At 73.6% G+C, this 55,479-nt stretch carries 55 protein-coding genes, 1 tRNA gene and 1 riboswitch (1 of these 57 only partly in view); of the genes, 16 read left to right on the top strand and 40 right to left on the bottom strand.

The annotated features are described in order from the left end of the window. Both ACFYML_RS31815 and ACFYML_RS31810 read right to left on the bottom strand, forming a co-directional pair. On the bottom strand, window positions 1-505 hold the 5' end (the start) of the coding sequence (locus ACFYML_RS31815; RefSeq protein WP_387424141.1) for an OFA family MFS transporter. It extends 908 nt beyond the left edge of the window; the window shows 505 of its 1,413 coding nt (coding positions 1-505); the start codon lies at window positions 503-505; its stop codon lies beyond the left edge, outside the window. A 127-nt stretch (window positions 506-632) separates the two neighbouring features. Next, a complete protein-coding gene (locus tag ACFYML_RS31810; protein ID WP_387424140.1) occupies window positions 633-1,877 on the bottom strand; it encodes an MFS transporter in 1,245 nt (414 codons plus the stop codon). Window positions 1,878-2,289: 412 nt separating this feature from the next. Here ACFYML_RS31810 and ACFYML_RS31805 point away from each other — a divergent pair, with 412 nt between their 5' ends. The 3 genes from ACFYML_RS31805 (at window position 2,290) to ACFYML_RS31795 (ending at window position 6,005) form a co-directional block, all read left to right on the top strand. Next, window positions 2,290-4,140 carry a CocE/NonD family hydrolase gene (locus ACFYML_RS31805; protein WP_387424138.1) on the top strand — a complete coding sequence of 617 codons (1,851 nt, stop codon included), beginning with the start codon at window positions 2,290-2,292 and terminating at the stop codon, window positions 4,138-4,140. Between the two features lie 594 nt (window positions 4,141-4,734). Continuing rightward, complete coding sequence (locus ACFYML_RS31800; protein WP_387424137.1) at window positions 4,735-5,754, top strand: tyrosine-type recombinase/integrase; 1,020 nt, start codon at window positions 4,735-4,737, stop codon at window positions 5,752-5,754. A gap of 50 nt (window positions 5,755-5,804) precedes the next feature. Beyond that, a complete protein-coding gene (locus ACFYML_RS31795) occupies window positions 5,805-6,005 on the top strand; it encodes a hypothetical protein (RefSeq protein ID WP_143193875.1) in 201 nt (66 codons plus the stop codon). A 6-nt stretch (window positions 6,006-6,011) separates the two neighbouring features. Here the strand turns inward: ACFYML_RS31795 and ACFYML_RS31790 are convergent, their stop codons facing one another. The 3 genes from ACFYML_RS31790 to ACFYML_RS31780 are packed head-to-tail and all read right to left on the bottom strand — an operon-like array spanning window position 6,012 to window position 9,801. After that, window positions 6,012-6,503, bottom strand: coding sequence for a DUF6194 family protein (locus ACFYML_RS31790; RefSeq protein ID WP_387424136.1), 492 nt, complete (start codon window positions 6,501-6,503; stop codon window positions 6,012-6,014). After that, window positions 6,500-8,326 carry an ABC transporter permease subunit gene (locus ACFYML_RS31785; RefSeq protein ID WP_387424135.1) on the bottom strand — a complete coding sequence of 609 codons (1,827 nt, stop codon included), beginning with the start codon at window positions 8,324-8,326 and terminating at the stop codon, window positions 6,500-6,502. The genes ACFYML_RS31790 and ACFYML_RS31785 overlap by 4 nt, the downstream gene beginning before the upstream one ends. Next, window positions 8,323-9,801 carry an ABC transporter substrate-binding protein gene (locus ACFYML_RS31780; RefSeq protein WP_387424134.1) on the bottom strand — a complete coding sequence of 493 codons (1,479 nt, stop codon included), beginning with the start codon at window positions 9,799-9,801 and terminating at the stop codon, window positions 8,323-8,325. Before ACFYML_RS31780 ends, ACFYML_RS31785 begins: the two co-directional genes overlap by 4 nt. A gap of 195 nt (window positions 9,802-9,996) precedes the next feature. Between ACFYML_RS31780 and ACFYML_RS31775 the strand changes: the two genes are divergently transcribed. From ACFYML_RS31775 to ACFYML_RS31765, 3 genes are all read left to right on the top strand, one after another. Continuing rightward, the gene (locus tag ACFYML_RS31775) at window positions 9,997-11,580 is read left to right on the top strand and encodes a metallophosphoesterase family protein (protein WP_387424133.1); all 1,584 of its coding nucleotides are present in this window, start codon (window positions 9,997-9,999) and stop codon (window positions 11,578-11,580) included. Between the two features lie 31 nt (window positions 11,581-11,611). Then, entirely contained in the window at window positions 11,612-12,637 is a 1,026-nt protein-coding gene (locus ACFYML_RS31770) for a hypothetical protein (protein WP_387424132.1), read from the top strand. 94 nt (window positions 12,638-12,731) lie between these two features. After that, window positions 12,732-13,610, top strand: coding sequence for a bifunctional 5,10-methylenetetrahydrofolate dehydrogenase/5,10-methenyltetrahydrofolate cyclohydrolase (locus ACFYML_RS31765; RefSeq protein ID WP_387424131.1), 879 nt, complete (start codon window positions 12,732-12,734; stop codon window positions 13,608-13,610). An 11-nt stretch (window positions 13,611-13,621) separates the two neighbouring features. On the opposite strand, the gene ACFYML_RS31760 is transcribed toward ACFYML_RS31765, so the two are convergent. The 3 genes from ACFYML_RS31760 to ACFYML_RS31750 all read right to left on the bottom strand — a co-directional run bounded on the left by ACFYML_RS31760 (window position 13,622) and on the right by ACFYML_RS31750 (window position 16,443). Next, window positions 13,622-14,659, bottom strand: coding sequence for an alpha/beta hydrolase (locus ACFYML_RS31760; RefSeq protein WP_387424130.1), 1,038 nt, complete (start codon window positions 14,657-14,659; stop codon window positions 13,622-13,624). Continuing rightward, on the bottom strand, window positions 14,656-15,549 hold the full coding sequence (locus tag ACFYML_RS31755) for a hypothetical protein (protein WP_387424129.1): 894 nt from the start codon (window positions 15,547-15,549) through the stop codon (window positions 14,656-14,658). The genes ACFYML_RS31760 and ACFYML_RS31755 overlap by 4 nt, the downstream gene beginning before the upstream one ends. A 114-nt stretch (window positions 15,550-15,663) precedes the next feature. After that, complete coding sequence (locus ACFYML_RS31750; RefSeq protein WP_387424128.1) at window positions 15,664-16,443, bottom strand: endonuclease/exonuclease/phosphatase family protein; 780 nt, start codon at window positions 16,441-16,443, stop codon at window positions 15,664-15,666. A gap of 202 nt (window positions 16,444-16,645) precedes the next feature. On the opposite strand from ACFYML_RS31750, the gene ACFYML_RS31745 reads away from it, so the two are divergent. Further along, window positions 16,646-17,404, top strand: a complete 759-nt coding sequence (locus tag ACFYML_RS31745; RefSeq protein ID WP_387424127.1) for a sulfite exporter TauE/SafE family protein — start codon at window positions 16,646-16,648, stop codon at window positions 17,402-17,404. Between the two features lie 22 nt (window positions 17,405-17,426). On the opposite strand, the gene ACFYML_RS31740 is transcribed toward ACFYML_RS31745, so the two are convergent. After that, window positions 17,427-18,026 (bottom strand): malonic semialdehyde reductase, encoded by a 600-nt coding sequence (locus ACFYML_RS31740; protein WP_387424126.1) that lies wholly within the window; start codon window positions 18,024-18,026, stop codon window positions 17,427-17,429. A 93-nt stretch (window positions 18,027-18,119) separates the two neighbouring features. On the opposite strand from ACFYML_RS31740, the gene ACFYML_RS31735 reads away from it, so the two are divergent. The 3 genes from ACFYML_RS31735 (at window position 18,120) to ACFYML_RS31725 (ending at window position 21,013) form a co-directional block, all read left to right on the top strand. Then, on the top strand, window positions 18,120-18,482 hold the full coding sequence (locus ACFYML_RS31735; RefSeq protein WP_357438611.1) for a helix-turn-helix domain-containing protein: 363 nt from the start codon (window positions 18,120-18,122) through the stop codon (window positions 18,480-18,482). Window positions 18,483-18,506: 24 nt separating this feature from the next. After that, a complete protein-coding gene (locus tag ACFYML_RS31730) occupies window positions 18,507-19,280 on the top strand; it encodes a GNAT family N-acetyltransferase (protein WP_387424125.1) in 774 nt (257 codons plus the stop codon). 158 nt (window positions 19,281-19,438) lie between these two features. After that, a complete protein-coding gene (locus ACFYML_RS31725) occupies window positions 19,439-21,013 on the top strand; it encodes a VWA domain-containing protein (RefSeq protein ID WP_387424124.1) in 1,575 nt (524 codons plus the stop codon). Window positions 21,014-21,059: 46 nt separating this feature from the next. On the opposite strand, the gene def is transcribed toward ACFYML_RS31725, so the two are convergent. Together def and ACFYML_RS31715 are read right to left on the bottom strand one after the other, a co-directional pair. Beyond that, a complete protein-coding gene (gene def, locus ACFYML_RS31720; RefSeq protein WP_387424123.1) occupies window positions 21,060-21,569 on the bottom strand; it encodes a peptide deformylase in 510 nt (169 codons plus the stop codon). 10 nt (window positions 21,570-21,579) lie between these two features. Next, entirely contained in the window at window positions 21,580-22,092 is a 513-nt protein-coding gene (locus ACFYML_RS31715) for a MarR family winged helix-turn-helix transcriptional regulator (RefSeq protein WP_387424122.1), read from the bottom strand. A 51-nt stretch (window positions 22,093-22,143) separates the two neighbouring features. On the opposite strand from ACFYML_RS31715, the gene pip reads away from it, so the two are divergent. Then, window positions 22,144-23,091: a prolyl aminopeptidase gene (pip, locus tag ACFYML_RS31710; protein WP_387424121.1), complete on the top strand. Its 948-nt coding sequence runs from the start codon at window positions 22,144-22,146 to the stop codon at window positions 23,089-23,091. A 52-nt stretch (window positions 23,092-23,143) separates the two neighbouring features. Here pip and ACFYML_RS31705 read toward each other — a convergent pair whose 3' ends face one another. Continuing rightward, window positions 23,144-24,325 carry a chorismate-binding protein gene (locus tag ACFYML_RS31705; RefSeq protein WP_387424120.1) on the bottom strand — a complete coding sequence of 394 codons (1,182 nt, stop codon included), beginning with the start codon at window positions 24,323-24,325 and terminating at the stop codon, window positions 23,144-23,146. Between the two features lie 123 nt (window positions 24,326-24,448). Here ACFYML_RS31705 and ACFYML_RS31700 point away from each other — a divergent pair, with 123 nt between their 5' ends. Further along, on the top strand, window positions 24,449-24,649 hold the full coding sequence (locus ACFYML_RS31700; RefSeq protein WP_073833165.1) for a DUF5999 family protein: 201 nt from the start codon (window positions 24,449-24,451) through the stop codon (window positions 24,647-24,649). Window positions 24,650-24,734: 85 nt separating this feature from the next. Here the strand turns inward: ACFYML_RS31700 and gcvP are convergent, their stop codons facing one another. From gcvP to ACFYML_RS31615, 17 genes are all read right to left on the bottom strand, one after another. Continuing rightward, a complete protein-coding gene (gcvP, locus tag ACFYML_RS31695) occupies window positions 24,735-27,554 on the bottom strand; it encodes an aminomethyl-transferring glycine dehydrogenase (protein ID WP_387424119.1) in 2,820 nt (939 codons plus the stop codon). Window positions 27,555-27,627: 73 nt separating this feature from the next. Next, window positions 27,628-27,727: riboswitch (glycine riboswitch) on the bottom strand. A 63-nt stretch (window positions 27,728-27,790) separates the two neighbouring features. Continuing rightward, complete coding sequence (locus ACFYML_RS31690) at window positions 27,791-28,654, bottom strand: NAD-dependent protein deacetylase (RefSeq protein WP_387424118.1); 864 nt, start codon at window positions 28,652-28,654, stop codon at window positions 27,791-27,793. A gap of 198 nt (window positions 28,655-28,852) precedes the next feature. Next, complete coding sequence (locus tag ACFYML_RS31685) at window positions 28,853-29,596, bottom strand: cell division protein DivIVA (RefSeq protein WP_387424117.1); 744 nt, start codon at window positions 29,594-29,596, stop codon at window positions 28,853-28,855. A 108-nt stretch (window positions 29,597-29,704) separates the two neighbouring features. Continuing rightward, window positions 29,705-30,871, bottom strand: a complete 1,167-nt coding sequence (locus ACFYML_RS31680) for a globin domain-containing protein (RefSeq protein ID WP_387424116.1) — start codon at window positions 30,869-30,871, stop codon at window positions 29,705-29,707. A gap of 2 nt (window positions 30,872-30,873) precedes the next feature. Beyond that, on the bottom strand, window positions 30,874-31,269 hold the full coding sequence (locus ACFYML_RS31675; protein ID WP_387279128.1) for a group 1 truncated hemoglobin: 396 nt from the start codon (window positions 31,267-31,269) through the stop codon (window positions 30,874-30,876). A 505-nt stretch (window positions 31,270-31,774) separates the two neighbouring features. After that, entirely contained in the window at window positions 31,775-32,368 is a 594-nt protein-coding gene (locus ACFYML_RS31670) for a MerR family transcriptional regulator (protein ID WP_387424114.1), read from the bottom strand. 214 nt (window positions 32,369-32,582) lie between these two features. Next, window positions 32,583-33,047: a bifunctional nuclease family protein gene (locus ACFYML_RS31665; RefSeq protein ID WP_073833177.1), complete on the bottom strand. Its 465-nt coding sequence runs from the start codon at window positions 33,045-33,047 to the stop codon at window positions 32,583-32,585. Between the two features lie 211 nt (window positions 33,048-33,258). Then, on the bottom strand, window positions 33,259-33,960 hold the full coding sequence (locus ACFYML_RS31660; protein ID WP_387424113.1) for a MerR family transcriptional regulator: 702 nt from the start codon (window positions 33,958-33,960) through the stop codon (window positions 33,259-33,261). A 50-nt stretch (window positions 33,961-34,010) separates the two neighbouring features. Next, window positions 34,011-34,463, bottom strand: coding sequence for an FHA domain-containing protein (locus ACFYML_RS31655; RefSeq protein ID WP_007071101.1), 453 nt, complete (start codon window positions 34,461-34,463; stop codon window positions 34,011-34,013). A gap of 217 nt (window positions 34,464-34,680) precedes the next feature. Continuing rightward, complete coding sequence (gene gcvH, locus ACFYML_RS31650) at window positions 34,681-35,061, bottom strand: glycine cleavage system protein GcvH (RefSeq protein WP_357438583.1); 381 nt, start codon at window positions 35,059-35,061, stop codon at window positions 34,681-34,683. 57 nt (window positions 35,062-35,118) lie between these two features. Beyond that, on the bottom strand, window positions 35,119-36,036 hold the full coding sequence (locus ACFYML_RS31645) for a DUF881 domain-containing protein (RefSeq protein ID WP_387424176.1): 918 nt from the start codon (window positions 36,034-36,036) through the stop codon (window positions 35,119-35,121). A 6-nt stretch (window positions 36,037-36,042) separates the two neighbouring features. Next, entirely contained in the window at window positions 36,043-36,375 is a 333-nt protein-coding gene (locus ACFYML_RS31640) for a small basic family protein (RefSeq protein WP_073833183.1), read from the bottom strand. Next, the gene (locus ACFYML_RS31635; RefSeq protein ID WP_387424112.1) at window positions 36,372-37,319 is read right to left on the bottom strand and encodes a DUF881 domain-containing protein; all 948 of its coding nucleotides are present in this window, start codon (window positions 37,317-37,319) and stop codon (window positions 36,372-36,374) included. Before ACFYML_RS31635 ends, ACFYML_RS31640 begins: the two co-directional genes overlap by 4 nt. Continuing rightward, a complete protein-coding gene (locus ACFYML_RS31630; protein ID WP_073833187.1) occupies window positions 37,316-37,957 on the bottom strand; it encodes a CDP-alcohol phosphatidyltransferase family protein in 642 nt (213 codons plus the stop codon). Before ACFYML_RS31630 ends, ACFYML_RS31635 begins: the two co-directional genes overlap by 4 nt. Before the next feature lie 324 nt (window positions 37,958-38,281). Next, window positions 38,282-38,752: a MarR family winged helix-turn-helix transcriptional regulator gene (locus tag ACFYML_RS31625; RefSeq protein ID WP_387424111.1), complete on the bottom strand. Its 471-nt coding sequence runs from the start codon at window positions 38,750-38,752 to the stop codon at window positions 38,282-38,284. Between the two features lie 36 nt (window positions 38,753-38,788). Then, window positions 38,789-39,976 (bottom strand): PP2C family protein-serine/threonine phosphatase, encoded by a 1,188-nt coding sequence (locus ACFYML_RS31620; protein ID WP_387424175.1) that lies wholly within the window; start codon window positions 39,974-39,976, stop codon window positions 38,789-38,791. A 145-nt stretch (window positions 39,977-40,121) separates the two neighbouring features. Continuing rightward, on the bottom strand, window positions 40,122-40,868 hold the full coding sequence (locus ACFYML_RS31615) for an SAM-dependent methyltransferase (RefSeq protein ID WP_387424110.1): 747 nt from the start codon (window positions 40,866-40,868) through the stop codon (window positions 40,122-40,124). Window positions 40,869-40,997: 129 nt separating this feature from the next. Between ACFYML_RS31615 and ACFYML_RS31610 the strand changes: the two genes are divergently transcribed. The 3 genes from ACFYML_RS31610 to ACFYML_RS31600 are packed head-to-tail and all read left to right on the top strand — an operon-like array spanning window position 40,998 to window position 42,622. Continuing rightward, the gene (locus ACFYML_RS31610) at window positions 40,998-41,879 is read left to right on the top strand and encodes a universal stress protein (RefSeq protein ID WP_387424109.1); all 882 of its coding nucleotides are present in this window, start codon (window positions 40,998-41,000) and stop codon (window positions 41,877-41,879) included. Between the two features lie 60 nt (window positions 41,880-41,939). After that, entirely contained in the window at window positions 41,940-42,149 is a 210-nt protein-coding gene (locus ACFYML_RS31605; RefSeq protein ID WP_073833194.1) for a phosphatidylethanolamine-binding protein, read from the top strand. Next, window positions 42,146-42,622 carry a hypothetical protein gene (locus tag ACFYML_RS31600; RefSeq protein ID WP_387424108.1) on the top strand — a complete coding sequence of 159 codons (477 nt, stop codon included), beginning with the start codon at window positions 42,146-42,148 and terminating at the stop codon, window positions 42,620-42,622. Before ACFYML_RS31605 ends, ACFYML_RS31600 begins: the two co-directional genes overlap by 4 nt. Here the strand turns inward: ACFYML_RS31600 and ACFYML_RS31595 are convergent. Then, window positions 42,619-42,828: a hypothetical protein gene (locus ACFYML_RS31595; protein ID WP_387424107.1), complete on the bottom strand. Its 210-nt coding sequence runs from the start codon at window positions 42,826-42,828 to the stop codon at window positions 42,619-42,621. The two genes, ACFYML_RS31600 and ACFYML_RS31595, sit on opposite strands and share 4 nt — an antisense overlap. Window positions 42,829-42,995: 167 nt before the next feature. Between ACFYML_RS31595 and ACFYML_RS31590 the strand changes: the two genes are divergently transcribed. Further along, window positions 42,996-43,649, top strand: a complete 654-nt coding sequence (locus ACFYML_RS31590; RefSeq protein ID WP_357438563.1) for a hypothetical protein — start codon at window positions 42,996-42,998, stop codon at window positions 43,647-43,649. Between the two features lie 3 nt (window positions 43,650-43,652). Here ACFYML_RS31590 and ACFYML_RS31585 read toward each other — a convergent pair whose 3' ends face one another. The 10 genes from ACFYML_RS31585 to fdh form a co-directional block, all read right to left on the bottom strand. Beyond that, window positions 43,653-43,835, bottom strand: a complete 183-nt coding sequence (locus ACFYML_RS31585) for a hypothetical protein (protein WP_073833285.1) — start codon at window positions 43,833-43,835, stop codon at window positions 43,653-43,655. A gap of 69 nt (window positions 43,836-43,904) precedes the next feature. Further along, on the bottom strand, window positions 43,905-45,182 hold the full coding sequence (locus ACFYML_RS31580; protein ID WP_387424174.1) for a hemolysin family protein: 1,278 nt from the start codon (window positions 45,180-45,182) through the stop codon (window positions 43,905-43,907). A gap of 39 nt (window positions 45,183-45,221) precedes the next feature. Next, window positions 45,222-45,419 carry a hypothetical protein gene (locus tag ACFYML_RS31575; RefSeq protein ID WP_387424106.1) on the bottom strand — a complete coding sequence of 66 codons (198 nt, stop codon included), beginning with the start codon at window positions 45,417-45,419 and terminating at the stop codon, window positions 45,222-45,224. A gap of 45 nt (window positions 45,420-45,464) precedes the next feature. Beyond that, window positions 45,465-46,190, bottom strand: a complete 726-nt coding sequence (locus ACFYML_RS31570; RefSeq protein WP_387424105.1) for a hypothetical protein — start codon at window positions 46,188-46,190, stop codon at window positions 45,465-45,467. Between the two features lie 29 nt (window positions 46,191-46,219). Beyond that, a complete protein-coding gene (gene selB / locus ACFYML_RS31565) occupies window positions 46,220-47,983 on the bottom strand; it encodes a selenocysteine-specific translation elongation factor (RefSeq protein ID WP_387424103.1) in 1,764 nt (587 codons plus the stop codon). A gap of 1 nt (window position 47,984) precedes the next feature. Then, a complete protein-coding gene (gene selA / locus ACFYML_RS31560; protein WP_387424102.1) occupies window positions 47,985-49,277 on the bottom strand; it encodes an L-seryl-tRNA(Sec) selenium transferase in 1,293 nt (430 codons plus the stop codon). A gap of 51 nt (window positions 49,278-49,328) precedes the next feature. Next, window positions 49,329-49,424: transfer RNA gene (locus tag ACFYML_RS31555), tRNA-Sec, on the bottom strand. Window positions 49,425-49,562: 138 nt separating this feature from the next. Further along, the gene (gene nrfD / locus ACFYML_RS31550) at window positions 49,563-50,717 is read right to left on the bottom strand and encodes an NrfD/PsrC family molybdoenzyme membrane anchor subunit (protein WP_387424101.1); all 1,155 of its coding nucleotides are present in this window, start codon (window positions 50,715-50,717) and stop codon (window positions 49,563-49,565) included. After that, on the bottom strand, window positions 50,714-51,757 hold the full coding sequence (locus tag ACFYML_RS31545; protein ID WP_387424100.1) for a 4Fe-4S dicluster domain-containing protein: 1,044 nt from the start codon (window positions 51,755-51,757) through the stop codon (window positions 50,714-50,716). The genes nrfD and ACFYML_RS31545 overlap by 4 nt, the downstream gene beginning before the upstream one ends. Continuing rightward, the gene (gene fdh, locus ACFYML_RS31540) at window positions 51,754-55,017 is read right to left on the bottom strand and encodes a formate dehydrogenase (RefSeq protein WP_387424099.1); all 3,264 of its coding nucleotides are present in this window, start codon (window positions 55,015-55,017) and stop codon (window positions 51,754-51,756) included. Before fdh ends, ACFYML_RS31545 begins: the two co-directional genes overlap by 4 nt. Window positions 55,018-55,479: the final 462 nt, after the last annotated feature.

Below are 55,479 nucleotides of genomic sequence, written 5' to 3'. Positions count from 1 at the left end.
ACTGCCGGGACAGGGGAGAGGCCACCATCGCCCCACCACCGAACCCCATGATCGCCAACCCCGTCGCCAGGCCCGGCCGGTCCGGAAACCACTTGATCAACGTGGAGACGGGGGAGATGTAACCGATCCCCAGACCGATCCCACCCAGCACCCCGTACCCGAGATACAGCAGCCACAACTGCCGCGTCGCGATGCCCAACGCACCGACCAGGAACCCGGCCGCCCAGAAACACGCCGACACGAACATCGCCTTCCGCGGCCCGCTCGCCTCCACCCACGTGCCCGCCACCGCCGCCGACAACCCCAGCATCACGATCGCGATGCTGAAGATGACCCCGACCGCCGTCTGGCTCGCCCCGAAATGAGCGATCAGCGAGTTCTTGTACACGCTCGTCGCGTAGACCTGCCCGATGCAGAGATGGATCGCCAACGCCGCCGGCGGAATCAGCCAACGGCTGTACCCCGGCGGCGCGACGGTGTGCCGACGATCGAGTGCGGAAAGCATGCTGCTTCCTCCCCGGAAGAGGCCGAGAAACGTCGCCCCTACATGCCCCCACCGCACTCCGCACCCAAACCCACCACGCGCCGGACGGTCGAAACCGTGAGCCGAACGGTCTGCGCGCCTCCTCCCCTCAGGGCGACAGCGTGGCGGATCGCCGGCGCCCCTGACCCACCACCGCGATCCAGGAAGCCACGGCAGCGGCCAGCGGGGCGATCAGAAAGCCGAACACCGGCCGCCCCACCGCATCCACCAGCGCCCCGCCCGCCGCCGCACCACCCGCACTGCCGACCGAGAACGCGGTCGCCGCCCAGGCGAACGCCTCGGCCACCGTGCCCGCCGGTGCCGCCTCGTCGATCACCACGAAGGCGATGGTCAACAGCGGCGGCAACGCCACACCGCTGACCGCCATCAGCGCCAGCATCACCGCCGGCGCCGGAGTCAGCAGCAGCGGCAGGTAACCGACCGCGAACACGCCGATGGCGCGGGGGAGCGTGGCGTGCCGGCGCAGCCCGGCGAAACGCACGTACAGCAGGCCCCCGACCAACGCCCCGGTCGCCTGCGCGGCCAGCAGCCAGCCCGCCCAGGACCTGGCTCCGGCCGACTCGGCGTACCCGGCCACGGCGACGGTCACGCTGCCCACCGCCGCGCCGACCAGCAACAGCGCACCGAGGGTCAACCGCAGCCGGCCGGCCCGCAGCGGCCCCGCCCAGTGTCGCGGCGCCGGCTCGCCCCGCCAGCGCCGCACCGCGTCGATGGTGGCGAACCAGACGGTGCCGACACCCTGCACGAGCGCGGCCGCGGCCAGACCACCGGCCGGACCGACCAACCCGACGGCGCCGAGCGTGACCACCGGACCAAGAATGAAGATCACTTCCTGCACGGCGATGTCCAGGGTGTACGCGGTCTGCACCTGGTGTGCGGGAAGCAGGTCGCGCCAGAGCACCCGCAGGCACGACTCGAACGGCGGCGCGCCCGCCCCGGCCAGCCCGGCCGCGAACACCGTCACCGCAAGATTGACGTGCGCGGCGGTGAGCGCGAAACCGACCGTCGACGCGGTCATGGCCAACCACAGCACCGGCGGCTGGCGCCAACGGTCCGCCATGCGGGCGAGCATCGGCTGCCCGACCGCGGTACCGGCGGTGAACGCGGCGACCAGCAGGCCCGCGACGGTCAGCGTCATCGTCTCCCGGGCGAACACCAGCAGGGCGAGCGGCGCCGCGCCGAGCGGAATCCGGCCGAGCATGCTGGCCGCCAGGACCCGGGCGGTCCGTGGCGCGCGGAGCACCGCCGCGGCCGAGGTGTCGGCCGGGCGCGGAGGGATTGCGGAGGAACCGCCCGCGGGCGGGATCAGATGGGTGTTGTCGGACACGGGCATGACGAGACGCTCCCGGGAGGTGGGGAAGTGACCGGACGGTGGGCGCAGGAGCAGGCCCGGTCAGGGAGCGAAGTCGGAGCGATCGTGGTCGCTGCCGTACAGCGGCAGGTCCGGCGTGGTCCAGCGACCGTACGCGGCGGCGACGGCTTCGAGGGGGACCACGCGAGCAGTCTACGTCCCGACGCGCGCGTGAGGAACCGGTGGCCGAAGCACGACGAACTCCCGGAACAGTCGGTACAGCACGACATCTGTCGTAACGGACAAGAGGCCCTCCGCTACGGATGGTCATTGACCCGCTCGCTCAATATCGATCACGCTGTATCAACCATGTGTCTCTGGAGCTGACGGAGGTAGGGACATGGGAGTTGTGCGGCGATTGCTAGCCGTCGGAACAGTTGTCGGGGTGGTGATCATGGGTGCGCCCGCTTCGGCGAGCGCCACCGCGGACACACCCGGGATCGTGATCGAAAACGGTGTGACCCAACCGGTCTTCTCCTACGCCGAGGCGGTCCAGGAGGTCGTCTACGTCGAGGCGCCGATGGACAGCGACGCCGACGGCCGCCGGGATCTGATCGAGGTCGACGTGATCCGGCCGGCGGAGACCAAGGCGGGCCTGCGGGTGCCCACCATCATGGAGGCCAGCCCCTACTACGGCCGGGACCCCGGCGACCCACTGCCGGACAAGACCCGCGGATTCCCCGGCTGGTGGGACGAGTACTTCGTCCCCCGGGGCTACGCCGTCGTCCAAGTGGAGATGCAGGGCACCTCGCGGTCCTTCGGCTGCCCGACCACCGGCGGACCCGAGGACACGATCAGCATCAAGGCGGTCGTCGACTGGCTCAACGGCCGCGCGCCGGGCTTCCACCACGACGGCAGCGCGGCGGTCGCCGACTGGAGCACCGGGAACGTGGGAATGCAGGGCGTGTCCTACGTCGGCACCCTGCCCAACGCGGTCGCCACCCAGGGCGTACCCGGCCTGCGGACCGTGGTGCCCATCTCCGCGATCTCCAGCTGGTACCGGTACGTGAACGACCAGGGGATCGCCTGGTCGACCTGGAGCGAGAACGTCAACTTCCGGTACACCGAGTACCTCGCCGACTACGTCTCCGTCGGCCGGACGCTGCCGGGTTCCGCGTCGGCGCCGGCCTGCGAGTCGGTCATCACCGGGCTCGGCGACGCCGAGCAGGCCAGCGCCTCCGACTTCACCCCGTTCTGGCAGCAGCGGAACTACCTGCCCGACGCCAACAAGATCAAGACAGCGGAGACGTCCGTGTTCATGGTGCACGGTCTCACCGATTTCAACGTCAAGACCATGCACTTCGCCGATCTGTGGCGTGAGGTCGAGAAGCGCCAGATGCCGCGCAAGATCTGGCTCCACCGCGGCGCGCACGTGAACCCGACCAGCTTCCGGCTCACCGAGTGGCAGGCGGTCATGCACAGGTGGATGGACCACTGGCTGTACGACATCCCCAACGGGATCATGGACGAGCCGATGGCGGACATCCAGCGTCCCGACGGCACCTGGGAAACCCACTCGACCTGGCCGGACGCCGCCGCCGAGAAGGTGGACCTGCGCTTCGGTCCGACGACGGCCGACGCGGCGGGCACCCTATCGCTCAACGCGCCGAAGGGCAACCCCGCACAGAGCTTCGTCGACCAGATCGAGTCGCAGGCAGTCAAGATCGGCGACGCGGAGCAGACCAAGCCCGGCCGGCTCGCCTACGTGACCCCACCGCTCGCTACGGACGTACGCCTCTCCGGCACGCCGGAACTCGCGGTCCGGATGTCGACGACGGCCGAGACGGCGCTGCTGTCGGCCCTCCTCGTCGACTACGGCGCGGGACCGACCGTCACCGTGGCGGGCAAGGACCCGCTGGAGGTGGTGCAGGAGTCCTGCGAGCCCGCGGACCTGGCCGATCGGACCGGGTGCGCCGAGCCGATGGAGGCGAGCGTCGCGATCACGCCGGAGCGCGTCCTGGCCTGGGGCCACATCGACGTGAAGAACTCGCCCGACATTCGGCGGAGCCACCCGCTGACGCCGGGCGAGGAGTACAACGTGCGGTGGAAGACGCTCCCGTCCGAGCACGTCATCCCGGCCGGACACCGGATCGGCGTCGTCATCACCGGCAACTACAACGCGAGCCCGACGTCCAACCGCCCGGCGCGCGACGCGGCCGCGGTGGGCAGCCAGGTCACCGTGTACCTGAACGGCAGTGCGCTGACGCTTCCCGTCGTGGGGGGCACGGGCCGCCTGGGCTTCTGAGCAGGCGTTGTTGACTGCCTGAACGAGCGGGCGGTCGCTCACCAGGGCTTGCAATCGAGGTGAGGGACCGCCCGCCAGGTGGCGCTCAGGCCGCCTACAGCAGGCGTTTACCGCCCGCCTGAAGACGCTTCCGCTGACGTTCGATAATGCACATTATGTCAAGTTAGAGGGGTGAGCCCTCTCCCTGCCGGAGGGTTCGGCACCCCCGACGCCCTGACCACCCCGTGGGAGGCGCTCGCGCCGGAGCCGCCGGGCCGCGGATTCTGGTCGCAGGTACGCCCGGCCGAAACTGGTCACCGCAACCGGATGGATGCTGGCGCGCGACGAGGTTGTCTTCGAGGGCGCGCACCCGGACTTCGCGGCCAAGGCACGGCGAGCGATCGTCTGTTCGTCGTCCCACTGAGCTAGTTCGGCGGGCACCAGTTCTATCTGGCGCTGACCGGCTGGCCGGCTGGCGGGCGGGCCCGGCGCGACGCAGCCGGGTCGCCATGCGAAGCGACTCCAAGGCCCGTCGGCGGCACCTGGCGTTATCTGCGCCCCTTCCCCATCGTTTCCACCTGCCCGCGGACGTGAAAATCATGCATAATATGGCTTATGCATGACAAACCGGGCGAATCGGTAGGGCAACTGATCGAGGAGTTCCTGACCGCCCGGGCCACCCGCAAGCCCTCCCCCCACACCTTGGCGGCATACCGGCGGGACCTCGCCACCGTCGCGGCCCTGGTCGGCGAGGACGAGGCCACTCCCCTCCCCCTCGATCAACTGCCGATCACCGCCCTCTCCCCCCGGGTCATGCGGGCGGCATTCGCCCGGTTCGCCGCCCCGCGCGCCGCCGCCTCCGTACACCGGGCCTGGTCCACCTGGAACAGCTTCTTCACCTTCCTGGTGGCGGAGGGGGTCGTACCGGGAAATCCGATGCCGGCGGTGGGGCGGCCCCGCACCCCGCTCCCCCAGCCCAAGCCGCTGCGCGGCGAGGACACCCCGGAGGAACTCCTGGCCGCGGTGGCCCGGGACGACGGCCGGCAGCGCGACCCGTGGCCCGAGCGCGACCTCGCGGTGCTGTCCCTGGCGCTGTGCGCGGGCCTGCGTCTGTCGGAGCTGTTGGCGTTGCGGGTGGCGTCGTTGGCCGGACGGCCCGGCGAGCGGCGGGTGGACGTGGCGGGCAAGGGCGGCCGCCCCCGGACGGTGCCGATCGAGTCGGTTGTGGATCGGGTGCTGGCGGACTACCTGGACAGTCGCCGGCGCCGGTTCGGTGCGCGCAGCGTACGGCCGGACTCCCCGTTGCTGGTGGACCGGCGGGGTGAGCCGCTGCGCCGGGGTGGCCTGCAGTATCTCGTGGAGTCCTGCTACCGGCGGGCGGGGATCGGTGACCGGGTGCCGCGGGGGGCGCGGCTGCACGCGTTGCGGCACACGTTCGCGACGCGGTTGGCGGAGGACGGGGCGAGCGCGGCGGAGATCATGCGGTTGCTGGGGCACGCGTCGTTGGCGTCGTCGCAGACGTACATCGAGGTGACGGCGGGTCAGCAGCGGGCGGCGGTGCGGTCGAACCGCACGAATCGCGCGTTGGCGGTGCTGGTGGGTGGGCGCGGCGACGATTCCCGATCGGGCGGGTGAGCTTCGCCGGTTCGGGGTGCCGTCGGGGGCTGGGGCGTGATGCTGCACGTATGCGAGAGGTAGCTGATGTCCCGATCGTGGGTGGGCCGGCCGACGGGCGTACCGCGACGGTTGAGCTGGACGATCGCGGGGACCCGCCGGCCGAGTTGCATCCGGGAGAGGTCGACGTGGTGGGCGACGGCCTGTACGTGCGGGAGCCGGTGGTCGGCGCGGGACCGCCGTGGACGTACCACTGGCAGGCGGCCTCGTGACCCCGGTCAGTGGCGGCGGTCGAGGGTGCGGCGGTGTCGTTGCCGCGCCCGCTCGTGGGCGTGGGCGAGCAGCCGATCGGTCTCGGTCAGGCTGGCGGCGCCGGGGTTGAGCACGCACGCCCATCCGTGGGTGCCGTAGACCGGGTGGGGCAGGATCTCGTCGAGGACGGTGGCGTCGAGTGACGGCCGGTGGTCGGGGAACCGGGCGGGTGGGTAGCCGAAGCGGCGTTCGAACTCGGTGCGGCCGAGGTCGATGTTGAGCCGGTAGACGCCGGGCCGGTCGAGCTGGGAGTCGTCGTCGAAGCCGGGCATGTCGTGTTCGCCGAGGGTGGCGAACGGTCGGCGGCGGTCGTCGCCGACGTGGAAGAAGCGCCATCCCCAGCTCGCCGGCGGGGCGCCGGAGGCTTCGTCGGCGACGACGACGGTGACCTCGGGTAGGGCGAGGATGCGGTCGGCGATCTGGTCGGCGGTCGGGGTGGGTGCGGCGGTGGATGTCATGGCTTTAACCGTATCGTTGAACCTCCCTGTGAGGCTTTTCCGCTGTTCGGCCGGTGAATTCCGGCTAAACCTTCAACTGCGGGACATGGCCAGGCGGGGCGGGGCCGGCTCCCGTGCGTGCCGATGGTGGTGGCGGTGGTGACGGCGAACGCGCCGAGCAGCGCCAGCGCGGTGGCGGGGGCGAGTGCGGCCCAGGGGGCACGTTCGACGTATGGCATGGCTTCGGCGAGCAGGAGTCCCCATTCCGGGGTGGGTGGCTGGGCGCCGAGTCCGACGAAGCTGAGGGAGGCGATCGCCAGCGCGGTCCCGGGTAGTCGCAGGACGGCGTGTCGGGTGACGGCGGGCAGCACTCCGGGCAGCACGTGGGTGCGGAGGATGCGGGTGGGGCTGGCGCCGAGCATCCGGCTGGCCTGTACGTGGCCGCTGGCGCGTTCCTCCTGGACGAGGGCTGCGGTGTGGGCGGCCAGTGGTGCCCAGGCGGTGGTGGCGACCGCGATGGCGGCGCCGGCGGTGCTCGGCCCGAGGGCGGCCGCGACCAGCAGCCCGGCGATCACGGGCGGCAGGGTGTTGGCGACCTCGACGGCGCCGGTGGACAGTCGTGGCAGCAGTCCGGCGGCCAGGCCGGTGAGGAGGGCGACGGCGCTGACGGCGGTGGCGGTGCCGAGGGTGTGCAGTGCGCCGTGGCCGAGGCGGGCGAGGATGTCGCGGCCGAGCGCGTCGTGGCCGAACGGGGCGTCGAGGGTGGGCCGGGCGAGGCGGAGGTTCAGGTCGACGGTGGTCGGGTCGCCGGTGAGCCCGGCGAGGGTGGTTGCCACGAGCAGGCCACCGAGTATGGCCGGCAGTAGCCAGGCGCGGTGGTGGGTGGGCGGGTCCGGTGGCGGTGGTGCGGCGATCGCCGCGGCGGTGCGGGCCGGTCCGAGGGCCAGCCGGTGGGCCGTGGCGGCGAGCGCACCGGCCGTGGTGGCGACGGCGAGCAGCATCAGTACGGCGCCTTGGAGCAGGGGCAGGTCCTGGGCGGTGGCGGCGCCGAGCGCGACGCGGCCCAGTCCGGGGATCGCGAAGAGGAGTTCCACGGCGACGGCGCCGCCGATCAGCCCGACGACGACGAGGGCGAGTTGCGGGAACAGTGGGGGCAGGCAGCGGCGTAGGGCGCCGTGGGCGAGGGCCCGCCAGGGCAGGCCGGCGGCACGCCAGGTGCGTGCCCACGGTTCCCGGTAGGCCCCGGGCAGGGCGTCGTCGGCGAGCCGGCCGAGCAGCCCGCCGGCGGGGATGCCGAGGGCGAGGGCGGGCAGTACGAGGTGTGCGGGGGTCGACCAGCCGAACGGCGGCAGCCACCGCAGCCAGACCGCCCCGGTGAGCAGCAGGAGCGTGCCGAGTAGGAATTCGGGTACGGCGGCGAGGGCGGCGCCGGTGCCGCCGGGGCGGGGTCGGGTGTGTGCGTGCCTGAGGCGGCGGCCGGTGAGCAGGGCGGCGACGGTGAGCGCGACGGCGAGGGCGGCGCCCATGAGGGTCAGCGACACCGCGAGGGCCTGCCACACGGTGGGGGCGACGGGGTGGCCGGACACCCACGAGGTGCCCAGGTCGCCGTGGGTGAGTCCGGTGAGCCAGCGGCGGGACAGCGTCAGCGGGCCGTCGTCGAGGTGCAGCCGGTCGCGGATCGCGGTGAGCGCGGCGGGGTCGGGTTCGCGTTCGCCGTACTGGGCGCGGAGGATGCTGCGGGCGGGGTCCCGGCCGGACAGCCAGGGCAGCACGCTGAGCAGCGCCAGGAGTGTGGCGGCCGCGGCGAGTCGGGAGGCGGCGGTCAGCGCCGGGCGGGTGGTCATCGGGTGACGCGGGTGGTGCGGCCGACGAGCAGTCGCTCCCGGGGGTCGAACACCGCGTCGACGACGCCGGGCCGGTTGCCCTGGATGACGCGTTCGTGCAGCAGCGGCACGGCGGCGTCGGTCTCCAGGATGGTCTTCTCGGCGGCGAGGATCCGGGCGCGGCGGGTGGTGAGGTCGGCCTCCGCGCCGGCCCGGGCGACGGCCCGGTCGACGGCGGGGTCGCACAGTTGGGCGATGTTGAAGCCGCCGTGGCAGGTGAAGTCGCTGGTCAGGTAGGCGACGGGGTCGCCGGAGTCGAGCATGGTGGCGCGGGAGAGGACGAACGCGTCGAAGCGGCCGGCGAGCGCGTCGGCCTCGATGTGGGCGTATTCGCGGACCACCTGCTGGACGGTGAAGCCGGCGGCCTGCAGGTGCTGGGCGAGGGTGGTGGCGACTTCGGGCAGTTCGGGGCGGTCGCTGAAGGTGGCGAGCACGATCTTCCGGCCGGCTGCGGGGGTGGCGGGGTGCTGGGCGCGGGCGGGCCGGTCGGCCGTCCAGGGCAGTGCCGGTCCGAGCAGCCCGACGGCGGGGTCGGCGCGGTTTTCGTACACCCCGTGGACGAGGTCGTCGCGGTGGATCGCGGCGCGGGCGGCGGCGCGGACGGCGGGGTCGGTGAAGGGTCCGTGTCGGGTGTTGAGGTAGAGGGTGTTGGTGCGGGGCATCGCCACCTCGCGGTAGGTGTCGCCGGGGAGCAGCGTGGCCTGGGCGGCGGGTACCGCCTCGACGATGTCGGCGGTGCCGGTGCGCAGCGCGGCGGTGCGGGCGGTGCCGTCCGGGACGAAGGACACGTCGATGCCGGGCGCGGTGGCCGGCCCGGCCCAGTGTCCGGTGAAGCGGTCCAGGGTCGCGCCCTGCGTGCCGTTGAGGTGGGTGAGTACGAACGGGCCGGTGCCGGCTTGCCGCGGGTCGCCGGTGTACGCCTTGGCGGCCAGGATGGACAGTTGTGGGCTGGACAGGCGCTGCGGCAGCAGCGGATCCGGTGTGTCGGTGCGCACCACGAGCGTGGCTGGTCCGTCGGGGGTGACGGTGAGGTCGATGCCGTCGAGGATGCGTGGTTTCGGTCGGGCGGTCGCTGCCCGGGTGATGGAGTGGGCGGCGCGTTCGGCGTTCAGGGTAGTGCCGTCGTGGAACCGCACGCCGTCGCGCAGGGTGAACCGCCAGGTCCGGTCGTCGGTGCGGGACCAGGTCAGGGCCAGGGCGGGCTGGGGTGTGCCGTCGGTGTCGAGGGTGGTGAGTGCTTCGGCGATGCCGAGGCGGGAGAGTTTGAAGGCGTCGTCGCTGAGCGGGGACAGCGCGGCGCGCGGTGGCAGCAGCATCACGACGCGCAGCCGCTGCCCGGTGGTGTCGTTCGGGGTGGGGCCGGCGAGGCAGCCGGCGGCGGCGAGGGTGACGAGCGCGGATGAGATGGCGGCGGTGCGTCGGAACGGTACGGGCATGGGCCTTCCTCAACTTCGGGGACGGCCCGGAGCATAGTTGGTACCGGTTGTCGTTTTCATATCGTCGGGGCGGCATGGGTCCCGCGGGTGCTGTGGCGGCGCCACCCTCCCATCCAGGACGGTGGCCGCCGAGTCGGCGCCGGCGATGGATCCACCGGGCGGCGGCGCGTCGCGGGCGGCCCGCATACTCGTGCGGTGACGTTGCTGTGCGAGCCGTACCTGCTCGACCCGCAGCCGGACGGGATCCATGTGCTCTGGCACACCGAGCGCGCTGGCCGGTGCCAGGTCGTCCTGGTCGGTGGGGACGTGCCGGAGATGACCGAGCAGGAGGCGTACGCCGCCGCGACCGGCCCCGCCGAGTCCGGTGGCGGGTGGCGGCGGTTCCGCGCCGAGACCTGGCCCCTGTCGCGGATGCGGGAGGACGCCGAATCGTCGGTGCCGGGCCGGACGTACGCCGGGGTGACCCGGCGCTCGGTGTACCGGCAGTTGGCCAGAGTCGGCGGACTGCCGGCCGGACGCACGCCGTACCGGGTCGTGTCGATCGACGACGACGGCCGGGTGGGCGTCACGGCCACCTACCGTCTGGCGCCGGCGGTGCCGCCGGGGCGACCGGTCCGGCTGCTGCTGACCAGCGATCACCAGCTCATGCCGATGGTCCCGGCGAACCTGGCCAAGGTCGGGGAGACGGCCGGCACCGCGCTGGACGGCGTGCTGATGGCCGGTGACATGGTCAACGTCGCGGACCGGGCCAGCGACTGGTTCGACAGCGCCCGCCGGCCGGCCTTCTTCGCCAGCTTCGCCGGCCGGGCGACCGGCCGCTGGCCGGGTGCGCCGATCCTGCCGAACACCCCGCTGTACCCGGCCATCGGCAACCACGAGGTCATGGGGCGCTGGTCGGATACCGGCTCGCTGGAGGAGCAGTTCAACGACGCCCGGCCCGACGACTGGGACGTCACCACCTACGGGGAGCTGTTTCCGGTGCCGCGCAGCGACGCGGGCGGGCCGCGCTGGTGGTCACGGACGATCGGCGACGTCCATCTGATCAGCCTGTTCGCCACGGCGGTGTGGCGTTCGCCGAAGCCGATCGGGCGGGGCAAGTTCCAGGAGGCCGCCCAGGACGTCGACCGCCCACAACGGTGGGGGCACGGCCAGTTCATCTTCGCACCGATCGCCCGCGGCTCGGCGCAGTACCGCTGGCTGGCGAACGACCTGGCGTCGCCCGCGGCCCGGGCGGCCCGGTACCGGGTGGTGATGTTCCACCACCCGAGCCACGGGCTCGGTCACCACTCCGCACCGCCGTTCACCGACCCGGTGCCGACGGTGCGCCCGGGTGAGGTCACCTACCACTACCCGCTCGGCGACGACCACATCCTGCGCGACGTCGAGCCGCTGCTCAGCGCGGCGCAGGTCCACCTGGTCCTCAACGGACACTCACACGTGTGGAACCGGTTCCGCAACCCGGCCGGGGTGCACTGGCTGGAGACCTCCAACGTCGGCAACAGCTACGGCGCCTACGACGTCACGTCCGGCCGGTCGCGTGAGCTGCCGCACGGGTACGTCCAGCAGGGCGACCCGGGTGGGTTGGCCCCGGTCGTGCCCACCGTCGCGCCGCTGGCCGGGCCGGACGGCACCGCCCTGCCCTACGTGGCGAGCAACGAGATCACCGTGTTCACGCTGCTGGACACCGCCGACGGACTGGTCCGCTCGTATCGCTTCGACACCGTCGATCCGGCCGCCCGGGTGGTGCTGTTCGACGAGTTCCCTCTCGACGGGGCGTAGCCACCGGCCGCCGCCGTGGCAGCATGGCCCGATGCGGGTGGGTGCGGCGAAGGCGGTGGCGGTCGACTGGGTACGCGAGCGGATGCGCCACGACCTGGCCGTGCGGGGCGCGTTCTTCAGCGGCTCCACGGTGGCGCTGCCGGACGAGGCGGTGCTGCCCGCGTCGTCCGACGTGGACGTCCTGCTGGTGCGCGACGAGCCGGGCGGGAAGCTGGGCAAGTTCCGCCATCGCGGGGTGCTGCTGGAGGTAACCGAGCTGACCTGGGCGGACCTCGGGTCGGCCGACGACGTGCTCGGTTCGTGGGTGTACGCGCCGATGTTCCGCACCGACACCGTGATCGCGGACCCCACGGGCCGGCTGGCGGCGATCCGGGATCGGGTGGCGGCCAGGTTCCCCGACCCGGGGTGGGTGCGGCGGCGGTGCGCCGGGGTACGCCGGCGCGTCGAGGACGGCCTCCGGCGGCTGGACGACACCGCGCCGCTGCACACCCAGGTGACCGCGTGGTTGTTTCCCACGTCGCTGACGGCGCTGCTGCCGGTGGTGGCGGCACGGCGGGACCCGACGGTCCGCCGCCGGTACGTGCTGGCCCGGCAGGTGCTGGCCGGGCACGGGCTGTCCGACCGATACCGGGAACTGCTCGGCTGGCTGGAGGGCGGTGGCGTGTCCCCCGCCCGGGTGCGGGAGCATCTGGCGGGGCTGGCGCGGACGTTCGACGAGGCGGCGCGCGTGGCACGTACGCCGTTCGTCTTCCGTGCGGACATCACGCCGGCGGCCCGGCCGGTGGTGGTGGACGGCGGCGCGGAGCTGGTCGCGGCGGGCGCGCACCGGGAGGCGATGTTCTGGATCGTGGCGACGTACGCCCGCTGCCACACGATCCTGGCCGCGGACGCGCCGGCGCGGGAGGCGGCGTTGCGGCCGGCGTTCGAGGCGGCGGTGGCGGACCTGGGAGTGGCCTCGGCGGCCGACCGGCGGCGGCGGGCCGACGAGGTGCTGGCGGCCCTGCCCGGCTGGTGGGAGGTGTCGCGTGCGCTCGGCGGGTGGGATGTGGCAGGCTGAGCGTGGACGCGACTGGCGGCACGGGGATGGCAGCAACCATCGGGGAGCTCGTCGCGGGGGTCGACCGCCTGGGCCTCCGCGGGCGAGGTGAGCCATGTCTTCTGTGGAAACGACCGCCCGGATCCTGTCCGGCAAACCGGTGGCGGACCAGGTGCTGGCGGAGGTCACCGAGGCCGTGCAGGCGCTGCGCGCCGCCGGCGTGACCCCGGCTCTGGCGACCGTCCTGGTGGGCGACGACGACGCCAGCGCCGGCTACATCCGGATCAAGCAGCGGCAGGCGGCGGAGCTGGGGTTCGTCTCTCCGCACGTGCACCTGTCCGCCTCGGCGTCGCAGGCGGACCTGCACGCGGTGCTGGCGGACTTCAACGCCGACAAGGACGTGCACGGGGTGCTGGTGCAGCATCCGATCCCGGGGCACCTGGACTACGACCGGGCGTTGCAGGTCCTCGACCCGGACAAGGACGTCGACGGGATGCATCCGGTGAACATGGGCCGGCTGGCGTTGGGCCTGCCGGGTCCGCTGCCGTGCACGCCGGCGGGCATCGAGGCGCTGCTGGCGTACCACGGGGTGCCGGTGTCGGGCCGTGAGGTGGTGATCCTGGGCCGGGGCGCCACGTTGGGCCGGCCGCTGGCGATGCTGCTGGCGCAGAAGCGCCCCACGGCCAACGCGGCGGTGACGGTGGTGCACACCGGGGTGCCGGACTGGCCCCGCTACACGCGGCGGGCGGAGATCCTGGTGGCGGCGGCGGGCGTGCCGGGCATCATCCAGCCGGAGCACGTGCGCCCGGGCGCGGTGGTGGTCGGCGGCGGCGTGCGGTACGAGGGGCGGCGCCTGCTGCCGGACGTCGACGAGTCGTGCGCCGCGGTGGCGGGGGCGATCACGCCGCGGGTCGGCGGGGTGGGCCCGACGACGGTGGCGATGCTGTTCCGCAACGCGGTCCGGGCGGCGCAGCGGGCGGCCGGGATGGCCTGACGCCGCCGGCGTCAGGTGGCGGGGACGGGGCGGCCCAGCCAGCCGGAGAGCCAGTCGAACGCGGGATCCTCGGCGGCTTCCCAGACGGACATGCTGTGGCCGCCCCCGTCGACGTAGGCGGTGGTGACGGCCAGCGGCGCCCGAGCCAGGCAGCGCAGTGTCTCGGCGTCGTGGTGGGCCTTGCGGTCGGCGCGGCCGCTGGACAGGTAGAGGGCGACGGCCGGTGGGGGCAGGTGCCGCAGCCGCCACCGGTCGTCGTTGAGGGTGTGTTCACTGCCGTCGCCGACGGTGATGCCGGGGTCGGCGTAGCCGGAGAGGCTGGCGGCGGCGGCGTACCGGTCGGGGTGGCGCAGGGCCAGGTTGGTGGCGCAGTAGCCGCCGGCGGAGTAGCCGATCAGCCCCCAGCCGGCCCGGTCGGTGCGCACCCGCAGCTGGGCCGCGGCGGCCGCCGGCACGTCGACGGTGAGGAACGTCTCCGCCTGCGGCCCGTGAACCAGGTTGGTGCATTCGGTGTCCAGCAGCGGGCTGGGGGTCTGCGGGGGGAACAGCACGACGGTGGGCGCCATCCGGCCCGCGTTGATCTCCTGGTCGAGGTGCCGGGCGGCGGCGAGGCGGTTGAGCCAGGCGGCGGGTGAGCCGGGGTAGCCGTGCAGCGCCTCGACGACGGGGAACCGTTCGGTGGGCTGCCGGTCGTAGGCGGCGGGCAGGTAGGCGGCGACGTGGAGGGTGAGGCCGCTGGCGGCGCCGGCGACGGTGAGGGTGACGACCCGTCCCCCGCCGGGGCCGGCGGCGGGTGCGGCGGCGTCGGCGGCGGCGGGGTCGCGGCCGAGCAGCGCCGACCAGCTGGTCCAGGTGTCGACCTGCCGGTTGACCCAGATCCCGGCGGCGGCGACGGCGGTGAGCAGGCACAGCAGCGCCGTGGCGGCGCGCCCGGCGACGCGGCGGGCCCCGGCGCCGCGGTCCCAGAGCGCGGACAGCAGCACGGCGGCGGCCACCGCGACGCTGGTGGCGGTGAGCGCGGCGGCGAGGCTGTCGGGGGCCACGGTCACCGTCCGCCGGTCGGGGAGCCGGCCTGCGGGGGCGGCGGGATCAGCGGCGCGGGCCCGCCCAGGGGCGCGGGCGTCTGCCGGCAGGCCCAGCGCAGCGCGGTGGGCAGCTGGTGGGTGGCCGCGCCGATGACGGCGACGGTCTCCGTGGCGGGCAGGTCGGCCGGCACGGCGACGCCGCCGGGTTCCGGCGCGTCGTCGACGAGGGCGAGGGCGGGATAGCGGGTGGGTGCGGCGCGGACCACGGCCCCGGCGAGCCCGGCCAGGTCGGCCGGGGCGATCAGCGCCCAGCTGTGGCTGGTGACCCGCAGGTCGCGGGCGAGGCCGGCGGGCAGGGCCTCGGTGAGGACGGTCGGGGCGGCGGTGGGCCGTAGGTGGGTGAAGACGACGATCACCGGTCCGGTGTCGGCCTGGACCGTGCGGGCGGCGGTGGCCTCCCCGGCGCCGGTGGTGTGGTCGGCCAGGACGGCGATCACCGGGTACCGGCGGGTGGGGTGCTGCGGGTAGTCGGCGGGTACGACCACGGTGGGGGTGGCGGTGACCGGCCAGCGACCGCCGCGCGGCGGGTGCCACGGGAAGGCGACCGGGGTGGTGGGGGCCGCGCCGGCCCGGCTGTTGATCCAGCGGTCGAGGCGCCCGGGCCGGGTGGGGTCGGTGTCGTGGCGGGCGACGCCGGCGGGCAGCAGGTCGCCCCAGGTGGGATAGAACCCTTCGGCGCGGTTGACGGCGAGGCCGACGGCCAGCAGGGCGAGGACCTCGGTGAGCAGGACGGCGACGGGTCGGGTGAGGGCCTGCCAGCGGCCGTGGCGGCGCCAGGTGCGGGCGGTGCCGACGGCGGCGCCGGCGGCGATGACCCCGATCGTGATGAGCAGCGGCAGGCCGGTCAGCGACATGGCTGGCCCCTCCCCTCGACGTCCCATCGCTATCACGGGCGCCGGGCGGCCGGACGGGTTTGGTTGTTCCGTCGCGCCGCGCGCCTCCCCGACGGTAGGGGTGCCCGGCACGCCTCAGCCGAGGTCGACCAGCAGCGGCCGGTGGTCGGAGATGGTGGACAGCGGGGTGTCGACGGCGGTGACGGGCGGCAACCGGTCCCGGCCCTGCCGGTCGGCGAGGATGTGGTCGAGTTGGACGCGGGGCTGCCCGGCCGGGTAGGTGGGTCGCCGCCCGAGGGGACGCCACCGGGACAGCAGGGCGGCGGGGCCGGCGGGCAGGTTCAGGTCGCCGAGCAGGATCCGCGGGGCGGGCAGGGTGCGCAGCGCCCGCACGACGCGGCGCAGTTGCAGCACGTTCCAGCCGGGGACGAACGACAGGTGGGTGGCCGCGACGGTGAGCGGCCCGTACGGGGTGTCCAGCACGGCGGCGAGGACCACCCGGGGTTCGTCGCGCAGCAGCACCAGCCCGCCGCCGGGCCCGGGAACGTAGACCGGGGAGCGTACGGGGGCCGGGCGCAGCCGGGTGACCTGCCAGGAGCGGACCGGGTGGCGGCTGACCAGCCCCACCCCGTAGCAGGGTTCGCCGTGGCCGTCGTCGTCGTGGGTCAGCGGGCGGAACGCTTCGCCGGGGGTGCCGACGACGGCGGCGGCGAACCGGTGCTCGGGGGCGTCGAGGGCGCGGGCGGCGATGGCGGTGAGGTCGAGCTTGCCGCTGCGGGACTGGTCGCGGTCGACCTCCTGCAGGGCGAGGACGTCGGCGTCGAGTGCGGTGACGGCGGCGGCGAGCCGGTCGGGGTCGACGAGTCCGTCGGTGAGGGACCGGCCGTGCAGCAGATTGAACGTGGCCAGGCGCACCTGCACACCCTACGTCGCCGTGGCAGGCTTGCCCGGTGCTGAAGGCGTTGGTCTGTTCGATCCTGGTGTTCGTGGCGGTGGCGTCGGTGGGCCTGTGGTTGCGGCGGCGCCGGGGTCGCTGAGCCGGCGGTGAGCCTGGCCACAGCGGCTCTCGTCGGGGCGGCGGCGGTGGGAAGAATGGCCGCCCGTGGACCCTCTGTCGTTGACCACCCTGCTGACCGCGGCGGCCCTGGCGGGCTGGGTGGACGCGGTGGTCGGCGGTGGCGGGTTGTTGCTGCTGCCGGCGCTGCTGGTGGCCGCGCCGGGCGTGCCGGTGGCCACGGCGTTGGGCACCAACAAGCTGGCCGCGATCTTCGGCACCTCCACCGCGGCGATGACGTACGCGCGGCGCACCAAGCTGGACTGGGCGGTGGCCGGGCCGGCGGCCGGGCTGGCCGTGCTGACCGCCGGGCTGGGCGCGGCGCTGGCCGGGGCGGTCCCGGCGGGCGCGTACCGGCCGGTGGTGCTGGTGGTGCTGCTCGCGGTGGCGGTGTTCGTGCTGACCCGGCCGCGGCTGGGCGTGGTGTCGTACCCGCATCGGCGTACGCCGGCGCGGGTGACGGCCGCGGTGGCGGTGGCCGGGGTAGGCATCGCCCTCTACGACGGCCTGATCGGCCCGGGCACGGGCACGTTCCTGGTGTTGGCGTTCACCGCGCTGATCGGCGCGGACTTCGTGCAGGGTTCGGCGATGGCGAAGGTGGTCAACGCGGGCACCAACCTGGGCGCGCTGGTGGTGTTCGCGGCCACCGGGCACGTGTGGTGGCTGCTCGGGGCGGCGATGGCGGTGTGCAACGTCGCCGGTGCCGCGCTGGGCGCGCGGATGGCGCTGCGGCGCGGCGCCGGTTTCGTCCGGGTGGTGCTGCTGGTGGTGGTGCTGGCCCTGGTGGCGAAGCTGGGCTACGACCAGTGGCGGGCCGGCTGAGCCGGCCCGCCACCACGTCGGCTCAGGCGTGCCGGACGACCTCGTCGTAGTCGAGGCGGGGCAGCCGGGGGAACCAGGCGTCCGGGCCGGGCTTGCCGATGTTGACCACGAGCAGGGACCGCCAACTGCTGTCGGCGAAGAACTCCTTGTCGACGCCGGCGGCGTCGAAGCCGCCCATCGGGCCGGCGGCCAGGCCGGCGGCGCGGACGGCGAGCAGCCAGTAGCCGATCTGCAGGGTGGCGTTGAACCGGGCCATCTGCTCGCGGCCGGCGGGGTCCTCGGCGAGGGCGTCGCGCATCTGCGGGCGGATCGGGAAGACCCGCGGGACGAACTCGTGGAAGTCGGTGTCGGCGGCGAGGACGGCGACGACCGGCGCGGTGGCGGTCTTGGCGCGGTTGCCCTCGTTCATGTGGGTGAGCAGCCGTTCGCGGGGCTCGCCGTCGCGGAGGAACAGCACCCGCAGCGGCTGGGTGTTGGCGGCGGTGGGCGGGTACTTGGCGAGCTCGTGGATGGTGCGCAGCTGCGTGTCGCTGACCGGTTCGTCGGTGAACGTGTTGGCGGTGCGGGCGTCGGTGAACAGCAGGGCCTGCGCCTCGGGGTGCAGGGTGATCAGGTCACTCATGGGTCCTCGCTTCAGCGGTGCTACTCCATGCCCGGAAGCAGCTAGCTTTTTAGTAGTGCCTTGCCGGGCGAGCGTAGCGCGTATCCTGAGGGCATGACGACGAGGCCCCAGGTGGAGCACACGCCCCGTTCCTGCGACGGGGGGTTGGCCCGGGCCTTCGCGTTCCTCGGCAAGCGGTGGAACGGGGTGCTGCTGGGCACCCTCGCCAACGGGCCCGCCGGCTTCGCGGAGCTGGCCCGGGCGCTGCCCGGGATCAGCGAGTCGGTGCTGTCCGACCGGCTCGGTGAGCTGTGCCGGGTGGGCCTGGTCTCCCGCACGGTGCGGGAGGGGCCGCCGGTGGGGGTCAGCTACCAGCTCACCGACCGGGGAGCCGCCCTGCTGCCGGCCCTGGACGCCCTGGCCCGCTGGGCCCACGACCACCTGCCCGCCGAGACGGGACGCCCCGGCGGCTGCTGACCGCCGCCGTGTGATCATCGGCGGATGCCCGTACGCGCCGAACACGACCGGACCGTCCTGGCCGACCTGCTGGGCCGGGACCCCGTGCTGCACGCCTACCAGCTGGGCGACCTGGACGACTTCTTCTGGCCCTACACGTCGTGGTACCGCCGGGGCGACCAGGTGGCGTTGCTCTACCACGGCGTCGACCTGCCGACGCTGCTGGCGTTCACCACACCGGAGCGGACCGGGGAGCTGGCGGCGCTGCTGGGCGAGCTCGCGCCGGTGCTGCCGGCCCGGCTCTGGGCGCACCTCTCCCCCGGTCTGGACGCCACCGTCGCCCGCTGGTACGAGGTGTCCGACGCCGCCGTGCACCACCGGATGGCGTTGACCGACCCGGACCGGCTGGCCCGGGCCACCGCCGCCGGGGAGGTGCTCGACCGGTCCGACCTGCCGGCGCTGCTCGACCTCTACGCGGTCGCCTATCCGGGCAACTGGTTCGACCCGCGGATGCTGGACACCGGCCAGTACGTGGGGATCCGGGAGGCCGGCGAGCTGGTCACCGTCGCCGGGGTGCACGTCTGGTCCCCCACCTGGCGGGTGGCCGCCCTGGGCAACGTCACCACCCACCCACGGGCCCGCGGCCGCGGCCTGGCCGGCGCCGCCGTGGCCGCGCTCTGCGCCCGGCTGCGGACCCGCGTCGAGCATGTGACGCTCAACGTCCGGGCCGACAACACCGCCGCCGTGCGCCTCTACGAGCGGCTCGGTTTCACCCGGGTCGCCGACTTCACCGAGTGCGCGCTGCGCCGCCGCCCGTGACGGCGCGGCCGGCCAGTCTGCCCTGTCCAGCCGCCACGCCGGGTCAACAACCCGACGCTGACCTGGGCATGTGTCGGACCGGCCGGGGTCGGCCGGGCCCCTAGCGTCTGCTTCGAGGCCGCGTCCGGGGCGGGCGCGGCGGAGTCGAAGGAGACACGATGGGTTTGACAGCAGTGGCCCGCGGGCGCGCCAGGGGGGTGACCGTCGCCGCCGTGGCCGCGATGGTGACCGCGGTGGCGGCCCCCGCCTGGGCGGCCCCGGGGGTCGACCCGGGCACGGTGGACCGGTCCGCCGATCCGGGCGCGACGATCCCGATCAGCAAGGTGGTCTCGACGCCGCCGATCCCGCCGAAGCCCGACGTGGTGCTGCTGGTCGACACGACCGGCAGCATGGGCCCGGCGATCGCCAACGTCCGGACCAACCTCCAGCAGGTGATCACCAACGTCCGCACCGCACAGCCCAGCGCCGAGTTCGCGGTCGCCTCCTACCGGGACGAGGGTGACGGGCCGGAGCTGTTCCGGGTCCGGCAGGACCTCACCGCCGACGCCACCGCCCTGCAGACCGCCGTGGACGGGCTGGCCGCCGGCGGCGGTGGCGACACCCCGGAGGCGTGGGTGAACGCCCTGTTCCAGGTCTCCGACGGCGCGATCGCCTACCGGTCGGGCAGCAGCCGGATCGTGGTGCTGGTCGGTGACGCTCCCAGCCACGACCCCAGCGCCGGACACACCCTCGCGCAGGCCACCGCCGCGCTGCAGGCCGACGCCGCCCGGCTGCTCGCCGTCAACGTCAGCGGCGGGGGCGGCGGGCTGGACGCCGCCGGCCAGGCCAGCAGCGTGGCCGCGGCCACCGGCGGCCAGGTCGTCGGCAGCGCCCCGGACACGGTGACCGCGGCCATCCTGAACGGGCTGCGGAACCTGGACGTCACCGTCACCCCGAGCGTGACCTCCTGCGACCCGGGCCTGTCGGTGAGCTTCGACGCCGCGTCGCGGACCCAGCAGAGCGGCAGCGACGTGCCGTTCGCCGAGACCATCACGGTGGCCGGGAACGCCGCCCAGGGCGCCACCCTGCACTGCACGGTGGACTTCCTGCTCAACGGACTCTCCGGCGGGCCGGAGTTCGTCGAGCACATCAGCGTGAAGGTCAACGACGTCACCCCGCCGACGGTGGTCGTCGACGACCGGACGGTCGAGGCGACCAGCCCCGCCGGCGCGGTGATCAACTACCCGGCCAGCGCGACCGACAACGTCGACGGGCCGCTGACCCCGACGTGCGCGCCGCCGCCCGGCAGCACCTTCCCGCTGGGCGCCAGCACGGTCACCTGCACCGCCACCGACGCGGCCGGCAACACCGGCAGCGACACCGCGGTGATGCGGGTGGTGGACACCACCGCCCCGACCACGCGGTGCGTGCCGACGAACAACCCGAGCGGCGGAAACGTTCCGGGCTCCTACAACCCGGACGGGTTCTACCAGCTGACCGCCACCGACGTGGTGGACACGAAGGTGGACGTGTACATCGGGGACGCCGCCGATCCGTCGGTGAAGTTCGGGCCGTTCCCCGCCGGCACGAAGATCAAGCTGGTGCAGGCGCCGGGGGCGCAGTCCCGGGTCAAGGACGGCACCGGCGACATCGACTACAAGGTCACGCTGCGCGGCGACGCGGCGATCACCGGCGTCGACGACGCCGGGAACACCTCGACCGCGACCTGCCTGGTGGCCCCGCCGCCGAAGTGAGCCGGTGAGCGGACGCGGGGGTGGCCGGACGGCCACCCCCGCGTCGTCACAGCCCCCGACTGGGCGAGTCGAACCGCCCGGCCCGGATCTCCCGCAACGCCCGGCGGCGGGTGTCGCCGCGCAGCGTGTCCACGTAAAGGCGGCCGTGCAGGTGGTCGGTCTCGTGCTGCAGGGCCCGGGCCAGGAACCCGCTGCCGGAGATGGTCAGCGGCTGGCCGTGCTGGTCGAAGCCGTGCGCGGTGGCGTGCATCGCCCGCGCGGTCGGGAAGTACAGCCCGGGGATGGACAGGCAGCCCTCGTCGTCGTCCTGCAACTCCGTGGACAGCTCCAGCCTCGGGTTGATCAGGTGGCCGCGGTGGCCGTCGGCGTCGTAGACGAACACCTGCGCGCTCACCCCGATCTGCGGGGCGGCCACCCCGGCGCGGCCGGGCGCGCCGAGCAGCGTGTCCATCAGATCCTGCACGAGCGCGCGCAGCTCGGCGTCGAAGCTGGTCACCGGCTCGCACGGGGTACGCAGCACGGGGTCGCCGATGATCCGGATCGGGCGCATAGTCATGCCCGGAAGGCTAACCGCCCGTTACCTCTCCGGTCGCGCCCACCCGCCCAGCCGGCCAGCCGGTGTCGGCGATGCGCTCGCGCAGCGGGCGGCGGCGCAGCGCCGCGAGGACCGCGTACAGCTCGTCGGCCAGGGGTACGGGCAGTTCGGCGTCGAGCCGCCGCATGGCGGTGGTGGTGGCCGCCCATTCGGCCTCGATGACGGGCAGCAGGGCGCGGGCCCGGTCGGTGAGGGTGACGATGCGCTGCCGGGCGTCGGCGCCGGGGGTGAGGGTGACCAGGCCGGCGCGGCTCATCTGGGCGACGGTCTGGCTGGCCGCGGAGTGGGTGACCCCGACCCGGGCGGCGAGGTCGCGGATGGGCAGCGGCCCGTCGGCGACCAGCACCCGCACCAGCGGCGAGTACCGGGGCCGGTAGTCGGCCAGGTCCAGGTCGCCGTAGACGGCGGCGACGTCGCCGTCGAGCAGCTCGAGGACGTGGCGCAGCAGGGTGCCGAGCGCCTCGCGGTCGGGGGTGGCGGTCACGTCCGCTAATGTAACAGCGCTGTTGTATCTGGGCCTCGGGAGGGGAACCGCATGTATCCGGAGATCGAGCCGTACGCGCACGGCCTGCTCGACGTCGGCGACGGCCAGCACGTCTACTGGGAGACCTGCGGCAACCCCGACGGCCGCCCCGCCCTGGTGGTGCACGGCGGCCCCGGCTCCGGCGCCACCGCGTCCTGGCGGCGGCTGTTCGACCCGGCCGCCTACCGGATCATCCTGTTCGACCAGCGCGGCTGCGGGCGCAGCACCCCGCACGCCAGCGACCCGGCCGTGGACCTGTCGGTCAACACCACCGCCCACCTGCTCGCCGACATGCAACGGCTGCGCGAGCACCTCGACGTCGACCGGTGGCTGCTGTGCGGCGCCTCCTGGGGCTCGTCGCTGTCGCTGGCGTACGCCCAGCGCCATCCGGAGCGGGTCACCGCGCTGGTGCTGTTCAGCGTGGTCGCCAACACCCGCCGCGAGATCGACTGGGTGACCAGGGACATGGGCCGGATCTTCCCGCAGGAGTGGGCCCGGTTCCGGGACGGGGTGCCCGAGGCGGACCGGGACGGCGACCTGTCCGCCGCGTACGCCCGCCTGGTCAACGACCCGGACCCGGCCGTGCGGGAGCAGGCCGAGCGTGACTGGTGCGCCTGGGAGGACGTGCACGTCTCCCTCGCCGGCGGCTTCACGCCCAGCCCCCGCTACGCCGACCCGGTGTTCCGGGCGTGCTTCGTCCGGATCGTGACCCACTACTGGAGCAACCTCGGCTTCCTGCCCGACGGACAGCTGCTGCGCGACGCCGGGAAGCTCGCCGGCATCCCGGGTGTGCTGGTGCAGGGCCGCCTCGACGTCAGCGGCCCACCGGACATCGCCTGGCAGCTCACCCGCGACTGGCCGGACGCCCGGCTGGAGATCGTGGAGTCCGGCGGCCACGGCAGCGGCCACGGCGTGGGCGAGCGGGTGGTGGCGGCCCTGGACGCCTTCGCCCGCGCCTGACCGGCCCTGCCCGAGGGCGCGCACCCGCAGCCGGATGCCGCGCGGCGGGGCGTCAGCCGGCGGCGAGCAGCGCGCGCACCGGGGCGGCCTTCGCGGCCGCCTCGGCGACCTCGGCCACCGGGTCGCTGCCCCAGGTGATGCCGCCGCCGGCCCACAGGTGCAGCCGTTCGGCGTCGGCCGCGGCGGTGCGGATGGTCAGCCCCAGGTCGAGCCGGTCGGGTCCGACCCAGCCGAGGGCGCCCATGCCGGCGCCCCGCCCGACGGGTTCCAGGGCCGCGATCCGGTCCAGCGCGGCGAGTTTCGGGGCGCCGGTCACCGACCCGCCGGGGCAGACCGCGCGCAGCAGGTCGGCCAGGCCCAGCCCGTCGGCGGGCGCGGCGGACACCGTCGACTCCGCCTGCCACAGGTCGCACCACCGGCGAACGGCGAACAGCTCCTCGACGCGCACCGAGCCGGTGCGGGCCACCCGGGCCAGGTCGTTGCGTTCCAGGTCGACGATCATCACGTGCTCGGCGCGTTCCTTGGCGGAGGCGAGCAGCTCACGGCGCCCGGCGGGGGTGGCCGGCCGGGTGCCCTTGATCGGCCGGGTGACCAACCGGCCGTGCTCGAGGGCGACCAGCGTCTCCGGGGAGGCGCAGCCGACCGCCCAGCCGAACCCGGACAGGGTGCCGCCGTAGCGGGCGCCGGGCAGGGCGGCCAGCCGGGCCAGGGCGGGCAGCGGGTCCCCGGCGTACGGGGCGGCGGCGTGGCCGACGAGGTTGACCTGGTACACGTCGCCGCGGCCGATGGCGGCGCGCACCGCGGCCACGGCGTTCTCGTGCTCGCGGGGTGTCCAGCTGTCCCGCCAGTCCCCCAGCCACCAGCCGCCGCCGGCGGGGCGGGCGGGCGGCCTTCGCGCGTGGCCGTAGACGACCACCACCAGGTCCGGCAGCGCCGGTACGGGGCTGGGCGCCCCCGGCGCGCCGCCGGCGATCAGCGCCCCGGCGGCGGCGGACAGGTACAGGGCGGCGCCGCACACCCCGGTCGGGTCGTGCCTGCCGGGGCGGGCCAGGTCGTGCCGGGCGATCCCGTGGGCGGCGAGGAACTCCTGCGCCAGCACGGCGGGGTCGCCGCCGTCGGCGGGGTGCCACTGCAGCCGGGCCCGTTCCACGAGCCGGTCCCGGCATCCGGCGGTCGCGCCGGGCACGTCGACACGTGAAAGCGCTTCCACGCCGAATGGCTTGTTGCCACTCATCCGTTCAGCCGATTTCGGGTGAACAAGACGGAAGCCTGCTCGATAGCGCGCGCTTCCGCTTGGTACTGTGCGTCACTGGTCATGTGAACCATGACACAGCGCCCCCACAGCCCGGAGAACCCGATGTGCCAGCACCAACCCACCTGCCCCTCCGCCGAGGCGACCGACCGCGAAGCCGCCCGCGTCCTCGCCTGCTTCCGTGAACAGGGCTGGAGCCTGCTCTGCAACGGAGTCATCGTCTTCGAGGACACCGGCGAACTGCTCCCCGACGGCAGCACCATCGCCCCGCACCGCGGCCCCGCCCGACACGCCCTCGTCGCCTGATCGATCACGCTCCGTCAGGAGCGTACGCGTCGACCCGTCGACGCACCGGCCGGGGCGGCGAACCGCACCGCCCCGGCGTCACCCGTCAGCTCTCGAACGCCTCCGGCGACGGGCACGAGCAGACCAGATTCCGGTCGCCGTACGCCCCGTCGATCCGCCGCACCGGCGGCCAGTACTTCCCCGCCCGGTCCACGCCAGCCGGGTACGCCCCCACCGACCGCGGGTACGGGTGCGGCCACTCGTCCGCCGACACCATCGCCGCCGTGTGCGGGGCGTTGCACAACGGATTGTCCCCGGCCGGCCACTCGCCCGAGGCCACCTTGTCGATCTCCGCCCGGATCGCGATCATCGCGTCGCAGAACCGGTCCAGCTCGGCCAGGTCCTCACTCTCGGTCGGCTCCACCATCAGCGTCCCCGCCACCGGGAACGACATCGTCGGCGCGTGGAACCCGTAGTCGATCAGCCGCTTCGCCACGTCGTCGACGCTCACCCCGGTCGCCTTGGTCAACGGCCGCAGGTCCAGGATGCACTCGTGCGCCACCAGGCCCTTGTTGCCGGCGTACAGCACCGGGAAATGGTTCCGCAGCCGCGCCGCCACGTAGTTCGCCGCCAACACCGCCACCCCGGTCGCCCGGGCCAGGCCCCCGGCCCCCATCATCCGCAGGTACGCCCACGGGATCGGCAGGATCCCCGCCGACCCGAACCGGGCGGCCGAGATCGCCGGCCGGCCCTCCTGCGCCACCCCGAACGGGTCGCCGGGCAGGAACGGCGCCAGGTGCGCCCGCACCGCCACCGGCCCCACACCCGGCCCACCACCGCCGTGCGGGATGCAGAACGTCTTGTGCAGGTTCAGGTGCGACACGTCCGCCCCGAACCGGCCCGGCTTGGCGAACCCGACCAGGGCGTTGAGGTTCGCCCCGTCGACGTACACCTGGCCGCCGGCGTCGTGCACCTTCGCACACAACTGCCCGATGCCCGTCTCGTACACCCCGTGCGTCGACGGGTACGTCACCATGATCGCGGCCAGCGCGTCCCGATGCTTGTCGATCTTCGCGTCGAGGTCGACCAGGTCGACGTTGCCGTCCACGTCGCAGGCCACCACGACCACCCGCATCCCGGCCATCACCGCCGACGCCGCGTTGGTGCCGTGCGCCGACGACGGGATCAGGCACACGTCCCGGTGCCCCTGCCCCCGCTGCCGGTGGTACGCCCGGATCGCCAGCAGCCCCGCCAGCTCACCCTGCGAGCCGGCGTTGGGCTGCACGCTGACCGCGTCGTACCCGGTCACCTCCGCCAGCCAGTCCTCCAACTGGCCGATCAGCTCCCGGTACCCGGCGGTCTGCTCCGCCGGCGCGAACGGGTGCAGGTGCGCGAACTCCGGCCAGGTGACCGCCTCCATCTCGGTGGTGGCGTTCAGCTTCATCGTGCACGACCCCAGCGGGATCATGCCCCGGTCCAGCGCGTAGTCGAAGTCCGACAGCCGCCGCAGGTACCGCAGCATCGCCGTCTCCGAGTGGTGGCTGCGGAACACCGGGTGGGTGAGGAAGTCCGACGTGCGCGCCAGCCCCTGCGGCAGCGCCGCACCGCCGGCGCCGTCGAAGGCGGGCACCCCGAAGGCCGCCCACACCGCCGCCAGGTGCGCGAGGGTCGTCGTCTCGTCGCAGGCGATCCCCACCCGGTCGGCGTCGACCAGCCGCAGGTTCACGTTCCGCCGCGCCGCGGCGGCGACCACCTCGGCGGCCCGCCCCGGCACCGTCGCGGTGACCGTGTCGAAGAACGCCACGTCCGCGACCTGCACGCCGCCGGCCCGCAGCCCGGCCGCCAGCCGCGCCGCCATCTCATGGGTACGCCGGGCGATCGCCCGCAGCCCGTCCGGGCCGTGGTAGACCGCGTACATCCCGGCCATCACCGCCAGCAGCACCTGCGCGGTACAGATGTTGCTGGTCGCCTTCTCCCGCCGGATGTGCTGCTCGCGGGTCTGCAACGCCAGCCGGTACGCCGGGTTCCCGTCGACGTCCTTCGACACCCCGACGAGCCGGCCGGGCAGCATCCGCTCCAGGCCCGCCCGGACCGCCAGGTAGCCGGCGTGCGGCCCACCGAAGCCCATCGGCACCCCGAACCGCTGCGTGGTGCCGGCGGCGATGTCGGCGCCGATCTCCCCCGGCGGACGCAGCAGCGTCAACGCCAGCAGGTCCGCCGCCACACACACCAACGCCCCGACCCGGTGCGCCGCCGCCACCAGGCCGGTGTGGTCCCGGACCGCCCCGGACGCGCCCGGGTACTGCAGGTGCAGGCCGAAGAACTCACCGGGCAACTCGTCCCGCTCGACGTCGAGCACCCGCACGTCGATGCCGAGCGGCTCCGCCCGGCCGGTGATCACCGCGATGGTCTGCGGCAGGGTGTCGGCGTCCACCACGTACACCGGGCTCTTGCTCCTGGACGCCCGGCGGGCCAGGGTCATCGCCTCGGCCGCCGCGGTGCCCTCGTCGAGCATCGACGCGTTCGCGGTGGCCAACCCGGTCAAATCGGTGACCATGGTCTGGAAGTTCAGCAGCGCCTCCAGCCGGCCCTGACTGATCTCCGGCTGGTACGGCGTGTACGCCGTGTACCAGGCCGGGCTCTCCAGCACGTTGCGGCGGATCACCGCCGGAGTGTGGGTGCCGTGATAGCCCAGACCGATCATCGACACCGCGACGGTGTTGCGGGCGGCCAGGGCGCGCAGCTCGGCGATCGCCTCCCGTTCACTGGCCGCGGCCGGCAGGTCCAGGGTGCCGTGCCAGCGGATCACCTCGGGGATCGCGGCGTCCATCAGCTCGTCGATGGAGCTGTAGCCGACGGTCTCCAGCATCCGGCGCTCGTCGCCGGGGTCGGGGCCGATGTGCCGGTCGGCGAACTGCTCTGTCATGCGCGGCGCTCCTTGTCGGGGCGAGGTCGACGGATCGGCCTCCCCCTGAGTCGCGCTGACGCGCTCCACAGTGCCTGCCCACGTGGTCCTTTTGCCTGAGAGGTTCCGGGGAGGAATCTGCCCCTTCGGCGCCGTCCGGGTGGTTTCCGGGCGGTCTCTCCCGCGTGGGTGGTACCGGCATGGTCAACGCTACCAGCGACCGGGTTTCCGGCTCATCTCCGACCCTGCCGGCCGCCCTACACCACGGCCGGCTCCCCGGCGACGCCGCTCACGGCGGGCGCCCCGAACCGGTCGGCCAGCGCCGGCAGCACCTCACCCAGCGGCCGGTCCACCCGCACGGTGGCGTGCCCGTCGCCGCGGGTCGGCCCCTGGTTGACGATGGCCACCGGGATGCCCAGCTTCGCCGCCCGGATCACGAACCGCCGCCCGGACATCACCGTCAACGACGAGCCGAGCACCAGCAGCGCCCGAGCCCGCTCGACCAGGGCGAAACAATCGGCGACCCGGGAGGCCGGCACGGTCTCGCCGAAAAACACCACGTCCGGTTTCAGCATGCCGGTGCCGCAGACACCGCAGTCGAGGGTGCGGAACCCGGCCACCGCCCCGTCGGGCAGGTCGACGTCACCGTCAGGGTTGACGTGGGCGACCTGCGCGGCGAAGCCCGGGTTCGCCTCCCGCAGCCGCCGGTCCAGCTCCTCCCGGGAGGTCAGGTTGCCGCAGTCCAGGCAGACCACCTCGTCGAGCCGGCCGTGCAGCTCGACCACCCCGCTGCTGCCGGCGGCGGTGTGCAGCCCGTCCACGTTCTGGGTGATGATCCCGCCGACCAGGCCCGCCTGCTGCAACCGGGCCACCGCCCGATGCCCGACGTTCGGGGCGGCCCGCGCGATCAACCGCCACCCCAGGTGGCTGCGCGCCCAGTACCGCCGCCGCGCGTCCGGGTCCCCGGTGAATGCCTGGTACGTCATCGGGGTGTGCCGGCGGGCGGCGCCGCCGGGCCCCCGGTAGTCCGGGATGCCCGACTCGGTGGACAACCCGGCGCCGCTGAGCACCACGACGTCCCCGGCGCCGACCAGCCGGGCCAACACGTCGATCTCCGTCACCCGTCCATGCTGCCTCAGGCGCCGCTCCGGCTCCCACCGGGTGACCGCCCTCACCCGCCCAGGCGACGACCCCCACCGGCGGGACCCGCCCACGCCCGAGGGGCGGCAGGCGGTGCGGCTCACCCCGGCAGCCGACCAGGTGGCATCGTCGCGGCGGTCCCGGGTCGGCCCACCGGCGTGGCGGGCCGACCTCGGAGATCAGCGCTGCTGGTGGCGGGGCGGCAACGCCACCCGCACCCGGCCGCCGCCCACCGGCGCGGTGCCCACCTGAGCGCCACCGCCGACCGGCATGCCGGCGGCCGCCGGAGCCCCGGTGACCTCCGCGGCGATCCGCTCCATGGTCCGCGCCAGCTGCTCACTGCCGTCGTCGAGGTGCCGGGCCGCCGCCTGCATGTGCGAGATCATCATCTCGCCGAAGATCCGCAGCGCCTCCCGCGTCGCCACGGAGTCGTCGAAGCTCGCGCCGGCGTTGCTGCGGTAGTCCGCCACCGCCCGCTCGGCCTCCTGCTTCGCCTCCTCCGCCGCCGCCCGCATGTAGCTCTCGTACTGCATGCGCGCGTACTCGGCCACTCGCTGGGCGTAGTCGTGCGCCTGCGCGATGATCTGCTCGGCCTCCCGCTGCGCAGCCGACAGCAGGTTGACCTCCTTCGCCGCGGGCAGCTTCGCCGCCGTCCCCGTGCTCGGGATCACCCCGTGCCGGTGCAGCTCCAGGTGGTCGTTGAGCCGCTCGTTCTCCGCCCGCAGGTTCGCCACCTGCGTCGCCAGCACATCCAGCTCGTCGGCCACCTGCATCCGGAACCGGTCCACGTCCGTGGGCTCGTACCCACGGCGGGTGAACGACGCCGCGCCGAACTCCCACCGCCGCACCCGGTCCGAGGTCAACCGGACCTGCACGCTGGAGACCTGGCCCCCGTCATACCTGCTGATCGGGGTTGCGCTCACCGGGCGCCCCTTTCGTTCGCGACTGCGGGCCTCGCAAGCTCACTCCTCGCGCTCACCCGGCTCCCCTTTCGTTCGCGACTGCGGGGCTCGCAAGCTCACTCCTCGCGCTCACCGGACACCTCCGGAATCGTCAGAGTCGGTCGCGGTCCGCCACGTCGGCCCGTACCAGTGCTTGCCGAAACCCTCATGGTGCAGCTGACCCTGGTGGTAGCCCGCCCTGGTCAACGTCGTCACCGAATGATTGACCATCTCGTCCGAGCCGCAGATGTACACGTGCCGGGACCGCCAATCCCCGTCGGCCAGCGCCCGATCCACCACGTGCCCGAACTCCCCCGGCCGCTGAAGGTCCATCCCCACCACGTAGGTGACCGCCAACCACGGATACGACGCCGCCAGCTTCTCGATCGCCTCGTTGTCGTAGAACTCGCCAGGCGACCGGGCCCCCACATACAGATCGACCCGGCGACGGGACCCCTCCGCCGCGACCTGCTCCACCAGGGACTTCAGCGGGGCCCAGCCGGTGCCGCTGCCCAGCAGCAGCAGATCGGAGGTGCCGGCCGGCCACAGCGTCAACCGATCCCCCACCGGGGCGGCCAGGTGGACCTGGTCACCCACCGCGCACCCGTACACCAGCCGCGACGACACCGCGCCGCCCGGCGCCGCGCGCACGTGCAGCTCCAGCGTGCCGTCCGCCCGGGGCGCGTTCGCCGGCGAGTAGTACCGCCACGCCCGCACCGCCGGATGGGACACCCCGATCGACTGGCCCGGCGCGAACGGCAGCAGGTACTGCGGACGCAGCGTCAGCACCGCCAGATCGAACGCCCGCCGCTCATGCCCGAGAACCTCGGCCACCCACCACGGCGGGTTCACCGCCTCGGCCGCCTGCGCCGCATCGATCATCACCTGCGACACCAGCCCGTACGCGGCCGTCCAGTCCTGCGCCAGCTCGTCGGTCCACGCCTCGCCGAGGAAATGCTGCAACGTCGCCACCAGCGCCTCACCGACCGCCGGGTAGTGCTCCGGGCGCACCGCGAACTTGCGGTGGTCGGCGCCGAGATCCTGCAGGAACCCGACCAGGCTGTCGACCTGGTCCACGTGGGACACGATGTGCCCCAACGCGGTCACCAGCCGATCCCGCTGCCCGGCCATGTTCGTGGGGAACATCTGCCGGGTCTCCGGATGGGACAGGAACAACATGGAATAGAAATAGAGCGGCACCTGGTCGCCGTGCGCGGCGACCAGGGACCAACTCTGCTTCAGTCGTGCCGCATCCACACTCAGACGCCCGTTCCGCTTCCCTGGGCCACCACCTGGTCCTGCACCTTCTCCAGGACGACCTGCACGTAGCCGATGATGTCGCCCGGCACGCCCAGCTCCGTCAGCGTCGCCGTCAGGTGCTCACCGACCTTGACGTAGTGCGCCACCGGGATGTTCAACGGCTGGTGCACCTCGGCCAGCTCGCGGCCCTCGTACTCGTTCGGTCCGCCGAGCACCACGGTGAGCATCAACGCGAGGTGCCGCCGCTGCTCGGCCATGTTGAGCTCGGTGAAGTAGCCGGCCAGCTCCGGGTCGGCGAGCACCTTGTCGTAGAACAGGGCCACCGCCGCCTTGACCGAACTGGCGCCGCCAATCCGCTCGTAGTGGGACGGCGCGGTCTCTTCAATAACCGTCACGGTCGTTCCTTCCAGGGTGAAAGGCCGCGCGACTCGGCGCGGAGGGGCAACCGGTCGGCTGGCGGGAGGTGCCGTAACGTTCAGTGCCAGCGCGACCGTGTGGGACCTTAGCGCGCCATCCGGATAAAGGCACGGCCGGCCTATCAGATTTTTGACAACCGCCGACCGGCCAGCGTCGTCATCAGCCGGAAGGACGTTTCATCGTCCGGCCCACCCAGCAGTGACAGTGCGTCACCGGCGGTGGACCTGTCCACGTGACACCCTCCACCCTGGACCGCTCCCACCAGCAACCACCGCGCCCGGCCGGCGACGGGCCGTGACCACCGCAGACGTCATCCGGCACGGCACCCAGTCGCGCCGGGCCACCGGTCCCACCCATCGGACCAGCCCGGCCAACCACCAGCCGGCCCGACACCCAGCGCAATAAAGGATCGCGTCGGGCTCCAGCCACGACGCGATCCCACACACCGGCCCCGACGGGAATCCCCGCCGACGGACCGCCAGCTCAGCCCGCCCGACGACGCGCCCGACGTGCCGCCAACTCGTCACCCACCGAGTCCGTCGACGGCGACTCCGCCGGCTCCTCGCCAGCACGACCCGACGAATCCGCCGGCTCCGCCGGAAGCGTCGACAACGACCCCTGGATCTCCTTGAACGCGCCACCGATCGCGATGCCGAACACCCCCTGGCCGCCCTGCAGCAGGTCGACCACCTCCTCCGGCGACCGGCACTCGTACACCGACGTCCCATCGGAGATCAACGTGATGCCCGCCAGGTCCTCCACCCCACGCGACCGCAACGCCTCGATCGCCCTACGGATGTTCTGCAACGACACCCCGGCGTCCAACAGCCGCTTCACGACCTTCAACACCACCAGGTCGCGGAAGGAGTACAACCGGGACGTCCCCGACCCCGACGCGTCCCGCACGCTCGGCACCACCAAGCCCGTACGAGCCCAGTAGTCCAACTGCCGGTAACTGATGCCCACCGCGTGACACGCCGTCACGCCCCGGTAGCCCACCTCGCCGTCACCGCCCGGCGCGGGCGCCACACCCGCCTGCTGCTCCGTACCCGGACCAGGATCTCGCGGCTCGTGCATCCGGACAACCTCCCCGCCCGTGCGGTGACACGCCGCCTCTCCGCGCACGTGCACCCCTCGACACCGCAACCCTATCGCCGCACCAAGGAGTTACCACGCACGAACCACCGCGACACGCCGCGCAACCACCAGGAAGATCACCCACAGCAAGAGACGCTCACCCACCGTGACACCGGTGCGCCAGGCGACCGAACCCACCGGGGCCGGCCAGCAGTCAGCCCGCGAAATCCTCCGGCCGCACCTGCTCCAGGAACTCCCGGAACTTCTCCACCTCGTCCTCCTGCTCGTCCGGGATCACGATCCCCGCCTCACTGAGGACCTGCTCCGCACAACGAATCGGAGCCCCCACCCGCAACGCCAACGCGATGGAGTCACTCGGCCGCGCCGACACCCGCACCCCGTCACCGATCAACAGATCGGCGTAGAAGACGTTCTCCTTCAACTCGGTGATCTCCACCGCCCGCAACGGCGCCTGCAACGCCGCCAACACGTCCCGCAAAAGATCATGCGTCAACGGCCGCGCCGGCTTGACCCCCTGCTGCTCGTAGGCGATCGCCGTCGCCTCGACCGCGCCGATCCAGATCGGCAGATAGCGGTCCCCCTCGACCTCCCGCAGCAGGACGATCGGCTGGTTGCTGGGCAGCTCCACCCGAACTCCGACCACGCTCAGCTCGCGCACCGCCGCCTCCGTGTCGTTGTCACCTACGCCCGCACCGCGCCCTTCCCTGCACGGTACACGGACCGCGACACGAGAGTCCCGTGCGCTACGTGCACCACGCCTCGCCAGAACGGGTTACCCCGGCAAGCCTACGACACGCTTCCCGAGCCAGATCTTTCCGCGCCCACCGACAGCAGAGGCCGGGCGCCCCCACGACACCCGGCCCCACACCTCACCGACCCAACGTCGACCGCAGCCCCACCCGCACCAACGCCGCGTGCAACTGCTGCGACAACGCCACCAACTCCCGCGCCGTCTCCGCCGCCCGCGCCCGCGCCGCCGGATCACTCTGCCGCGCCAACGGCGCCACCAACTGCGCGAACAGACCAACCTCCCGATCCGCCGCCGTCCGATACCCACGCAGATGCCGCGGCTCCAACCCGTACGCCGCCAACCCCGCCACCGCCCGCGCGATGATCAACGCATCCGAGTCGTACCAACCCGGCGGATCCGACACCAGCACACCGAGCCGCTCCAACTCGGCCAACGTCGACTCGTCGACACCACTACGGGAGATCAGATCCGCCCGCCCCAGCCGCACTTCCGACGACTCGGCGGACTCCGCCCCCTCCCGACCCGGGACCTCACCACCGGGACCGACCGCCACCAACGCCGGCCGCTGCCGCCCCGGCGCCGCACCCGACGCGTCCCACTCCGCCAACTGATCACGGATCACCCGCAACGGCAGATACTGGTCCCGCTGCGCGGTCAACACGAACCGCAACCGCGCCACATCGTCCCAGCTGTACTTCCGATACCCCGCCGGCGTCCGCTGCGGCTCCACCAGGCCCTCGGCCTCCAGAAACCGCAACTTCGAGATGGTGACGTCCGGGAACTCCGCCCGCAACTGCGCCAACACCTCACCGATACTCATCAGCGGTGTGGCACGCGCCGCCCCGGACGGCGTCGAAGCCGCAGGCCCGTTCACCCCCGGCCGGCCTCCTCCTCCGGACGCGGACCGGCGATGAACACCACCCGGAACTTACCGATCTGCACCTCGTCACCATTGCTCAACGTGGCCGCCTCGACCCGCTCCCGATTCACGTACGTGCCGTTCAGACTGCCCACGTCCCGCACCGTGAACGTGCCACCGTCCCGGTGGAACTCGGCGTGCCGCCGCGACACCGTCACGTCATCGAGGAAAATGTCACTGTCCGGGTGCCGCCCACTCGTCGTCACATCGTGATCCAACAAGAACCGGGCACCCGCATTCGGACCGCGACGAACCACCAAAAGCGCCATCCCCGGCGGCAACGAACCGGACATCCGGCTCGGCACCACATCGGTGTCCGGACCCTCCAGCACTTCGTCGAGCGAACCGAGATTGAGCGTCGAAGTGACGTCGAGCGGGGGGAACTCGTCGTCTGGGCGCGTCATGGGGACCACCTCACGGATCTGTTCGGTCGGCGTCGGGGTAATGGCGGGTCTGGCCGCCGGGCAGTCACACACCCGGCGGCTGGCTCCCCGTGCCCGGGAAGGCGCATTCCACAACGCTCAACTATCGGCTTTTCGGTCGACTGGGCGAGCCTAGCCAGCGCCGAAATACAGGGCAACCGGACGCGCGGAGAACCAACCCCGCCGCCGGCAACGACAATCAGCTCTCAGTGAGCTCGCGGTACGCGGCAGCGGTCAACAAACCCTCGACCACCGCCGGATCATCCGCGGTGATCTCCACCAACCACCCCGCACCGTACGGGTCCGTGTTGATCACCTCAGGCGTGTCGGTCAACGCCTCGTTGCGCGCCGACACCGTGCCACTCACCGGCGCGTAGATCTCCGACACACTCTTGGTCGACTCGATCTCACCCAGCGACTCACCCGCCGCCACCACCGCACCCTCGTCCGGCAACTGGACGAACACGATGTCACCCAGGGCGTCCTGAGCGAAGTGCGTGATACCGACCCGGACGGCACCGCCGTCACCACCCGCCACCCACTCGTGCTCGGCGGTATACCGCAGATCCTCAGGAATCACCAGCTGCGTCCTTCATCATCGGTGCACCGGGGGGAAAACCGGCGCGGCCCCGACCGGTCAGGAAACCGGCCGGGCGTGTTCCAGCTTGATCGGCGCGTGCAACTGCGAAACCTCCGCAGCCTCACGATCCTCAACGATCACGTTACCGCCGGCATCCGTCACCGATGCGACCACCCCGCCGGGAATGTTCAACGCGGTACGCATCGTCGCCGGATCACCGATCACCAGGACCGTGTACGGACCGCTCAACCGCCGCCCGTCCACCAGCAGGCCACCACTCTGCCCGTCCACGAAATAGGTCGACGCGATGATCCGCACCGCCGTCCCGTCCGCCCCGGCGATCTGCATGGCCTCCGCGCCCGCACCCCGCAACTCCTGCACCGCGTCCAGGATCCGCGCCGGCGCCAACGCCTTCTCGCCACCCTCGAACCGCACCGACAGGCCCGGCCCCACCGCCGGCAACGTACCCGCCAGGATGCCCAGCTCGTCCGCCCGCCGCGTCGCCTCCTCCAACGCCGCCGCCCGGCCCTGCTCACCCGAGCGCAACTGCCGCTGGCTCTCCTCCAACGCCGCGATGTCCTGCCGCAGCCGCCGCTCCCGCGAATCCAGATCCGACGAGATCCGGACCAGGTCCTCCTCCCGCGTCGCCGCCAGCGTCGGATCCGTCGACGTCGTCTTCAACTGCACCACCAGGGTGAACCCCAGCAACGCCAGCAGCACCGCGATCATCGCCCCCGCCGACGTCAACCGCCGCGACACCGACTTCGCCGTCGCCGAACCGTCCGGCGCGTCACCCGCCGGCTCACCCGCCGGCGGGTCCTCCGCCTCCCGCTCCGCCGGCGCCAACGGGCTCAACTCGTCCGGATCCGGCGCGTCCGGGCGCGGATCCGGCTCACTCGCCGGACCCGGCGGCCGCGCCGGCTTCTCCGGCTCCGGCCAACCCGTGCCCGTCTCCCGGTGCTCCTCGCTCATCACCACAACCTACGCCCGGAACAGGTGCCGACGGATCGCCGCCACGTTCCCGAAGATGCGCACCCCGAGCACGACCACCACACCGGTGGACAACTGACCGCCCACACCCAACTGGTCACCCAGGTACACGATCACACCCGCCACCAGCACGTTCGAGATGAACGACACCACGAACTGCTTGTCGTCGAAGATCCGGTCCAGCTTCGCCCGTACGCCACCGAACACCGCGTCCAGCGCGGCCACCACGGCGATCGGCAGATACGGCTGCAACGCCGCCGGCACGGTGGGGTCCAGATACACCCCGAGCAGCACACCGGCGAACAACGCCAGCACCGCGATCATCGGCCACCTCCGGAGGGGCTGGGAGACGTCCGCGAACCGGACGGCCTCGGACTGGTCGAACCGGCGGCACCCGAACCCGACGGAGACGGGCTCGGACTCACCGAGGGCTCGGCGTAGATTAGCCGCGGCTGCGGCGCGGCCGGCAGCGTGAGGTCGTCGACATCCTTCACTCCGAACGACAACCCGGTGCTCCGCGCCACGTCGCGCATCAAGTCCGCCGCCCGGCTGCCGTCGAACTTGTCCCGCATCGACCCCGGACCGATCGCCGACACCTCGTACGGGCTCGTCACCGGGCGGTAGTCCACCAGGATCGCCTCACCCGCCGAACGGATCGTCGACGTGGCCGTCAGCCGCTGCCCGTTGACCGCGACCGCCTCCGCGCCCGCCGCCCACAACGCGTTCGCCACCTTCTGCAGGTCCGAGTACAACACCCGGGACGGACCGGCGTCCGCACCGGTCACCGCGTCCTTGTCCGCCGCCGCGTCGGCCAACCGCACCACCACACCGTCACCGCGCACCCGGCCCAGGCCCGTACCCGCCTCCAGGTTGCGCAACCGGGACGCCTGCGAACCACTCAACGCCGCGTCCCGCTGCCGGCCGACCTCCTCGCGCAGCTGGTCCGCCCGCTCGGTCAACCGGTCCGTCTCGGTCTCCCGCTGCTTGATCTCGGCGATCAGCCCGGCCCGCGCCTTCGCCCGGCTCGGCTGCTCCGCGATCGTCTCCCGGTACGCCACCGCGAACAGAAACCCGATCACCACGAGCACCACTAGGCTGACCGGACGGGCCAGCAACCGCCGCAACCGCGACGTCGGCCCCTCCCGGCGCCGCGCCGCCGCGTCGGCGTATCCGGGATCGAGCGGGTTACGGAACAGCTCGGTGAGGAAATCCGGCGCGTACGACCGCGCCGACGGGTCCCCGGCCCGCTCCCGCGGAGCCAGGCTCATGCCGCCGCTCCCGCGCGCCGCGCCCGCATCTCGCGGACCAGGCGGCTGGCCTGCACCACGTACATGCCCCCGGCCACCCAGTACAGCACCAGACCCCACCAGGCCAAGCCCCAGCCGATCGCCCCGGCCGCCGTGGCGATGCTCGGCGCGGCGGCGGCCAGCAACAGGGTCGGGAACGCGGCCAGCAGCAGGAACGTCGCCGTCTTGCCGACGTAGTGCACCGGCGGCGGGCCGTAACCGTAGCGGCGCAGCACCCCGAGCGACCCGAGCAGGAGCAACTCGCGCGCCAGCAGCGCCGCGGTGAACTGCCACGGCACCACCTCGCGCGCGGTGAACGCCAGCAGCGTGGCCAGGATGTAGAGCCGGTCGGCGAGCGGGTCGAGCAACTCCCCCAGCCGGCTGACCTGGTGCAGCCGGCGGGCGATCCAGCCGTCCACCCAGTCGCTGGTGCCGCCGATCGCCAGCACCACGATCGCCGCGACGTCGGCCCGGACCACGAGGAAGAGGTAGAGGAACAGCGGGACGCCGACGAGCCGGACGAAGCTGATCACGTTCGGCAGGGTGAGGACACGGTCGACCACCACCGCCGTCGCACCGCCGGGAGCCGGGTGCTCCGATGGAGCCGGCCGACGCGACACCGAACCCTCCCTTCGCAGCACGGCCCGGGACCGACCAGAATCGGCCGCTCCTTCGGACGTGCGCGTTGCCGGCCGGTCAGTGCCGGCGCCCTCTGTGATCCCGGGCTGGGACCTCCCCGATGCGGCCCGCGGTCGTGTCGATCGCGGGCCGGCCAGTTGCGCTGCCACTATATCGGGCCGCCCCGGCGTGGCCGGGGCCCGCTTTCGGTCCGGGTGGCCGTGTCTGTCTTGTGTGTGGTGGCGTACCACCCGTAAGGCGTCCTAGGACACTAGTTGGAAGGCGGGACGCGGCCGGAATCGTGTGCTGCGCGGGGAGCGCCGGGGTCAGGCCGTGCGGGCGGTGGAGTCGGCGGCCGCCTGCTGGGCGCCGAGCGCCGCCGCCTGGCTGAACGCGATCAGGGCCAGCAGCAGTTCGTGCTGGACCCGGTGGGGCATCCGGTCCAGCACCGCCTGGACCGCGCTGTGGCGCCGATCCTTCAGGTCCCGCAACAGGGTCTCGGCCGCGGCGGTCGGGATCAGCCGCACCTCGCGCCGGTCGCGGGGATCGGCCACCCGGCGCAGCAGGCCGACCGCCTCCAGCCGGTCACAGAGCCGGCTGGCCGAGGACGGTACGACGGCCAGCAGCTCGGCCAGCCGGTTCACGTTGGTGTCCGGATGGGCCATGATCAGCGACAGCACCCGAAGCTGGGTCGGCGAGACGCTCACGGTGTGCCGGGGAGCGGCGGAGTCGAGCACACCGATGAGCGCTTCGGCAGCCGCATCGATGGCCGCGGCAAGATTCGGAGATCGCTCCACCCGATGTCCCCTGCGATGTTCGCCCCGCCGGTCTGGTCACTGCCCGTCGGCGTCGTCCGGAGGGCTGGAACCGCGCCAGTCCAGGCAGACGATCACCGCGTCGTCACGGAGATCCGCGTCGGCGTGGTACGCGTGCAGTTCGCGCATCACCGTACCAACTGCTTCGGCCGCTGGCTGCAACCGAGTGGACCGCATCGATCGCGCCATGGCCCGTTCCCCGTACGGCTCCTGCCCGTCCGGCTGTGCCGCGTACACGCCGTCGCTGACCACGAAGAGCCGGTCCCCCGGCTCCACCGTGAACTCCTGCACCTCATACCGCGTCTCGGCGAACATGCCGAGCGGCAACTGCTGCTCCAGCGGAACCGGGGAGACGGCGCCGCCGCGCAGCCGCAGCACGTGCGGCGAACCCGCGTCGACCGCCCGGACCACGCCCCGCCGGGTGTCCAGCTCCAGCAGCAGCGTGGCCACGTGCCGGCTCCCCCGCTGCTGGTAGAAAATGGTGTCCGAGGCCAGCTCGGCCTGCTCCACCAGGCTTCCGCCCGAGCGCCGGGCGTTGCGCATCGCGTTGACGGTCACCGCGGTCAGCAGCGACGCGGCCAGGCCGCTGCCGGCACCGTTGAGCACCGAGACGGTGAGCCGGTCGCTGTCGACCGACCAGTCGAAGTGGTCGCCGCCCACGGTGTACGCCGGTTCGAGCTGCCCGGCCAGCACGAAGTCGCCGTGCGTGACGCTGCGTCCGGGCAGCAGGTCCCACTGCATCTCCGCCGCCATGCTGAGCCGTTCCCGCCGGCGGACCCGCCGATACCGGTCGGTCCCCCGGTCCGCGGCCCGCAGCGCCACCGCCAGGTCGCCGGCGACGTCCCGGGCCACCTCCACCGCCGCCGCGTCCGGGTTCACCGGCAGCTCCAGCATCAGCACCCCGAGCCGCTCACCCCACACCGACAGCGGCAGGTAGACCCGGCAGCGACCGCCGTCGCCGCTGTCCAACACCGGCTGCTGACTGCTGAAACAGCGCTGCGCCACGCCCTGGCAGGCGAGGAAGCCGCCGTCCGGCAGGTCCGGGTCGAGCACCGGCCAGAGGCCGCTGAACCGGTAGTCGGCGATGAACACCTCGGTCCGCGACGCGTCCAGCGCCAGGCGGATCGCCCGGTCGGCCTCCTCCGCCAACCGGTCGGGCGGCGCCGCGCGCAGGGCACGCGACACCTGTCCGGGCCCATCCGGCATGCTCATCCTCCGAAGGCGACTATTGCTGTGGAGCAAGCATCATACGGAGGCGCTGCACGGCTGGCCGCCCCGGTTCCCCGCCGGCTCACCGGCGGGCCGACGGTGGCAGGTCCGGGGCGGACCGGAGCGTTGGAAAGGCCCGCGGTCAGCCGCCGGGCTTGGTGGCCACCGCGCCGTAGAAGGCGTCCGGCACCGGGGCGGGCGCACCCGCCGGGCGCCACTCGGCGACCGGCACGATGCCGTCCGCCGTGGGCTGCCATCGGCCGAGCAGCGGCGCGAACCCGGCCGGCGGTCGCATCCGGAACGCCGGACCCATCATGGCCAGCGCCTCCGGATGCCCGGCCAACTCCTCGCTGTCGAAGTCGATCGCCAGGAAGCTGCCCGGCGCGACCGCCTCGTACAGCTCGTCGAGGGTGCGGGCCAGGGTGGCGTCGTCCAGGAACGCGGCCAGCCCGAGGAAGACCACGCCGACCGGCCGGCGTCCCCACCCGGGCACGAAGCGGTGCAGCTGGGCCGGGTCGATGGTGCCGATGTCGGTGGCGTCGCCGAAGCCGTACCCGGCGCGGTCGCTGTCAGCGAGCAGGCGCTGGCCGAGGCGGATGGTCACCGGGTCGACGTCGGTGTAGAGCACGGTCGCCTCCGGGGCGACCTCGTGCACGTTGCCGCGGGTCGGCACGCCGGCGCCGAAGACCAGGAACCCGTCCACCCCGGCGCCGGCGATCGACCGGACCGCCCGGCCGAGGAAGTCCCGCAACGAGCGGAAGATCGCCGCGCAGGGCCCGTACGCCCCCTCGAAGGCGCGGGCTGCGGCCACGTCCACCGGAAAGTGGTGCTCGCCGCCGAGCCAGAAGTCGATCATGCGGGCGGTGCTCGGCTGGTCGGGCTCGGCCATCGACGAGGCTCCCTTCCTCGGGCGGTGGTCGACAGCGTACCCAGGGACCGGCTCCTTCGGTATCGCCCCGGCGACGCGCAACCGGCCGCGATACTGGCCGCGGGCGTCCGGCGGCCAGGAGGTGCAGCGGTGAACTCGGCGAACGGCGCGGCGGTGGTGGTCGGCGTCGACGGCTCGGAGCCGGCGCGGCGGGCCGTCCGGCTGGCCGCGGCAGAGGCCGCCCGACGGCAGCGGCCGCTGCGGGTCGTGCACGCGTTCATCTGGCCGCTGCTGCGCGTACCGGTGACCCCGCCCGCCGGGGCGCCGCCCGGCGGCGGGCTGCGGCACCAGGCGGAGCAGCTGGTCGCCGCCGCGGTCGCCGAGGCGCAGGCGGCGGCGCCGGGGGTACGGGTCTCCGGCGAGATCATCGACGGCGAGGCGTCCGCGGTGCTGCTCGGTGAGACCCCCACCGCCACGATGCTCGTGCTCGGCGACCGCGGCCTCGGCGGATTCGCCGCCCTGGTGGTCGGCTCCGTGGCCGTCCAGGTCGCCGCACACGCCGACTGCCCGGTACTGGTGGCCCGCGGCGCGCCGCGGCCAGCCGGGGCGGTGGTGGTCGGGGTCGACGGCTCCCCGCCGTCCCGGGCCGCCGTCGAGTTCGCCGCCGAGGAGGCGGCGCTGCGCGGCGCCCCGCTGCACGCCGTGCTCGCCTACACCCATCCGGTCTCCACCGGTCCCGGCGACATGCAGCCGCTGGTCTACCAGGAGAACCGGCTGCACGACGAGGAGGACCGAATCCTGGCCCAGTCGCTCACCGGGCTGGCCGAGCGCCACCCGGGGGTGCCGGTGACCCGGGAAGCGGTGCACGGCCGGCCGGTCGCCGTGCTCACCGAGGCCACCCGCGACGCCCAGCTGATGGTCGTCGGCGGGCAGGGCCGGGGCGAGCTGAGCGGGCTGCTGCTGGGGTCGGTGAGCCAGGGCGTGCTGCACCACGCCGAGTGCCCGGTCGCGGTGGTCCGCTCCCCCGACTGAACGGTTGGCGCCGCTGTCGGCGGGTAGACGGTGCGGGTACCCATACCGGAGGAGGCAGCGATGCCAGGACCACGGCCGGGCAGCAACGCGTACGACAAGGAGCGGGCGCGGCTGCGCGATCTGATCGAGAATTCCGGGCGGGCCGCCGACCAGGAGGCGAACCAGGTGGCGAACCGGATCCTCCAGGACGACCGCGGCCAGCGGGGCATCGTCCGGGGAGAACGGACGTTCGGCCCCAAGGGTGAGCGCGAACCGGGCGACCCGAAGTGAGGGCGGCACCCGTGGTCGACGGCGCCATCGCAGGCGCCGTCGGCACCGCCACGTTGAACGTCGTCACGTTCCTGGACATGGTGGTCCGGGCCCGCCCGTCGAGCAGCACCCCGGACGAGACCGCCGGGCGGATGGCCCACGCCGCGCACATCGACCTCGGGCCCGAGGGGAAGGCGGCCAACCGCCGGTCCGGTCTCGGAGCCGTCCTCGGCTACGGCACCGGCATCGCCGCCGGGGCCGTGTTCGGAGCGCTCGCCGCCCGCCGCCGCATCCCGCTGCCGCTCGCCGCAGGACTGCTCGGCGGCGGGGTGATGGCCACCACCGACGGGTCGATCGCCGCCCTCGGCGTGAGCGACCCCCGGACCTGGCGGCCGAAGGACTGGCTGTCCGACATCGTGCCGCATCTGGCGTACGGAATGGCGACCGCAGCCACCTGGCGGAGGCTGCGGCCGCCCTCACGTGGGCGCCGTTAGCGCCGCCGGCCGCTCTCGTCGTCGGCCACCGGCTGACCGGCCGGACCGTACGGCGACACCTGTCCCTTCGGAACCGGTCGCCCCACGTCCGCGTTGGACGTGCCCTTGTTGCGCGGATGCCCGCCCACCTGGAGGCCCTCGCGGCTGTCCTGGCTGGTCGCGCCCTTGTCGTTGCGGCGGAGTTCCTCCTGCTGCGGCTTGACCACAGGTCTCTCCTTCCCAGTGGGAGCACACGGCGTGGGCCGCGTACCTGATCGGCGTACCCGCCGCCGCCCAGGCGCATTCCGCAGTGGCGCATCTGGTCCGCACGGGCCACCCGCAGAGATGCCAGGCGCACTGGTCTGTCTGCCGCCGGGGCGGGTACCCGGACGGGATGCCAGACGATCGGAAGGTGGCGCGGGTGCTGCTGGACCGGCAGGCCCGCACGTACGCGGAGGAGGCGGGGATCGCGCTCGCCGACCGGCCCGCGCCGCTCTACCAGCTGCTGGTGCTCACCACCCTGTTGAGCACCCGGATCCGGGCCTGCGTGGCGATTGCGGCGGCCCGCGAACTCTTCGGCGCGGGTTACCGGACCCCGCAGGCGATGGAGGCGGCGAGCTGGCAGGACCGGGTGGACGCGCTCGGCCGGGGGCACTACCGCCGCTACGACGAGCGCACCGCCACCATGCTCGGCCGGGCCGCCCGGCTGTGCCTGGACCGGTGGCACGGGGACCTGCGCCGCATGCACCGGGAGGCCGACGGCGACCGCGACGCGCTGCGGCGGCTGCTGACCGAGTTCCCCGGCATCGGGCCGACCGGGGCGGACATCTTCCTGCGCGAGGCGCAGGCGGTGTGGCCGGACCTGCGCCCGTACGCCGACCGGCGGACCCTCGCCGGCGCGAAGCGGCTCGGCCTGCCGGCGAACCCGGGCCGGCTGGCCGGGCTGGTCGGCGACGCCGACTTCGGGCGGCTCGCGTCGGCGCTGGTCCGGGTGGCGCTCGGCCAGGAGTCGGCCGGCGAGGTCAGCCGCACGGCCGCCGGGCGCTGAGCGTCACTTGGCCGGGCCCGGCTTCGTGAGGTACCAGACCAGCAGCGACGCGGCCACGGCGAGCAGGACCAGACCGCCGGAGATGCCGCCCTCGCCGCCGCCGCTGCGGTGGCCGCTGACCCCGAAGTAGATCACCGCCACCCCGGCGAGCACCGCGAGGAAGGTGCGCAGGTTTCGGTCCCTCACGCTCCGCACGGTACAGGCGTGTTGGGCCCGGTTCGTCCGTTTAGTCGGAGGTCCCCCGTCCGGGTCAGGTCAGTCGGGGCGGGAGCCGGTGGCCGGGCCCCGCAGCCGTACCCGGCGCACGGCCCGGTCGGCCACCTCGACCACCTCCACGGTCAGCCCGGGCAGCCGCACCGTCTCGCCCGGGCTGGTGGGCACCCGGCCCAGGCCGGCCAGCACCAGCCCGGCAACCGTGGTGTACTCGTGGGTCAGTGGGAAAGTGAGCCGCACCCCCACGTCGGGCAGGTCGTGCAGGGGAAAGTCACCCGGGATCACCAGGCCGCCGTCGGGCTCGCGGAGCACGCCACGCACGTCCAGGTCGGTCTCGTCGTACAGCTCGCCGACCACCTCCTCGAGCAGGTCCTCCATGGTGACCAGGCCGTCGATGCCGCCGTACTCGTCGACGACCAGGGCGAGCTGCTCGTGGCGCTGGCGCAGCTGGCGGATCGCGTCGGCCACCGGCAGCGTCCCCGGCAGCAGCACCGGCGGGCGGGCCCGGGCGCCGACGCTGGCGCCGTCGCCGTCGACCAGGTCGCGGATGTGCACCACGCCGCACACGTCGTCCAGGCCGCCCGGCCCGACCACCGGGGCGCGGGAGCGGCCGGTCGCGGCGAGCCGGCGCATCCCCTCGGCCGTCGTGATCGCGGCCGGCAGGAAGGTCACGTCGCGCCGGGTCACCAGGATCTCCCGCAGCCGCCGACCGGCGATGTCGAACGCCCCGGCGAGGATCTCCCGCTGCTGGGCGGAGAGGCCGCGCTGGCTCACCAGCATCTCCCGCAGCTCCTCCTCGGTCACCTCGGTGCGACGCGCCCGGGGGTCGCCGCCGGCGAGCCGGACCAGCAGGTCGGTGGAGCGGCTGAGCAGCCACACCGCCGGACGGGACACCCGGCTCAGCAGGTCCAGCGGTCGCGCGCTGAGCAGTGCCCACCGTTCCGTCCACTGCATGGCCAGCCGCTTCGGCGCGAGTTCACCCACCACCAGGGTGATGAAGGCCAGCACGAGGGTCACCAGCAGCACGGCCACCGGATGGGCCGCCCGGCCGAGGAAGCTGAGCGGCCGCACCAGGGGCTGGGTCAACGACACCGCGGCGGCCGCCGAGGCCAGGAAGCCGGCCAGGGTGATGCCGAGTTGGACGGTGGCCAGGTAACGGTTCGGCTCGCGGGCCAGACGAACCAGCCGGGCCCCGCTCTGCCCCGCCCGAGCCAGCCGCCGCAGCTGCGCCTCCCGAAGCGTGACCAGTGCCATCTCGCTACCGGACAGGGCCGCGTTGATCAGCACCAGGACCACGATCAGGACGAGTTGTCCGGCCACCACGCCCCCTCCCGCCGCCCGGTGTGCCGCGCCGGCCGGTCAGTCATTCTCCAGGTCGTCCAGCGAGATCTTGTGCGTCATCAGCCAGCGGGCCAGCGCGTTCATCCCGAACAGCCACAGCGGCGCCGACTCGGTGGTGCCGTTCGTGGCGAAGATGGCGAACCGCAGATCCGGTGCCCGGTAGGCCTCGATCCGCCACCGGTGCTGCTTGTCCCGCCAGATCGCCGCAGGATCCATGGCGTCACCGTAGGCGACCTGCGGCGCCGACGGAGCGGCTTGGGATCACCCGCCGGGGATGACAATCCCACCGAACAGGGCGCGCAACCCCAGTACCGCCAGCGACAGCACCAACCCTCCGAGCAGCGCCCAGCCGAACCCGGCCCAGCCGGACTGCCGGTCCCGGCCCGCCGGCAGCTCGGCGTGCCACTGCTCCCGAAGCAGCCAGCCGAGTAGTCCTGCACCGAACGGCAGCAGCCCGAGCCAGAACCAGAACAAGCGGCTGCCGGCCTGCGGTGCCGGGCCGCCGATGAGCAGCCCAAGCCACGTCAGCGCCAGCGCCCCGGCCAGCAGCGCCGCCGCGTCGGCGAGCCGGTCGGCGGGCGCTCCGTCGGCGCGCCAGCTGGAGGCGACCTGGGCAAGGCGCGCGTCCTCCTGGTCGGCCGACCGCTCCTCATCGATCGACAGGACACCGACGTCGGCGTAGCGAACCCGGCCGTCGGGCAGACTCCAGATCATCATCCAGCCCTCGCTGTCGTACCGCGGTTCGGGCCGTCGCCCCCAGAAGCCGCCCTCCTGGTCCCAGCCGTCGGCACGGACGAAGGTGACGATCCTGCCGGCCGCGAGGTCCCGGTCCAGCTGCTCGGGGCCGACCTGGCGGGGCGCCGTCCACCAGGCGAGGGCGGCCCAGGCCAACCAGCACAGCGCCATCACCACGGCCAAGGCACGCCGGAGCAGTCGACGGCGGCTGCGGGAATCGGCGAAGCCCGCGCCGAGCCATGGAACGATCATGGCCACACGCTCGCACACCGGGGCAACGGTCAGCCCGGCGGCGCCACCACCTCGCGGGCGTCGTCGGGCAGCCGGCGGGTGGCGCCACGCCGGTCCAGCAGCTCCAGCAGCGGCACCGCCACCCGGCGGGTGGTGTCGAGGGCCTGCCGCGCGGCGCTGAGCGTGAACGGCTGCGGCAGCCGGGCCAGGATCCGGACCGCGTCGTCGAGCGCGCCCGGCAGCAGCACCACGTTGTCGGCCAGCCGCAGCAGGGCTCCGGCCCGAACCGCCGCGCCGATCTCCCGCGGGCCGAGGCCGAGGTCGGCCAGGCGGTGCGCCTCGGGGGCCTGGAACGGGCGGTCGCCGTACTCGACGCGGACCCGGTCGACGGCGCGGACGACCGGGTCGGGCAGCGTGTCGGCCGCCGCCGCGGTGACCCGCCCGGCCCGCAGCCGCAGCGGCGGTCGCAGCAGCGCCGCGACCAGCGCCCGGTCGGGCAGGTCGAGGCGCTGGCGCAGCACCTCGACCGGCACGCCGGGCTCCAGGGGATGTGCCCGGCCGTACCGGGTGACCTCCTCGGCCAGGCGTACGGCCAGGGCCCGCCAGTGCTCCGGGTCAGCCAGCCAGTCCCCAGCCACCGGCGCGGCGGTGACCGCCACCCCCATCCGGGTCAGCTCGCCGGCCCGGCTCAGCCGCCGGCGGCGCAGCTCCCCGGCCAGGTCGGGCCGGCCGTCCAGCCCGGCCAGCACCGCCGCCCGGGCGGTGGCGGCGCCCCGCCGGCGCAACGGCGGCGGGGCCACGTCCAGCACCGTCACCCCGCCGGCGACGTGGTGCCGGCCGGGGTCGCGCAGCAGCGCCCGGTCCCCGATCAGCAGCGGCAGCGGCCGGGCCAGCCGCAGCCGCACGGTGTCCGGGCCGAGCGGGCGTACCCGGGCCGGCACGGCGGCGGAGCCGACGTGCAGGGTGAGGGTGGCCGGCAGGTCGGCGGCCGGATCGCCGGCGACCCGGACGTCCAGCAGGTCGGTGCGGTGGAACCGGCCGGGGCTGAGCAGCGCGTCGCCGCGGGCGATCCGCTCGCGGGGCACGCCGCGCAGGTTCACCGCCACCCGGGCGACCGCGTCGATCCGGTCCCGTGCGACGCCGAGGGAGTGCAGGCCGCGGACCCGCACCGGCTCGCCGGTGGCGGCGAGTTCGAGCTGGTCGCCGACGTGCAGCCGGCCGCCGCCGAGGGTGCCGGTGACCACGGTGCCGCTGCCCCGGATGGTGAAGCAGCGGTCCACCCAGAGCCGCACCGGGGCGTCCAGCTCCGGGGCGGGCAGCCGGGTGGCGAGCCGGTCGAGGGCGGCCCGCAGCTCGGGCAGGCCCGCGCCGGTGGCGCCGCTGACCGCCACCGCCTCCACCTCGCCGAGGGAGGTGGCGGCGATCTCCGCCCGGGCGCGGGCCACCGCCGGGGCCGGGTCGGCCAGGTCCGCGCGGGTCACCGCCAGCAGCCCGTACGACACCCCGAGCGCGTGCAGCGCGGCCAGGTGCTCAGCCGACTGTGGCATCCAGCCCTCGTCCGCGCCGACGACGACCAGCGCGGCCGGGACCGGGCCGACGCCGGCCAGCATGTTCGGCACGAACCGCTCGTGCCCGGGCACGTCGACGAAGGCGATGGTCCCGCCGGAGGGCAGGGTGGTCCAGGCGAAGCCGAGGTCGATGGTCATGCCCCGGCGGCGTTCCTCCGCCCACCGGTCGGGTTCCATCCCGGTCAGTGCGCGGACCAGGGTGGACTTGCCGTGGTCGACGTGCCCGGCGGTGGCGACGACCCACATGTCAGCCGCCCACCCGCAGGATCGCCGCCCGGACGGCCTGGTCGGCGTCGGCCGGTACGCAGCGCAGGTCGAGCAGGAGCCGCCCGTGCAGGACCCGGCCGAGGACCGGCGGCTCGCCGGTGCGCAGCGGCTCGGCGTACCGCTCAGGCAGGCTCAGCGCCCACGAATCGAGCTCCACGCCGGGCGCGCCCCCGCCGCCGACCACCGCGGTGCTGGGCACCACCTCGGCCTTGCAGCCGTCCTCGCCGAGCCGGTCGCGCAGCCGTTCCACCCGCTGCCGGAGCGCGGCCGGGTCGGCGTGCAGCGCTGCCCGGGTCGGGGTGGCCGGGGCGTGCAGGGTGGCGGCGAGCGCGGCCAGGGTGAGCTTGTCCACCCGCAGCGCCCGGGCGAGCGGGTGCCGGCGCAGCCGGTCGACCAGGTCGGCGGCACCGAGCAACAGGCCGGCCTGCGGGCCGCCGAGCAGCTTGTCGCCGCTGGCGGTGACCAGGTGAGCGCCGGCGCGCAGGGTGGTGGCGGCGTCGGGCTCGTCGGGCAGCAACGGGTCCGGGGCGAGCAGCCCGGAGCCGATGTCGGCGACCACGGGCACACCCAGGGTGGCCAGGTCCCGCACCGGCACCGCCGAGGTGAAGCCGCGGACCACGAAGTTCGACGGGTGCACCTTCAGTACGAACCCGGTACGCGGGCCGAGCGCGGCGGCGTAGTCAGCGAGGGTGGTGCGGTTGGTGGTGCCCACCTCGCGCAGCCGGGCGCCGGTGCTCTCCAGCAGGTCCGGCAGGCGGAAGCCATCGCCGATCTCCACCAGTTCGCCCCGGCTGACCACGATCTCCGCGCCGGCGGCGAGGGCGGTCGCGGCCAGCACCAGCGCGGCGGCACCGTTGTTGACCACGTGCACGGCGGGCGCGTCGGGCACGGCGGCGGCGAGCGCGTCGAGGGCGTCCCGGCCGCGCCGGGCCCGCCGTCCGGTGCGCAGGTCCAGTTCCACGTCGGTGTGCCCGGCGGCGGTGACGAGGGCCGCCACGGCCGGGGCGGAGAGCGGCGCCCGGCCGAGGTTGGTGTGCAGCACGACGCCGGTGGCGTTCAGCACCGCCCGGGGGGCGGGCGCGGGCAGGTCGGCCAGCGCCGCGTCGCGTACCTCGTCGGGGGTGATCTCGCCGTGGCGGGCACGCTGCTGGGCCCGGACGATGGCGGCCTTGACCCGGTCACGGCCGAGGGTGTCGACGGCGGCGGCCAGCCCGGGGTCGGCCAGCAAGGTATCGGTACGTGGCACCCGCCGCCGCGGGTCGGCGTCACGCATCGCGTCATCTCCCCCTGGCCTGCCTCGCGCAGGCGGAGCCGCACGGTCGATTGGCGGAGACGGACGGGAATCGAACCCGCCTGGCCCGGGTCCCGGACCACACCGGTTTTGAAGACCGGGAGGGGCACCAGCCTCCTGAACGCCTCCACCGAGCACTAAACCACATGCGATCTCCGTCCGCCCGCGAGAGGGGCGAACCGCCGGGGCGGTCCGGGTCAGGGCGTCCCGAAGCGCGGCCGGCGCCGGCCGGGGGTGATCGACAGGCGGGTCAGCGGCGGCAGCACGCTACCCCCCGGTCGGGCCGGCGCCCGGCCCGTTGCCGTCTGGTGCCTGAGCTTCCCGCTGCCGGGCGCGCTCCCGCTGCGGCAGCACGGTGTACTTCGGGTCCCGGGCGGACGCGACCCCACCGTGGAAGATGCCGAACCGGGTGCAGACCGCGGCGGCGAGCAGCGCCCCGCCGGACAGGCCGGAGAGGAGCCGGCTACGCCGCCCGACCAGCGCGCCGGCCACCCCGGCGGCGGTCAGCGCCCGGCCGGCGCGCAGCAGCCTGCCGGGGGTTCCGGTCGCGTAGGGCTCGCTGAGCAGGCCGAGCCGGTTCTCCACCCGGTGCGAACCCCACAGCTCCAGGGCGGCGCCGGCGACCGCGAACCGCCGCGCCGGGCCGGCCTGCGTGGTGGGCGCGGCCAGCAGCCCCACGCCGGCGCCGCTGGCCAGCGCGCTGCCCGCGAAGATGATCGGGAGTTCCGGGTACGCGTCGTGCCAGGACGGCACCGCGGTGTCGGCGAGCAGCACCCCGGTGTACGTGGCCAGCGCCGGTGCGGTGGCGGCGGCGAGCAGCCCGGCCGCGTGCCCGGCGGGAGGCAGCAGCCGCCGGCCGAGACCGAGCAGGCCCCGCTCGGGCAGCCAGGGCGCCGCCTCGGCGACCGCCGCCAGCCCGGCGGCGGGGCCGAAGACGCTCAGGATCCAGGTGCCCACCGACATCGGCGAGGTCGGCTTCGCCACCCGCAGCATGTGGTGGAACCGGCTCGGTTTGCCCAGATCGTGGATGAGAAAGTACGCGCTGGCGCTGACCGCCGCGAGGGAGGTGACCCGGCCGGCCCGGCGCAGCGCCGGCCGGCCGGTGAGCTGGCCGCCGGCGGCCAGTAGCGACGAGCCGGCGGCGAGGCCGCCGGTGAACAGGTAGGCCGCGATGTCCCACTTCCACACCGGCGGCTTGAGGATGGGCCGGCCGTAGTAGGAGGTGAACTCGGCCGGCGGCACGTTGATCTGCTCCCCGCCGCCGCCCCTGCGGCCCTTGCGTCGGGACCGCTCGATCGGGTCGACGCCGCGCGGCGGCTGCGGTGCCAGCCCCGGCCCGACGAGGCGCTCCGGCCCGTCGGCGGCGAGCCGCTCCCGGAACCGGCGGAACAGGTCGCCCACCGGGGCGCGGTCCGGACTCACGAGGCACCTCCGACGAACGCGGCGACGGCGGCCGCCGCCATGGCCAGGGCGGCCAGCCCGGCCCGCTTCCACATCTTCGGCAGGTCCCGGGTGGTGACCACCGGGTCCGGTGGCAGGCCGTACACCTCGGGCTCGTCGAGGAGCAGGAAGAACGCGCCGTCGCCGCCGACGCCGTCGGCGAGGTCGTGGCCGTAGAGCCGCGCCTCCGGCACCCCGCGGTCGTGCAGCTGGGCAACCCGCGCGGCGGCGCGTTCCCGCAGCTCGTCCAGCGGCCCGAACTGGATCGACTCGGTCGGGCAGGCCTGCGCGCAGGCGGGGGTCATGCCGGCGCCGAGACGGTCGTAGCAGAGCGTGCACTTCCACGCCCGGCCGTCGCCCTTGCGCTGGTCGATGACCCCGTACGGGCAGGCGGAGATGCAGTAGCCGCAGCCGTTGCAGATGTCCTCCTGCACGACGACGGTGCCGAACTCGGTGCGGAACAGTGACCCGGTCGGGCAGACGTCCAGGCAGGCGGCGTGGGTGCAGTGCTTGCAGACGTCCGACATCATCAGCCAGCGGAAGTCGGTGCGCGACTCGGCGCCGGTGGCCCGGCCGGGCGGCTCGGAGGCGGGCATGCCGAGGAACTCCGGCCCGGCGGCCATCCGGGTGGCGGCATCCGGCCGACCCGGGGGCAGGCCGGGGTCGGTGCCGGTGTCGGTGCCGGTCCGGGCGGCCGTGGCGGCGCCGGCCGGGCTGGCCGCCGGACCGGTCGGGTTCCCCTCGAACGGCGGGGTACGGTGCCCGGCCGGGCGCGGCTGCTCGATGAAGGCGACGTGCCGCCACGAGTTGGCGGTCAGCGCGCCGGTGTTGTCGTACGACATGCCGAGCAGGTCGAAGCCCGAGTCAGGTACCCCGTTCCACTCCTTGCACGCGACCTCGCACGCCTTGCAGCCGATGCAGACGCTGGTGTCGGTGAAGAAGCCCATCCGGGGCGGGGCGTCGGTCCACCCGGCGTCCGGCGCGGGATCGAGCGGCCCGTAGAGGCTGTTGGCCTCGATCATCCGACCTCCCGTTCGGACGCGTCGGTGGTGACGATCAGCGGGCGGCCCCCGACCAGCCCGGCCCGACGCCGGTAGTCGTCCACCAGTTCGAGCAGGGCGGGCCCCGTCGGCCGGCGGCCGGGCCGGATGTCACACGTGCCGACCTTGCTCTCCTGGATCAGCACGTTCGGGTCCAGGGTGATGCCGAACAGGTCGTTGACCGAGTCGCCGGTGACGATGCCCTCGCGACCGAAGTGGTACGGCAGCCACACCTGGTGGATCACCCGGCCGTCCAGCCGCAGCGGGGTGAGCCGGTCGGTGACCAGGACCTTGGCCTCGATCGCCGCCCGCCCGCTGATCAGGTGCGCCCAGCCGAGGTGGTCCAGGCCAACCTCACCCGCCAACTCCGGGGAGACCTCCACGAACATCTCCGGCTGGAGCTCGGCCAGCCGTGGCACCATCCGGCTCATCCCGCCAGCCGTGTGGTGCTCGGTGAGCCGGCTGACGGTGAACACGTACGGGAAGACATCGGTGTGCGGCTGCGGCGGGCTCGGGTTCACCGAGTTCACCGGGTTGTCGTAGACCTTGCGGGTCGGGTTGGCCTGCTGCCCGTACAGCGGATTGCGCATCGGGGACTCGGCCGGCTCGTAGTGCGTCGGCATCGGTCCGTCCTGCAGCCCGGTCGGCACGTAAAGCCAGCCCTTCCCGTCGCCCTGCATGATGAACGCGTCGTCGCCGGCGAGCCCCTTGACACCGGTGGCTCCCTCCGGTGGCCGGTACGTGGGCGGCTTCTTCTTCTCGAAGTCCGGCACGTCGTAGCCGGTCCACTCGCCCCGGTCGGCGTCCCACCACACGTACTTCTTGCGTTCGCTCCACGGCTGGCCCTCCGGGTCGGCCGAGGCGCGGTTGTAGAGGATGCGGCGGTTGGCCGGCCAGGCCCAGCCCCACTCGGCGGCCACCCAGTCCTGGTCGCGTCCGGGCTTGCGTCGGGCGGCCTGGTTGACCCCGTCGGCGTACACGCCGCTGTATATCCAGCAGCCGATGGCGGTGGAGCCGTCGTCCCTGGCCTCGGTGAACGCCGACAGCGGACGGCCGGTCGCCACCTCGTACCCGTTGATCTCCCGCAAGACCGCCTCCGCGCTCGGCTCCATCAGGTCGCCGTGCGTGGGGTAGTCCCAGGTCAGGTCGCGGACCGCACGGTCGCGGGCCTTGTCCGAGGCGGCCAGCTTCTCCCGGATGATCCGGCCAAGGTGGAAGAAGAACCACAGCTCGGAGCGGGCGTCGGCCGGCGGGCCGAGCGCCTTTTCCCGCCACTGGAGCAGCCGCTGGGTCTGGGTGAACGTGCCTTCCTTCTCCACATGCGAGGCGGCCGGCAGGAAGAACACCTCGGTACGGCACTCCTCCGGCACGATCTCGCCGGTCTCCACCTCCGGGCTGTTCTTCCAGAACGTCGCGCTCTCGATCATGAAGAGGTCGCGGACCACCAGCCAGTCCAGGTTCGCCATGCCCAGCCGCTGGGCCTTGCCGTGCGCCGAGCCGACCGCCGGGTTCTGGCCGAGCAGGAAGTATCCCTTGACCTTGCCGTCGATCATGTTCAGCACCGTCTGGTACGTCCCGTGGTCGCCGGTCATCCGGGGCAGGTAGCCGTAGCAGAAGTCGTTCTCCGGCGTCGCCGCGTCGCCCCAGTACGCCTTGAGCAGGCTCGCGCCGAACGCCCGGGCTTCGTCCCAGAAGCCCTTCTGGCCCGGGTGCCGGATGCTGTCCACCCAGTCGGTGAAGCTCGTGTGGTCGGTGTAGTGCGGCATCGGCAGATAGCCCGGCAGCAGGTTGAACAGCGTGGGGATGTCGGTCGAACCCTGGATGCTGGCGTGGCCGCGCAGGGCGAGGACGCCGCCGCCAGGACGCCCCATGTTGCCCAGCAGCAGCTGGATGATCGCGCCGGTCCGGATGTACTGCACGCCCACGCTGTGCTGGGTCCAGCCCACCGAGTAGATCAGCACCCCGGTCCGCTCCCGGCCGGAGTTCTCCGTCCACGCCCTGGCCAGCTCCAGGAACTTGTCCTGCGGGATGCCGCAGGTCCGCTCCACCATTTCCGGGGTGTAGCGGGAAAAGTGCCGCTTGAGGAGCTGGTAGACGCAGCGCGGATGCTGCAACGTCTCGTCCCGCTGGACCTGGCCGCCGACCGGCATGCCGTGCGACTCGTGTCGCAGGCCGGCGGCCGTCTCCCGCTCCTTGTGCGTGGTGCGGCTACCGGAATACCTCTCGTGCCCCACGTACTGCCAGCTGCGCTGGCCGTACGAGTTCGTCTCCGGGTTGTAGCCGGAGAACAAGCCGTCCAGGTCCTCGGTGTCGACGAACTCCTCGCTGACGATGCTCGCCGCGTTGGTGTACGCCACCACGTACTCCCGGAAGTCCAGCTCGTTCTCCAGGATGTAGCGCACGATGCCGCCCAGCAACGCGATGTCGGTACCCGCTCGGATCGGCAGGTAGGTGTCGGCAAGCGCGCTGGTACGGGTGAACCGGGGGTCGACGTGGAAGACCTTCGCGCCCCGCCGTTTGGCCTCCATCACCCACTGGAAACCCACCGGGTGGGCCTCGGCCATGTTCGAGCCCTGGATGACGATGACGTCAGCGTTGGCGACGTCCTGCTGGAAGACCGTCGCGCCACCGCGACCGAAGCTGGTCCCCAGACCGGGGACGGTGGCGGAGTGTCAAATCCGCGCCTGATTCTCGATCTGTAGTGCGCCGAGCGCGGTGAAGAGCTTCTTGATGATGTAGTTCTCTTCGTTGTCCAGCGTGGCGCCGCCGAGGCTGGCGATGCCCAGGGTGCGGTTCAACGCCCGCCCCTGCTCGTCGGCGTCCTCCCAGGTAGCGTCCCGCGCCGCGAGCACCCGGTCGGCGATCATGTCCATCGCCGTGTCGAGATCGAGGTCCTCCCACTCGGTCGCGTACGGCCGGCGGTAGCGGACGGTGGTCTGCCGCAGCGGACTGGTGACCAGGTTCTTGCTGGCGGAGCCCTTCGGGCAGAGCCGGCCGCGGGAGATCGGGCTGTCCGGGTCGCCCTCGATCTGGGTGACCTGGCCGTCCTTGACGAACACCCGCTGCCCGCAGCCCACCGCACAGTAGGGGCAGACCGAACGCGCCATGCTGTCGGCGGTCTCGGTGCGCGTGGTAAGCGCCGCCGAACGGGCCGACTGGGCCGCCGCGCCCCGCCCGAGCGGGTCCGTGCCGGTGAGCTGCCGGTAGACCGGCCAACCCTCGATGAAGGTCTTCAGACCCATCCCGCGACACCCCCTCCCCCGCTGGCGGAAGCTGACCTCCTGAACATTAGGCCAGCCGCCGGGGCCCCGCGAGTCGAGTCGCGGATCATTTTCGGCAATCCTCAGCGTGGGGAAAACAGCGCCCCGACCGGATGGCCGGGGCGCCGCTGGGCGTCGGTGTGCAGGTCGCCTCTCGGCGAGTGGCACGACGCGGCTCCAGCCGGACGGTATTCCGCGAAGGCAATTTGGGTGAGGCCCGGGGACACTGGACACACCGACGCTCTGCACAACGGTACGAGGGGTCCTGTTCTTCCGCTGCTCTTCGTGACCGCTGTCACCTGGGTTTCGCTTCTTGTGGCTGGTTGCTCTTGTGGCCGGTTGCTGTTGTGAAGTGGTTGCGGTTGTGGGCTGGGGGGGGGGGGGGGCCGCCGCCCGCCCGGGGGGGGGGGGGGCGCCGCGCGGCCCCCCCCCCCCCCCCCCCCC

The sequence above is a fragment of the Micromonospora sp. NPDC007230 genome (genome assembly GCF_042869115.1).
In the GTDB taxonomy this organism is placed as follows: domain Bacteria; phylum Actinomycetota; class Actinomycetes; order Mycobacteriales; family Micromonosporaceae; genus Micromonospora.
This window is presented reverse-complemented; position numbering and strand designations above follow the sequence as displayed.

Excerpts from the sequence above, each read along its gene's own strand:
- ACFYML_RS31810 (WP_387424140.1), bottom strand. The coding sequence starts at position 1,877 with ATGCCCGTGTCCGACAACACCCATCTGATCCCGCCCGCGGGCGGTTCC.
- ACFYML_RS31805 (WP_387424138.1), top strand. The coding sequence starts at position 2,290 with ATGGGTGCGCCCGCTTCGGCGAGCGCCACCGCGGACACACCCGGGATC.
- ACFYML_RS31800 (WP_387424137.1), top strand. The coding sequence starts at position 4,735 with ATGCATGACAAACCGGGCGAATCGGTAGGGCAACTGATCGAGGAGTTC.
- ACFYML_RS31795 (WP_143193875.1), top strand. The coding sequence starts at position 5,805 with ATGCGAGAGGTAGCTGATGTCCCGATCGTGGGTGGGCCGGCCGACGGG.
- ACFYML_RS31790 (WP_387424136.1), bottom strand. The coding sequence starts at position 6,503 with ATGACATCCACCGCCGCACCCACCCCGACCGCCGACCAGATCGCCGAC.
- ACFYML_RS31785 (WP_387424135.1), bottom strand. The coding sequence starts at position 8,326 with ATGACCACCCGCCCGGCGCTGACCGCCGCCTCCCGACTCGCCGCGGCC.
- ACFYML_RS31780 (WP_387424134.1), bottom strand. The coding sequence starts at position 9,801 with ATGCCCGTACCGTTCCGACGCACCGCCGCCATCTCATCCGCGCTCGTC.
- ACFYML_RS31770 (WP_387424132.1), top strand. The coding sequence starts at position 11,612 with ATGCGGGTGGGTGCGGCGAAGGCGGTGGCGGTCGACTGGGTACGCGAG.
- ACFYML_RS31765 (WP_387424131.1), top strand. The coding sequence starts at position 12,732 with ATGTCTTCTGTGGAAACGACCGCCCGGATCCTGTCCGGCAAACCGGTG.
- ACFYML_RS31755 (WP_387424129.1), bottom strand. The coding sequence starts at position 15,549 with ATGTCGCTGACCGGCCTGCCGCTGCTCATCACGATCGGGGTCATCGCC.
- ACFYML_RS31740 (WP_387424126.1), bottom strand. The coding sequence starts at position 18,026 with ATGAGTGACCTGATCACCCTGCACCCCGAGGCGCAGGCCCTGCTGTTC.
- ACFYML_RS31735 (WP_357438611.1), top strand. The coding sequence starts at position 18,120 with ATGACGACGAGGCCCCAGGTGGAGCACACGCCCCGTTCCTGCGACGGG.
- ACFYML_RS31730 (WP_387424125.1), top strand. The coding sequence starts at position 18,507 with ATGCCCGTACGCGCCGAACACGACCGGACCGTCCTGGCCGACCTGCTG.
- ACFYML_RS31725 (WP_387424124.1), top strand. The coding sequence starts at position 19,439 with ATGGGTTTGACAGCAGTGGCCCGCGGGCGCGCCAGGGGGGTGACCGTC.
- def (WP_387424123.1), bottom strand. The coding sequence starts at position 21,569 with ATGACTATGCGCCCGATCCGGATCATCGGCGACCCCGTGCTGCGTACC.
- pip (WP_387424121.1), top strand. The coding sequence starts at position 22,144 with ATGTATCCGGAGATCGAGCCGTACGCGCACGGCCTGCTCGACGTCGGC.
- ACFYML_RS31705 (WP_387424120.1), bottom strand. The coding sequence starts at position 24,325 with ATGAGTGGCAACAAGCCATTCGGCGTGGAAGCGCTTTCACGTGTCGAC.
- ACFYML_RS31700 (WP_073833165.1), top strand. The coding sequence starts at position 24,449 with ATGTGCCAGCACCAACCCACCTGCCCCTCCGCCGAGGCGACCGACCGC.
- gcvP (WP_387424119.1), bottom strand. The coding sequence starts at position 27,554 with ATGACAGAGCAGTTCGCCGACCGGCACATCGGCCCCGACCCCGGCGAC.
- ACFYML_RS31670 (WP_387424114.1), bottom strand. The coding sequence starts at position 32,368 with ATGCACGAGCCGCGAGATCCTGGTCCGGGTACGGAGCAGCAGGCGGGT.
- ACFYML_RS31660 (WP_387424113.1), bottom strand. The coding sequence starts at position 33,960 with ATGAGTATCGGTGAGGTGTTGGCGCAGTTGCGGGCGGAGTTCCCGGAC.
- ACFYML_RS31655 (WP_007071101.1), bottom strand. The coding sequence starts at position 34,463 with ATGACGCGCCCAGACGACGAGTTCCCCCCGCTCGACGTCACTTCGACG.
- ACFYML_RS31640 (WP_073833183.1), bottom strand. The coding sequence starts at position 36,375 with ATGATCGCGGTGCTGGCGTTGTTCGCCGGTGTGCTGCTCGGGGTGTAT.
- ACFYML_RS31635 (WP_387424112.1), bottom strand. The coding sequence starts at position 37,319 with ATGAGCCTGGCTCCGCGGGAGCGGGCCGGGGACCCGTCGGCGCGGTCG.
- ACFYML_RS31620 (WP_387424175.1), bottom strand. The coding sequence starts at position 39,976 with ATGCCGGATGGGCCCGGACAGGTGTCGCGTGCCCTGCGCGCGGCGCCG.
- ACFYML_RS31615 (WP_387424110.1), bottom strand. The coding sequence starts at position 40,868 with ATGGCCGAGCCCGACCAGCCGAGCACCGCCCGCATGATCGACTTCTGG.
- ACFYML_RS31605 (WP_073833194.1), top strand. The coding sequence starts at position 41,940 with ATGCCAGGACCACGGCCGGGCAGCAACGCGTACGACAAGGAGCGGGCG.
- ACFYML_RS31590 (WP_357438563.1), top strand. The coding sequence starts at position 42,996 with ATGCCAGACGATCGGAAGGTGGCGCGGGTGCTGCTGGACCGGCAGGCC.
- ACFYML_RS31575 (WP_387424106.1), bottom strand. The coding sequence starts at position 45,419 with ATGGATCCTGCGGCGATCTGGCGGGACAAGCAGCACCGGTGGCGGATC.
- ACFYML_RS31570 (WP_387424105.1), bottom strand. The coding sequence starts at position 46,190 with ATGATCGTTCCATGGCTCGGCGCGGGCTTCGCCGATTCCCGCAGCCGC.
- selB (WP_387424103.1), bottom strand. The coding sequence starts at position 47,983 with ATGTGGGTCGTCGCCACCGCCGGGCACGTCGACCACGGCAAGTCCACC.
- selA (WP_387424102.1), bottom strand. The coding sequence starts at position 49,277 with ATGCGTGACGCCGACCCGCGGCGGCGGGTGCCACGTACCGATACCTTG.
- ACFYML_RS31545 (WP_387424100.1), bottom strand. The coding sequence starts at position 51,757 with ATGATCGAGGCCAACAGCCTCTACGGGCCGCTCGATCCCGCGCCGGAC.